Origin of the sequence: Pseudomonas sp. LAMO17WK12:I10 (assembly GCF_900215185.1) — a bacterium.
In the GTDB taxonomy this organism is placed as follows: domain Bacteria; phylum Pseudomonadota; class Gammaproteobacteria; order Pseudomonadales; family Pseudomonadaceae; genus Aquipseudomonas; species Aquipseudomonas chlororaphis.
In genome coordinates, this window is the sequence record NZ_OBDX01000034.1 from 1 (window position 1) to 57,671 (window position 57,671).

Annotated in this window: 52 protein-coding genes and 1 other RNA gene (1 of these 53 running past the window's edge); 21 read left to right on the forward strand and 32 right to left on the reverse strand. The window is 62.0% G+C overall.

From position 1 onward, the window contains the following. The 3 genes from CRO75_RS27530 to CRO75_RS27540 form a co-directional block, all read right to left on the reverse strand. Positions 1–213 (reverse strand): helix-turn-helix domain-containing protein (locus CRO75_RS27530; RefSeq protein ID WP_139217379.1); only part of this gene is annotated, 213 nt, incomplete at its 3' end. Between the two features lie 335 nt (positions 214–548). Further along, complete coding sequence (locus CRO75_RS27535) at positions 549–1,418, reverse strand: LuxR C-terminal-related transcriptional regulator (RefSeq protein WP_097139469.1); 870 nt, start codon at positions 1,416–1,418, stop codon at positions 549–551. Then, positions 1,415–3,256, reverse strand: a complete 1,842-nt coding sequence (locus tag CRO75_RS27540; protein ID WP_097139471.1) for a fatty acyl-AMP ligase — start codon at positions 3,254–3,256, stop codon at positions 1,415–1,417. The genes CRO75_RS27535 and CRO75_RS27540 overlap by 4 nt, the downstream gene beginning before the upstream one ends. A gap of 346 nt (positions 3,257–3,602) precedes the next feature. Here CRO75_RS27540 and CRO75_RS27545 point away from each other — a divergent pair, with 346 nt between their 5' ends. The 3 genes from CRO75_RS27545 (at position 3,603) to CRO75_RS27555 (ending at position 7,147) form a co-directional block, all read left to right on the forward strand. After that, positions 3,603–5,072, forward strand: a complete 1,470-nt coding sequence (locus tag CRO75_RS27545; protein WP_097139473.1) for an amidase family protein — start codon at positions 3,603–3,605, stop codon at positions 5,070–5,072. A gap of 14 nt (positions 5,073–5,086) precedes the next feature. Beyond that, a complete protein-coding gene (locus tag CRO75_RS27550) occupies positions 5,087–6,229 on the forward strand; it encodes a fatty acid desaturase (RefSeq protein ID WP_097139474.1) in 1,143 nt (380 codons plus the stop codon). A gap of 213 nt (positions 6,230–6,442) precedes the next feature. Then, positions 6,443–7,147: a hypothetical protein gene (locus CRO75_RS27555; protein ID WP_007929715.1), complete on the forward strand. Its 705-nt coding sequence runs from the start codon at positions 6,443–6,445 to the stop codon at positions 7,145–7,147. Between the two features lie 98 nt (positions 7,148–7,245). On the opposite strand, the gene CRO75_RS27560 is transcribed toward CRO75_RS27555, so the two are convergent. Further along, on the reverse strand, positions 7,246–8,601 hold the full coding sequence (locus CRO75_RS27560; protein ID WP_097139476.1) for a serine hydroxymethyltransferase: 1,356 nt from the start codon (positions 8,599–8,601) through the stop codon (positions 7,246–7,248). Positions 8,602–9,095: 494 nt separating this feature from the next. On the opposite strand from CRO75_RS27560, the gene CRO75_RS27565 reads away from it, so the two are divergent. Continuing rightward, positions 9,096–9,698 (forward strand): helix-turn-helix transcriptional regulator, encoded by a 603-nt coding sequence (locus CRO75_RS27565; protein WP_097139478.1) that lies wholly within the window; start codon positions 9,096–9,098, stop codon positions 9,696–9,698. Next, positions 9,685–10,566 (forward strand): queuosine precursor transporter, encoded by an 882-nt coding sequence (locus CRO75_RS27570; RefSeq protein ID WP_097139480.1) that lies wholly within the window; start codon positions 9,685–9,687, stop codon positions 10,564–10,566. Before CRO75_RS27565 ends, CRO75_RS27570 begins: the two co-directional genes overlap by 14 nt. A gap of 92 nt (positions 10,567–10,658) precedes the next feature. Here the strand turns inward: CRO75_RS27570 and queC are convergent, their stop codons facing one another. The 9 genes from queC to hmpA all read right to left on the reverse strand — a co-directional run bounded on the left by queC (position 10,659) and on the right by hmpA (position 19,624). Further along, entirely contained in the window at positions 10,659–11,357 is a 699-nt protein-coding gene (queC, locus tag CRO75_RS27575) for a 7-cyano-7-deazaguanine synthase QueC (RefSeq protein ID WP_097139529.1), read from the reverse strand. Positions 11,358–11,475: 118 nt separating this feature from the next. After that, the gene (gene cyoE / locus CRO75_RS27580) at positions 11,476–12,363 is read right to left on the reverse strand and encodes a heme o synthase (protein ID WP_007929705.1); all 888 of its coding nucleotides are present in this window, start codon (positions 12,361–12,363) and stop codon (positions 11,476–11,478) included. An 11-nt stretch (positions 12,364–12,374) separates the two neighbouring features. Then, positions 12,375–12,710, reverse strand: a complete 336-nt coding sequence (gene cyoD, locus CRO75_RS27585; protein WP_053262544.1) for a cytochrome o ubiquinol oxidase subunit IV — start codon at positions 12,708–12,710, stop codon at positions 12,375–12,377. After that, positions 12,710–13,336 (reverse strand): cytochrome o ubiquinol oxidase subunit III, encoded by a 627-nt coding sequence (locus CRO75_RS27590; RefSeq protein WP_053280784.1) that lies wholly within the window; start codon positions 13,334–13,336, stop codon positions 12,710–12,712. Before CRO75_RS27590 ends, cyoD begins: the two co-directional genes overlap by 1 nt. 3 nt (positions 13,337–13,339) lie before the next feature. Next, on the reverse strand, positions 13,340–15,358 hold the full coding sequence (cyoB, locus tag CRO75_RS27595; protein WP_009045490.1) for a cytochrome o ubiquinol oxidase subunit I: 2,019 nt from the start codon (positions 15,356–15,358) through the stop codon (positions 13,340–13,342). 3 nt (positions 15,359–15,361) lie between these two features. Beyond that, complete coding sequence (gene cyoA / locus CRO75_RS27600) at positions 15,362–16,303, reverse strand: ubiquinol oxidase subunit II (protein WP_009045491.1); 942 nt, start codon at positions 16,301–16,303, stop codon at positions 15,362–15,364. A 792-nt stretch (positions 16,304–17,095) separates the two neighbouring features. Then, positions 17,096–17,605 (reverse strand): disulfide bond formation protein B, encoded by a 510-nt coding sequence (locus tag CRO75_RS27610; protein WP_097139482.1) that lies wholly within the window; start codon positions 17,603–17,605, stop codon positions 17,096–17,098. A gap of 24 nt (positions 17,606–17,629) precedes the next feature. Beyond that, positions 17,630–18,169: an ester cyclase gene (locus tag CRO75_RS27615; protein ID WP_097139484.1), complete on the reverse strand. Its 540-nt coding sequence runs from the start codon at positions 18,167–18,169 to the stop codon at positions 17,630–17,632. A 273-nt stretch (positions 18,170–18,442) separates the two neighbouring features. After that, the gene (gene hmpA / locus CRO75_RS27620) at positions 18,443–19,624 is read right to left on the reverse strand and encodes an NO-inducible flavohemoprotein (protein WP_097139486.1); all 1,182 of its coding nucleotides are present in this window, start codon (positions 19,622–19,624) and stop codon (positions 18,443–18,445) included. A 156-nt stretch (positions 19,625–19,780) separates the two neighbouring features. Between hmpA and norR the strand changes: the two genes are divergently transcribed. The 5 genes from norR (at position 19,781) to CRO75_RS27645 (ending at position 24,392) form a co-directional block, all read left to right on the forward strand. Then, positions 19,781–21,331 (forward strand): nitric oxide reductase transcriptional regulator NorR, encoded by a 1,551-nt coding sequence (gene norR / locus CRO75_RS27625; protein WP_097139488.1) that lies wholly within the window; start codon positions 19,781–19,783, stop codon positions 21,329–21,331. Positions 21,332–21,601: 270 nt separating this feature from the next. Beyond that, positions 21,602–22,504, forward strand: coding sequence for a chemotaxis protein (locus tag CRO75_RS27630; protein WP_009045497.1), 903 nt, complete (start codon positions 21,602–21,604; stop codon positions 22,502–22,504). A 3-nt stretch (positions 22,505–22,507) separates the two neighbouring features. Then, entirely contained in the window at positions 22,508–22,999 is a 492-nt protein-coding gene (locus CRO75_RS27635) for a GNAT family N-acetyltransferase (protein ID WP_097139490.1), read from the forward strand. Positions 23,000–23,217: 218 nt separating this feature from the next. After that, complete coding sequence (locus tag CRO75_RS27640; RefSeq protein ID WP_097139492.1) at positions 23,218–23,553, forward strand: hypothetical protein; 336 nt, start codon at positions 23,218–23,220, stop codon at positions 23,551–23,553. 92 nt (positions 23,554–23,645) lie between these two features. Next, the gene (locus tag CRO75_RS27645; protein WP_097139493.1) at positions 23,646–24,392 is read left to right on the forward strand and encodes a YkgJ family cysteine cluster protein; all 747 of its coding nucleotides are present in this window, start codon (positions 23,646–23,648) and stop codon (positions 24,390–24,392) included. A gap of 244 nt (positions 24,393–24,636) precedes the next feature. Here CRO75_RS27645 and CRO75_RS27650 read toward each other — a convergent pair whose 3' ends face one another. Next, positions 24,637–24,879 carry a hypothetical protein gene (locus CRO75_RS27650; RefSeq protein WP_007922116.1) on the reverse strand — a complete coding sequence of 81 codons (243 nt, stop codon included), beginning with the start codon at positions 24,877–24,879 and terminating at the stop codon, positions 24,637–24,639. A 238-nt stretch (positions 24,880–25,117) separates the two neighbouring features. Here CRO75_RS27650 and CRO75_RS27655 point away from each other — a divergent pair, with 238 nt between their 5' ends. The 7 genes from CRO75_RS27655 to CRO75_RS27685 all read left to right on the forward strand — a co-directional run bounded on the left by CRO75_RS27655 (position 25,118) and on the right by CRO75_RS27685 (position 35,025). Continuing rightward, complete coding sequence (locus CRO75_RS27655; protein WP_097139495.1) at positions 25,118–26,287, forward strand: efflux RND transporter periplasmic adaptor subunit; 1,170 nt, start codon at positions 25,118–25,120, stop codon at positions 26,285–26,287. Then, positions 26,284–29,379, forward strand: a complete 3,096-nt coding sequence (locus CRO75_RS27660) for a multidrug efflux RND transporter permease subunit (protein ID WP_097139497.1) — start codon at positions 26,284–26,286, stop codon at positions 29,377–29,379. The genes CRO75_RS27655 and CRO75_RS27660 overlap by 4 nt, the downstream gene beginning before the upstream one ends. A gap of 9 nt (positions 29,380–29,388) precedes the next feature. Further along, complete coding sequence (locus CRO75_RS27665; protein WP_009045504.1) at positions 29,389–30,066, forward strand: heavy metal response regulator transcription factor; 678 nt, start codon at positions 29,389–29,391, stop codon at positions 30,064–30,066. Then, positions 30,056–31,420: a heavy metal sensor histidine kinase gene (locus CRO75_RS27670; protein WP_097139499.1), complete on the forward strand. Its 1,365-nt coding sequence runs from the start codon at positions 30,056–30,058 to the stop codon at positions 31,418–31,420. The genes CRO75_RS27665 and CRO75_RS27670 overlap by 11 nt, the downstream gene beginning before the upstream one ends. Positions 31,421–31,646: 226 nt before the next feature. After that, positions 31,647–31,871, forward strand: a complete 225-nt coding sequence (locus tag CRO75_RS27675) for a hypothetical protein (protein ID WP_097139501.1) — start codon at positions 31,647–31,649, stop codon at positions 31,869–31,871. 232 nt (positions 31,872–32,103) lie between these two features. Then, positions 32,104–33,384 carry an OprD family porin gene (locus tag CRO75_RS27680; RefSeq protein ID WP_097139531.1) on the forward strand — a complete coding sequence of 427 codons (1,281 nt, stop codon included), beginning with the start codon at positions 32,104–32,106 and terminating at the stop codon, positions 33,382–33,384. Positions 33,385–33,534: 150 nt separating this feature from the next. Next, the gene (locus tag CRO75_RS27685) at positions 33,535–35,025 is read left to right on the forward strand and encodes a sensor domain-containing diguanylate cyclase (protein WP_097139503.1); all 1,491 of its coding nucleotides are present in this window, start codon (positions 33,535–33,537) and stop codon (positions 35,023–35,025) included. Positions 35,026–35,160: 135 nt separating this feature from the next. On the opposite strand, the gene lpxC is transcribed toward CRO75_RS27685, so the two are convergent. From lpxC to rsmI, 18 genes are all read right to left on the reverse strand, one after another. Beyond that, entirely contained in the window at positions 35,161–36,072 is a 912-nt protein-coding gene (gene lpxC / locus CRO75_RS27690; RefSeq protein WP_009045509.1) for a UDP-3-O-acyl-N-acetylglucosamine deacetylase, read from the reverse strand. Between the two features lie 112 nt (positions 36,073–36,184). Beyond that, entirely contained in the window at positions 36,185–37,375 is a 1,191-nt protein-coding gene (gene ftsZ, locus CRO75_RS27695) for a cell division protein FtsZ (protein WP_007922129.1), read from the reverse strand. 65 nt (positions 37,376–37,440) lie between these two features. Further along, positions 37,441–38,700, reverse strand: a complete 1,260-nt coding sequence (gene ftsA / locus CRO75_RS27700) for a cell division protein FtsA (RefSeq protein ID WP_007922131.1) — start codon at positions 38,698–38,700, stop codon at positions 37,441–37,443. Positions 38,701–38,714: 14 nt separating this feature from the next. After that, positions 38,715–39,581 (reverse strand): cell division protein FtsQ/DivIB, encoded by an 867-nt coding sequence (locus CRO75_RS27705; RefSeq protein WP_097139505.1) that lies wholly within the window; start codon positions 39,579–39,581, stop codon positions 38,715–38,717. Positions 39,582–39,585: 4 nt separating this feature from the next. Next, entirely contained in the window at positions 39,586–40,554 is a 969-nt protein-coding gene (locus CRO75_RS27710; RefSeq protein WP_007922135.1) for a D-alanine--D-alanine ligase, read from the reverse strand. After that, on the reverse strand, positions 40,551–42,008 hold the full coding sequence (gene murC, locus CRO75_RS27715; RefSeq protein WP_007922136.1) for a UDP-N-acetylmuramate--L-alanine ligase: 1,458 nt from the start codon (positions 42,006–42,008) through the stop codon (positions 40,551–40,553). Before murC ends, CRO75_RS27710 begins: the two co-directional genes overlap by 4 nt. After that, the gene (gene murG / locus CRO75_RS27720) at positions 42,001–43,071 is read right to left on the reverse strand and encodes an undecaprenyldiphospho-muramoylpentapeptide beta-N-acetylglucosaminyltransferase (protein ID WP_097139507.1); all 1,071 of its coding nucleotides are present in this window, start codon (positions 43,069–43,071) and stop codon (positions 42,001–42,003) included. Before murG ends, murC begins: the two co-directional genes overlap by 8 nt. Further along, positions 43,061–44,272 (reverse strand): putative lipid II flippase FtsW, encoded by a 1,212-nt coding sequence (gene ftsW / locus CRO75_RS27725; protein WP_177409793.1) that lies wholly within the window; start codon positions 44,270–44,272, stop codon positions 43,061–43,063. The genes murG and ftsW overlap by 11 nt, the downstream gene beginning before the upstream one ends. 2 nt (positions 44,273–44,274) lie before the next feature. Then, on the reverse strand, positions 44,275–45,621 hold the full coding sequence (gene murD / locus CRO75_RS27730; protein ID WP_085532335.1) for a UDP-N-acetylmuramoyl-L-alanine--D-glutamate ligase: 1,347 nt from the start codon (positions 45,619–45,621) through the stop codon (positions 44,275–44,277). 5 nt (positions 45,622–45,626) lie between these two features. Continuing rightward, on the reverse strand, positions 45,627–46,709 hold the full coding sequence (mraY, locus tag CRO75_RS27735) for a phospho-N-acetylmuramoyl-pentapeptide-transferase (protein WP_007928475.1): 1,083 nt from the start codon (positions 46,707–46,709) through the stop codon (positions 45,627–45,629). Continuing rightward, positions 46,709–48,076, reverse strand: coding sequence for a UDP-N-acetylmuramoyl-tripeptide--D-alanyl-D-alanine ligase (gene murF / locus CRO75_RS27740; RefSeq protein WP_097139511.1), 1,368 nt, complete (start codon positions 48,074–48,076; stop codon positions 46,709–46,711). The genes mraY and murF overlap by 1 nt, the downstream gene beginning before the upstream one ends. Next, complete coding sequence (locus CRO75_RS27745) at positions 48,069–49,532, reverse strand: UDP-N-acetylmuramoyl-L-alanyl-D-glutamate--2,6-diaminopimelate ligase (protein WP_009045515.1); 1,464 nt, start codon at positions 49,530–49,532, stop codon at positions 48,069–48,071. Before CRO75_RS27745 ends, murF begins: the two co-directional genes overlap by 8 nt. Next, positions 49,532–51,256 (reverse strand): penicillin-binding protein 2, encoded by a 1,725-nt coding sequence (locus CRO75_RS27750; RefSeq protein WP_164523783.1) that lies wholly within the window; start codon positions 51,254–51,256, stop codon positions 49,532–49,534. Before CRO75_RS27750 ends, CRO75_RS27745 begins: the two co-directional genes overlap by 1 nt. Beyond that, entirely contained in the window at positions 51,256–51,549 is a 294-nt protein-coding gene (gene ftsL / locus CRO75_RS27755; protein WP_009050721.1) for a cell division protein FtsL, read from the reverse strand. The genes CRO75_RS27750 and ftsL overlap by 1 nt, the downstream gene beginning before the upstream one ends. Then, positions 51,546–52,487 (reverse strand): 16S rRNA (cytosine(1402)-N(4))-methyltransferase RsmH, encoded by a 942-nt coding sequence (rsmH, locus tag CRO75_RS27760; RefSeq protein WP_085985108.1) that lies wholly within the window; start codon positions 52,485–52,487, stop codon positions 51,546–51,548. The genes ftsL and rsmH overlap by 4 nt, the downstream gene beginning before the upstream one ends. Positions 52,488–52,489: 2 nt before the next feature. Next, positions 52,490–52,945 (reverse strand): division/cell wall cluster transcriptional repressor MraZ, encoded by a 456-nt coding sequence (gene mraZ / locus CRO75_RS27765; protein WP_003205355.1) that lies wholly within the window; start codon positions 52,943–52,945, stop codon positions 52,490–52,492. Positions 52,946–53,253: 308 nt separating this feature from the next. Next, positions 53,254–53,607, reverse strand: an RNA gene (gene rnpB / locus CRO75_RS27770) — RNase P RNA component class A. 73 nt (positions 53,608–53,680) lie between these two features. Next, on the reverse strand, positions 53,681–54,535 hold the full coding sequence (rsmI, locus tag CRO75_RS27775; RefSeq protein WP_175510587.1) for a 16S rRNA (cytidine(1402)-2'-O)-methyltransferase: 855 nt from the start codon (positions 54,533–54,535) through the stop codon (positions 53,681–53,683). Between the two features lie 236 nt (positions 54,536–54,771). Between rsmI and CRO75_RS27780 the strand changes: the two genes are divergently transcribed. The 4 genes from CRO75_RS27780 to CRO75_RS27795 all read left to right on the forward strand — a co-directional run. Beyond that, positions 54,772–56,583 (forward strand): penicillin-binding protein activator, encoded by a 1,812-nt coding sequence (locus CRO75_RS27780; RefSeq protein ID WP_097139513.1) that lies wholly within the window; start codon positions 54,772–54,774, stop codon positions 56,581–56,583. Next, on the forward strand, positions 56,583–56,954 hold the full coding sequence (locus CRO75_RS27785) for a YraN family protein (protein WP_007928464.1): 372 nt from the start codon (positions 56,583–56,585) through the stop codon (positions 56,952–56,954). The genes CRO75_RS27780 and CRO75_RS27785 overlap by 1 nt, the downstream gene beginning before the upstream one ends. A 107-nt stretch (positions 56,955–57,061) precedes the next feature. Further along, positions 57,062–57,655, forward strand: coding sequence for a phosphoheptose isomerase (locus tag CRO75_RS27790; RefSeq protein ID WP_007928463.1), 594 nt, complete (start codon positions 57,062–57,064; stop codon positions 57,653–57,655). Then, positions 57,652–57,671: the 5' end (the start) of a BON domain-containing protein gene (locus CRO75_RS27795; RefSeq protein WP_007928462.1), read on the forward strand. Its footprint extends 559 nt past the window's final position; 20 of the gene's 579 nt are visible here — the first part of the coding sequence; its start codon is at positions 57,652–57,654; its stop codon lies off the right edge, out of view. The genes CRO75_RS27790 and CRO75_RS27795 overlap by 4 nt, the downstream gene beginning before the upstream one ends.

Sequence of the window (57,671 nt, forward strand, 5' to 3'; positions counted from 1 at the left end):
AAAGGGAATGATATGTGCCTGAGCATGCCGACTGCGACTGCGCTCATCCAAGCCCTGCACACCCTCTGCGTTGTAACGGGCTACCCATTTGTAGCCCGTTTTTCGACTGATGCTGTGTGCCGCACACAGTTCGCGGAAGTTAAAGCGTCTCGACAGATAGTCGGCAATGAACATCACTTTAAGGTCCATAGGGTTCAGCTCTCGCCACGGCATGGTCAGCTCCTCGGAATCGACCCTGCCAGTTAAAAACTGTTACCTATGTGCTTGAACTTTTCTGTTACCTATGTGGGTGAGTCATACCGGCAAGCGTTTTTGCTTACTTTTTTGGCGTCTGAAAAAAGTGAGTCGCCGTAAGGGCGAAACCGCCAGCAGCCGTTACAGCAGAAATGGATATGTACATCGACCAACATCCGCAGTGAGGCCACCACCGTCATCGCGGCCAATCAAGCGTCGACCGGCCGCTCCTACAGAGGCGCAGGCGACGCCGAAGCACTGACCCCCGTCAGCACTGTGGAAGGGTTACCGGATGAAAGACAGGCAGGCAGTACTCACTCGTCGCAGAACAACGCCGCGATCTGCGCCCGACTCGACGCCTGGAGTTTGGAGAAGATGTTCTGCAGATGGGTTTTCACGGTCTTGTCGCTGATGCCGAGGATCTGGCCAATCTCCCAGTTGGTCTTGCCTCGGGCCACCCAGCGCGAAATCTCCGCTTCGCGGCTGGACAGGATGGACAATAGTTGATGGTTCGGCCCCGGGTTGTGGCGCAACAGCTTGCTGCCCAGCGCCCGGTTCAGGGCGATGTGCAGGTACGGGGCGAAGACCATCATGCGCATTTTGCTTTCGTGGGCCACGGTGGCCGAGATGTTGTGAAAGAAGTAGCCGGTGAAGGTGTTGCGGTGCAATCCGGGCAGCAGGGTCCAGCCCAGGTTGCGTATGCCATGTTCGCGAAAGATCTTCGCCCACACCGGGTCCGACGAGTTGCCCAGCCGCTCCAGGGTGGTGAACTTGGGGCGCCCGCAGTGCTCGATGGGGTCGATGCCCAGCGGCGGAATCATGCCGTCGCGACCGACGATGGCCTTGATCAGGTCATCGGAGACGCTGTCCGGATGAATCAGGTGCGAAAAGAACACCCGGTGCGCGCGGACCCTGCCGCTGGCGAACACGAAGTTCTCGCAGGGCAGGATCTGCGGCAGCGCCAGCTGGGTCTGCTGCGTCAGCTCGGCGATGCTGCGCGCCGAGGTGATGGAGTTGAGCACGCTGGTCAGCTGCAGCCGTTGCTGGCTGTCGGTGGGCGGCAACGACAGCACCGACCGCGGGCGGCTGGCCAGTTCCAGCCGCGGTTCGCAGAAGGCCGGCTGGGCGAACAGCAGCGCCGCGGGCTTGGGCGCATGCACCGGGCCGATCGATAGACTGGTCATGCTTCCACGACCTGGCTGTCGACGGTGATGTCACGCAATACCCGGCCGTTGCTCTCCACCGCGATCACCGACTTGTCCAGCGGGTGGGCTTCGGCCCGCGCGGCGCTATCGAGTGCCGCCAGCCAGGGAGCGAACTGCTTGCGGCACTCCTGGCGCTTGATCTTGCCGCTGGAGGTACGCGGCAACGACCCGCCGAACACCAGCAACAGCACCGGTCGCGCCAGTTGGTGCTGTTGCCACAGCCGCGCTTTCAAGTCGCTGAACAGCTGCGGCAGGTCGAGGCTGCGCAAGGCACGCCGTTCGATTTCCTGGGCGATCACCACCTGCTCGCTGTCGCCGGTCTCGATGCTGAAGGCCGCGGTGCCGTCCGGGCGAAAGCTGTCATGGGTGCGCAGCACGGTGTTCTCGATATCGCCGGGGTGATGATTGACGCCATTGACGATAATCAGGTCCTTGAGCCGCCCGGTGACGAACAGCTCGCCGTCGAGCAGGAAGCCCAGGTCGCCGGTGCGAAAGTAGCGCGACCAGCCGAGCGTCGGCGGCGCCGGGCGAAAGGCCGCGGCGGTGCTCTCCGGGCGCTGCCAGTAACCGCTGGCGACGCTGTCGCCGAGGATGCAGATCTCCCCGACCCGCCCGTCCTCCAGCGGCTGCTCGGTGTGCGGGTCGCAGATGAACGGGCCCTGCCCGGGAATGCCGCGACCACTGCTGACCAGGGTGCGCAGGCGCAACTCGGCGTCGCTGCCCGGGCCGTCATGCAGGCGTGCCACATTGTCCTCCAGCAAGCCGGCATGGAACTGGCGGATCACCGGCTCGCGCTTGCTGCCGCCGGCGCTGACCATCAGCGTGCCTTCGGCCAGCCCGTAGCAGGGAAAGGCCGAGGTGCTGGCAAAACCGGCGCGGGCGAAACGCTCATGGAAGGCAGCAATGGTCTGGGCCCGCACATGCTCGGCGCCGTTGAACGCCACTTCCCAGCTGCTCAGGTCGAGGCCCGCCAGCTCTTCGTCCTTGATCTTGCGCAGGCACAATTCATAGGCGAAGTTCGGCCCGCCGCTGACGGTGCCGCGGTAGGTGCTGATGGCCTGCAACCAGCGCAGCGGCCGTTGCAGGAAGTGGATCGGCGCCAGCAGGGTCGAGCCGAAGCCGACGAACAAGGATTGCAGGATGCCGCCGATCAGCCCCATGTCGTGATACGGCGGCAGCCAGCTGACCAGGTGGCTGTCCCTGTGGGTCAAAAAACCGCGGCTGATGCTGCGCGAATTGTGAATCAGGTTGCCGTGGGTCACCGCCACTCCTTTGGGAATCCCGGTGGAGCCGGAGGTGTATTGCAAAAAGGCGATATCGTCCCGGGTTACCGGGACGGCCCGCCACTCGCTGGCCAGGGCCAGGTCGAGACTCGCCATGTCCAGCACCCGCGGACTCTGCGCCTGCCCCAGCCGGGCCAGGATGGTCGGGACATCCTCGCCACTGGCCAGTGCCGCCGTCGGCTGGCAGTCGTCGATGATGCCGTCCAGCCGGTCCAGGGTCTTGGTCGCCCCCGGCGGATAGGCCGGCACCGCCACCAGCCCGGCATACAGACAGCCCATGAAGGCGATCACATAGTCCAGGCCTGGCTTGAGCAGGATCAGCACCCTGTCCCCCGCCTGGCAATGCCCCTGCAACCGGGCCGCCGCCGCTCTCGCTGCGCGGTCCAGTTCAGAAAAGGTGATCAGGGTTTCTTCGTCTCGCCCGTTGTGCAGAAAACGATAGGCCAATCGGTCCGGGATCATATGGGCGTGAAGCTGCAGACATTCCGAAAAATTCGCATACGGAACGTCGCTATCGTGGTCGTTCGTAGTCATTATTTTGTGTCCAGGCAGCCGTACTTAGCCATCTCCCGCAAGGCCCGAAATCTGCGGCCTTGCGCATCCATTACGCTTGATCATCCTCTGGGAGCGCGCAGTCGAAGTTAATACTCCGAACGGCGTATACCCGCAATTTCCGCCCCCGGCGCATATTCGCTTCACAGCTCGACGCATGCATGGCTTTTTGCCATACCGCTTGCAGTCATCAGCCTTTTCCAAGGATGTGAAGCCGATATCCAGGCCCTTGCAAGCCGGGCCTGTGCAACCGGTCATGTCATCAAACCCAGGCCGGAGCGGCAGCGTTCCGGTATCGCCAGCAGCGTGCGCAGCACGGGAGAACAGGATGTCTTTTAGCGAATACGCCACCTTCGATGCGGTCGGCCTGGCCGATCTGGTCAAAACCGGGCAGGTACGCCCCTCCGAACTGCTGGAGGAAGCCATACGCCGCATCGAAGCCTTCAACCCGGCGGTCAACGCCGTGGTCTACAAAGCCTACGACAAGGCCCGGGCGCAGGCCGCCGCACAGGACAAGGCGCCGCCGACCGGCACGCTGCACGGCGTGCCATTCCTGCTCAAGGACATTCTCGGCGACTGCCAGGACCTGCCTTCGACCCTCGCCTCACGCATGCTGCAAGCGCGGGTCATGCCCCAGGACTGCGAGCTGGTGAAGCGTTTTCGCCAGGCCGGACTGGTGTTCGTCGGCAAGACCAACGCCCCGGAGTTCGGCATTCTGCCCACCACCGAAGGCGCCTTCCATGGCCCGGCGCGCAACCCGTGGAACCTGGAATACTCCACCGGCGGTTCCAGTGGTGGTGCGGCCGCCGCGGTGGCCACCGGCATGGTCCCGGCGGCCCATGGCAACGACGGCGGCGGCTCGATCCGCATTCCCGCGTCCTGCTGCGGCCTGGTGGGCCTCAAGCCGACCCGGGCGCGCAACTCCCTGGCCCCGGACTTCGGCGAACTGCTCAGCGGCCTGCTGGACGAACATGTGCTGACCCGCAGCGTGCGCGACAGCGCCGCCCTGCTCGACGCCACCCACGGCGTGGTGCCGGGCGACCCGTACCGCGCGCCGCCGATGCAGGGGCGCTTTCTCGACCAGCTCAGTCGCGAACCGGGGCGCTTGCGCATCGCCTATTCCAGCACCGACCCGGCCGGGCGGCCGCTGCACCCCGACTGCATCGCCGCGGTGGAAAGCACCGCGCGCCTGCTCGAATCCCTCGGCCACCATGTGGAAGAAGCCGCGCCGCAGCTGGACCTGCAAAGCTTCGCCGAAGCCTTCAGCGCCCTGTGGTTCTCCGGCATTGCCTTCGCCGTGGAACTGATGAGCCTGCAACTGGGACGTGGCCCGTTGCCCGGCGAGCTGGAAAACCTGACCCAGGCCGTGCATCAACGCGGCCTTGGCGTCAGCGCGGTGGAGTACCAGATGTCCGAGCTGGTGTTGCAGCAGGTCGGTCGGGAAATGGCGCGTTTCCACCAGACCTACGACTGCTGGCTGACCCCGACCCTGGCCCGGCCGCCGCTGCGCAACGGGGTGGTGGATATCCATTCCAGCGATCTGGAAAGCACCTACGGCCCGCTGATCGACTACAGCCCGTTCACTGCCATCCACAACGCCTCGGGGCAACCGGCGATTTCCCTGCCGCTGCACTGGAACGCCGAGGGCCTGCCGATCGGCCTGATGCTCAGCGCCGCCTTTGGCGAGGAAGGCCTGTTGTTCCGCCTGGCCGGCCAGCTGGAACAGGCACGCCCGTGGAAGGACCGGCGGCCGCAGCTGTTCCTGCAGCACAGCCCCAATGAAGCGGTTATCGGCTAAGGAGAGCACCGAGCATGCGCACGCTGGACACCTCGACTGCCTCTGCTTGTTGCCGCGCCGGCGCAGGCCAGGAACCGCACCAGCCGGGGGCCATTCCCTGGCCCACCGACGGCCTGGACCGCGAGCAACTGGCACGTTATGGCAAGGAGCTGATTCGCCAGACCCTGCCCTTTACCGTGGAAAACCGCCGCCTGAGCTGGTGGCATTTCTACTCGACGCTGCTGGTGATCGGGCTGTTCGGCGCGGCCGTGGCCGTGCCGCTGTGGTGGCCGCTGCGCCTGGGGTGCAGCGTGCTGCTGGGCTTGTCCCTGGTGCGCATGTTCGTGCTGTACCACGACTACATGCACGGTGCGATCCTCAAGGGCTCGCGTTTTGCCGAGGTGTTTTTCAAGACCTTCGGCCTGCTGCTGATGGCCCCGCCGACGCTGTGGAAGCAGTCCCACGATTACCACCACGGGCACAGCTGCCAGTATGTCGGCGCGGAGAAAAACCGCCTGCCGCTGCTCTCTACTCACACTGACCTGGGCACCTTTCCCCTGCTGTCCACCGAGGAATATGCCCGGGCCGGGCGCCTCAAGCGCGTGCGTTATCGTATCGCCCGGCACCCGCTGATGATCCTGCTGGCGTCATTCAGTATCTTTATTTTCAGCATCTGCCTGGTCTCGCTGATCACCCAGCCGCGGCATCGACTGTGGTCGCTGCTGGCCCTGGCGCTGAACCTGGCGAGCGCCGTCGCCCTGGCGCTGCTGGCGCCGGACATCCTGCTGTACGGGGTGCTGGTCCCCAGCCTGTCCGGCTCGGCGCTGGGCGCCTATATGTTCTACTGCCAGCACAACTTCCCCGGCGTGCGTTACCCCGAGCGCGCCGACTGGGACTACGCGGCCACCGCGGTGTTCTCCTCCAGCTACATGCGCACCGGCCCGCTGATGGCCTGGTTCACCGCCAATATCGGCTACCACCATGTGCACCACGCCAACTCGGGCATCCCCTTCTACCGCCTGCCGCAAGCCATGGCGGCGATCCCGGCGCTGCAATCGCCGATCACCACCTCACTGCACCCGCGGGACATCTACCGCTGCCTGCGGCTCAAGCTGTGGGACCCGGCGCGCCAGCGCATGGTCTCGTTCGCCGAGTTTCACCAGCAGGCGCCACGCTGAAGGAAATGCGGCAGAGGCGTTGCCCCGCGAACGCCCGCCAGGGTAGATCGGCGCCGGAATTTTCCCGGCGATCGCGGGTCAGTAGAGCCACGCCTTTTTGCACCGGTCCGTTGGTCCGTGACAATGGGGCCTCGGTCCCATAAATTAGGCGCCCTGAAAAGGCCCGGTGCTTTTCTAGCCTCATTTCCAGTTAAACGAAGTAGTGAAATATCAATGTCCGATTCCAATACAGAAGAATCCGTAAACGCCTTGTCGTCCAAAGCGGAATACGAAAACGCCATCAATCTTTCACAGCATGTCTCCCAGGCCAAGACCATCAGCGAGATGGTCCTCGACGCTTTCCAGTCCACCAAGGAAAGCGACCAGATCCGCGAATTGCGCGCCGAGATCCGCCAGGCTCACGACCGCTTCGACGACGACCGCGCCTATGAACTCATGGGCCAGCTCAAACAGCTCAAGGACGCCGAGGCCGCCGACAGCGCCGCCCTGGAAGACCTGAGCAGCAAATTCCCGATCAGCCGCATCCTGTCCAGCTACAAGGACGACCCGAGCTTCCAGGAGCTGGTCTACGGCCTGGCGCTGAAGGTGCTGAACCAGACCCACCAGGCCATCAGCAGCCCGGGTGGCGGCAAGAGCAAGGCCTCGCGGGCCAAGAAGGAAATGGAAGTGTTCGCCATCAGCAAGGACGGCATCAGCGTCACCCTGCCGATCCGCCCGCGCTCCAAGGCCAACGTCGACCGTGAAGCCTTCGAGTTCCTCGGTTTCGCCTTTGTCGGCGAAGGCGACGAAGCGGAACTGGAAAGCGAAGTGTTCTTCGACAAGGACGGCAACGAACAGCCGGCCACGCGCAAGAACATCGTCACCGCGATCCAGCAGCAGACCGCGTTCGAAGGCTACAGCGCTCTACAACAGCAATAACCCGTACCCGCGGGCTTGCTCGCACAGATGGCGGATCGGGCAACAGTGCAGCACGCCCTTCGCCGGCTGGCTCCTACGAATCAAAGGCCGGGGCCCCCTCAGTTGCCCCGGTAATCGGCGATGGGATACATCGCGCACAAAGCCTCGGTCTGAAGACGGAATTGTTCCTGCAACTCAGGCTCCAGGCGGTACTTCTGCTCGCTGAGGGGCGTCACCTTGTCCAGTATCCGGCAGACCAGTTCGACGACTTCACGACACCCCTGGGGATCGATGTAGCGTTGGGCGATGGAGCCCGTGCCGATACACAAGCCATTGGCGACGAATGAGGATCGGGTTTCCCCCAGTGCGCGGTTTTTACTCACGATGATGCCGCATCGCTCCAGTGCCGAGGCGGCAATCGAACCGCTAATTCCCCCACGCAGCCTGAGCAGAATTGTGTGGTTCTCCGTCCCCCCGCCCACGACGTCGTAGTCCTGTGCCATGAATGCGCTGGCCATTGCATCGGCCGTGCTGCGAATCCGTCCCATGTAGGCGTCGAACTCCGGGGTCATCGCGTAGCCCAGCGCAGCCGCCTTGGCGGCGATCATGTTGACCGCCGGCGAGCCCTGCATCCCGCGGAATACCGCTTGCTCAAGGACACGACTAAAGCTCGCCCTCAGGCCGGGAACCTTGGTGTGGGCGTCCCGGCCGGAAAGGATGAGGCCGCCACGAGGCCCCGCGAGTTGCTTGTGGGTACACGCGGTGGTGACGTGCGCCACGTCGATCGGGCTCGGATGTCGACCCGTTGCGACCAGCCCGGCGATAGAGGAGATATCCGCCAGCAGGATGGCCCCGGCCTCGTCGGCAATAGCGCGAAAGCGTTGGAAGTCCACGACCCGGGAATAGGCAGTCGCACCGCAGATGATGATGCGCGGACGATGGGCGAGCGCCAGTTGGCGTACCTCTGCGTAATCGATCACGCCCTGCGAGGTGGTGCCGTAGCGGATCGCCTTGTAGTGAGTGCCCGTGAATGCGACAGGGCTGCCGTGGGTCAGGTGCCCGCCATGATCGAGGGCCATGCCGAGAATGGTGTCCCCGGGCTCGAGCAGGGCAGCGAGCACCTGGTAGTTGGCGTTGGAGGCGGAATGCGACTGTACGCTGGCGTATTGCGCCCCGAACAGCTCCCGCGCCCTGCGAATCGCCAGGGATTCGACCAGATCGACGTTTTCGCAACCGACATGATGGCGCTTGCCTGGTATGCCCTCGGCGGTGACGTTGACCAGTGCCGAGGCAGACGCCGCAAGGATTCGAGGGTTGGCCGCGCAGGAAGATGAAACCAGGGACAGTGTGCGGTGTTGACGCCTGACTTCAGCGTCCAGGATCCCAGCCAGTTCGGCGTCTTCTGCCCGCAGATCCGCCAAACCTCGTCGCAGCAGGTCGGCCTGGTTCCTCAGTGGTGCTGTATAAGCTGCCATCGTTCGGTATTCCTTCCTTGTCGTTTGCGTGCCACGAACGACAGCACGCTTCCTGATTTAACGTTCGCGAGCCGCTAATTAATCAAAGAATTAAACATTTTCCAAACAAAATGCTTCTTTTCCGAGAATCAGCAGGGGACAGCAGATGTGCGTTGCCGCTGAATGTTCGTCAATCGAGGCCAGGGCACCGGACATTTCGGGGCTTTATTGTCATGACAGGGACATGCAACACTTGCCGCCGCGGCGCCTCCGGTCCGGACCCTCCCGACAAATCCGAGCGCGCCCCATACCGACAGCGAAATATCCCAGGATGGATGCAGGCTGGCTAAAGGAGCGCTAGCGAGTTGGTACAGGCCACGAAAGAACCCGACAAGCTCTTGCCGCATCCATCCGACTGTTCTCACCTTTGGCGTCGAGCAGTTGAATGTCATGCACGGCACGCATTCCATGAAAGACCCTATGCGTGGCGACTATAAGGAAATGGTGAGCATTTGATGCACAGAAGAGAAAGAACAGAGTATTTGAAGAGCAACATCAAATACCTGATAAAAAGTCGCGGCGAGACGCAACTGTCTTTGTGCAATGCCAGCGGCCTGACCCGAACGACCATATACAACATCCTGGAAGGCAAGGTCAGCAACGTACAGCAATCCACCATTCGCAAAATCTCCGATTTCTTCGGTGTCTCCTACGAAGAAATAGAAACCGTCGATTTTGAAGAGAAGGAAATCATCGACAGCAGTATTTCCCCACAAGGAAACATGAACCCGGCGGCCGTTCCGATCCTCAAGGAAAGCCTGCTGATGATCAATATGGACAAACGGATTGGCGAACTAGCCATACTTTACCCACTGACTTATTACTTCGGCGCATCCTACAACTTGATAGCGGTGCTGCTGGAGAATGAGATCAAGGGCCTGTACGAGGCCGGTGACCTGTTGATCATTCAAAAGGGCACATCGACCGACGACAAGGAAAAACTGGTTTACGACAGGCAGACAAAAAAGCTGTTCATCATCAATGAGCCATGTTCCGACTCAGACCGAGTATTTGTGGTGGGTGACATCATCGAGGAGCGGTTCAATGGCAGCTTATGAAGGCGAACTCGAGAACAGCAAATATAAACTCCTGGGCTTTGAAAACAGCAAGAACCTGGCCGTGATCATGATCATCGCCACAGGCAAAGTCATAAAGATCAAATTAAGCGAAGTGCTTAACAGCGAAATAATGGAAAACCTGAACAAAATGGAAGTTAAAAACATTTACAAGAAGTTCTACTCCCAAGGAGGAGCACTTACCGCATACGACCTGAATGACCGCCACGAAAGCTCATGGATGATTTATATCATCCTGAATCTACTGCTCTTTACATTTTATATATTCACCAGCATTGCCGCCACCAAGCCCATTTATCTTGAATCCCTTGGCATCATTATCACTCCGGGTACCTTTCTTTACCCTCTGACCTTCCTGATCGTTGACCTGTTGAACGAAAATTTTGGACTCAGGCTGGCAAGAAAAGCGATTTTCTTTGCCTTTGCCAGCAACGCCATGATTATCATCCTGCTCTATGGTTCGACCTTTCTCCCCGGTCTGCCAGGCTGGAAGCTCGACACCCCGTACAACGACGTCATCATTCATGTGTCATCCGTGCTGGTGGCGTCTTCGGTCTCGTTCCTGGTTTCGGAAAACATAAACTCTTACTTGCTGTGCAAGATAAAAGAGCTGACGAATTCCAGATTCCTGTTCCTGCGGATATTCTTGAGCACGCTGTTCGCGGTCATTATTGACAGCTTCGTGTTTTGCTACATTGCCTTTTACGGCTCGATGCAGAACAACGACATCCTGAACATGATTTATGTGCAGATCGCGATAAAGGTATGTTTTGCCTTCTTCAATATCTTGCCAGCCTATGGAGCAAGGTCACTGTTCAAAAGATATATAACGGACAGCCAGGCAAAATAGTACAAGCACGCTTTAGCTCAAATGGATGGATTCAACACTCATCTGCCAGGCAAATGCAGTGTTGAATTCCATGAGCACGGTCGATCAGGCCTTCATTGCAGGTTCATCTTGCTTCTCAAGCTGTTCATGACTTCTGCCTTGTTCCCCAGATAATCATTCAGCCCTCTGCTACGAAGATTGCACGCATCGCAATTGGCACAACCGCTGCCGATAACGCCGTTGTAGCAGGTCAGGGTCTGCTCGCGAACCAGGCTCAACTGCTGGTGATGATCCGCCAGCGCCCAGGTCTCCGACTTGTTCAGCCACATCAGCGGAGTCTCAAGGCGCAGGCGGTATTCCATGCCCAACTCGACGGCCTTGTTCAAGGCCTTTACAAACTCGTCGCGGCAATCGGGATAGCCGGAGAAGTCCGTTTCACATACCCCGGTAATGACCGTTTCAGCCTTTACCTGGTAGGCATAGATAGAGGCCAGGGTCAGAAACAGAATATTTCTTCCCGGAACGAAAGTGCTGGGCAGGCTTTCGCCTGAACTGTTCACCGTGGGAACCGGAATATTGTCCCGAGTGAGACTGCTGATCGCCAATTCATTGAGTAACGAGGCATCCAGCACTTTGTGGACGGTTGCCCCCAATTGCTTCGCGAGTTGCTGCGCCACTTCTATTTCCGCGCGGTGGCGCTGACCGTAATCAAAGGTAATGCAGTGCACTTCATCATAGAGCGGCAATGCGTGGATCAGACAGGTCGTCGAGTCCTGCCCGCCACTGAATACGACAACGGCTTTTTTCTTCATCATTCTGCTTCCTGCATGAATAGAGTCATTTGAATATTTAAACAGCCCACTGACTGACACTCAATAAAAAAGCCCCGCGCTTCTCTCGAAGGCGGGGCTTTTTCATAGCGTTTGCAGCTTATGGCGCGTAGGTCAGCAGCAGCTCGCTCGGTACCTTGAAATCCAGAGACATCATCACGCTCAGCGCGGTGATGGTGAAGATCGAGAACACGAACAGCTTGCGCGCCCAGACGGTGTCGTCCACCGCCTTGTAGCCGGTCCAGGCCATGTACAGCCAGTACATGCCCATCGCGGCCGCGACGGCCAGGTAGCTCATGCCGGCATACCCGCTGAAGGTCAGCATCAGGGTCGCCACCAGGAACGCCAGGATGTAGAGCAGGATGTGCTTCTTGGCCACCAGGATGCCGCGCTTCACTGGCAGCACCGGAATCGATGCGGCCAGGTAATCGTTGAAGCGGAAGATCGCGATGGCGTAGGAATGCGGCATCTGCCACAGGCTGAACATCACCAGCAGGGTCAGCGCGGCCATGTCGAAGCTGTTGCTCACGGCCACGTAACCGATCACCGGCGGCATCGCCCCCGACAGGCTGCCCACCAGCGTGCCGTGCACCGACTTGCGCTTGAGGTACAGGCTGTAGAAGCCGACGTAGATGACGAAGCCGATCACGGCGAACAGCGCCGCCAGCGGATTGGCCACCTTGTACAACAACGCAACGCCGGCGACACCCAGAAGGGTCGCGTAGACCAGTGCCACTTTCAGGGAGATCAGGCCCTGGACTAGCACACGGTTCTTGGTGCGTTCCATCTTCAGGTCGATGTCACGGTCGATGCAGTTGTTGAACACGCAACCGGAAGCCACCACCAGGGACGTGCCGATCATCGCGGCCAGGAAGATGGCCAGATCGACATGTCCCTTGGAGGCCAGGAAAAAACCGCCCGCCACAGAAAGCACGTTACCGAAAATGATCCCCGGTTTGGTGATTTGGATAAAGTGCTTGAGCGACATCGGGTCTTACCTCACTTCGCCATCATGAACGTGTGGATGCTGAACATGATCCACAGCGACAGGCCAACCAGCAGGACGATCACCAAGGCAGCGAAGACGAACGCAATCACGTTGTTACGCTGGGCCTCGGAGCGGTCCAGGTGCAGGAAGTACACCAGGTGAACCAGGACCTGGATCACCGCGAAGGCGAGCACGATCATCAGGGTGATGGACTTCGGCAGGGTCGGGTACATCACCAGGCCGAACGGGATGATCGTCAGGATCACCGACAGGATGAAGCCGATGGCGTACGACTTTACGCTGCCGTGGCCCGCATCATGGCTGTCATGGGAGTGTGCATTAGCCATTACATAGTCCCCATCAGGTAAACAACGGTGAAGACGCAGATCCAGACCACGTCCAGGAAGTGCCAGAACAGGCTCAGGCAGCTCAGGCGGGTCTTGTTGGTTGCGGTCAGGCCGTGCTTGTTGACCTGATACATCATGATCGCCATCCAGATCAGGCCGGCGGTCACGTGCAGACCGTGGGTGCCGACCAGGGTGAAGAACCCGGACAGGAAGCCGCTGCGGCTAGGGCCGTAGCCTTCGGAGATCAGCAGGTGGAACTCGTTGACCTCCATGCCGATGAAGCCCAGGCCGAACAGGAAGGTCAGGGCCAGCCAGCCCAGGACCTGCTTCTTGTTGCCCCGGAAGAACGCCAGCATGGCGAAGCCGTAGGTGATCGAACTGAACAGCAGCAAGGCGGTTTCGCCGAGCACGTAAGGCAGTTCGAAGATGTCGTGGCCCGACGGGCCACCCGCTACGTTGTTTACCAGTACCGCGTACACCGCGAAGATCGACGCAAACAGAATGCAGTCGGTCATCAGGTAGAGCCAGAAACCGTATACGGTCATCTCGCCCGAGTCGTGGTGATGGTCATCGTGCCCATGGTCATCGACATGGGTATGTCCAGCATTGGTCACTAAGTTCGACATGGTTTAAGCCTGTTCCAACGAGGTTTCTACACGGTTGGCCGGGATCTTCTTCTCGGCTACCAGGCGAGCGTGCTGCTCGGCTTCGATGCGTTCGATCACGTCGACCGGCACCATGTAGCCTTGATCATCGCGAGCCGCGTGGATCACGAAATAGATCACGGTACCGGCCAGGCTAGCGATCGCCAGCCACCAGATGTGCCAGATCATCGCGAAACCGAAGACGGTCAACAGAGCACCCATCACCAGGCCGGTGGCGGTGTTGTTCGGCATGTGGATCGGTTCGTAGCGAGCAGGCTTCTGGTACGCGGTACCGTTTTCCTTGGCTTCGGTGAACGGGTCGATGCCATTGGCCTTCGGCAGTACGGCGAAGTTGTAGAACGGTGGTGGCGACGAAGTCGACCATTCCAGGGTGTGGGCATTCCATGGGTCGCCGGAAACACACTGGTTCTGCTTGCGATCACGCACGCTGACGTACAGCTGGATCAGCTGGCAGGCGATACCGATGGCGATCATCACCGCACCGAACATGGCGACGTACAGGTACGGCACCCACTCAGGGTTGGTCGTGGCGTTCAGACGACGGGTCATGCCCATGAAGCCCAGTGCATAGAGCGGCATGAACGCGACGAAGAAGCCCGAGATCCAGAACCAGAATGCAGCCTTGCCCCAGCCTTCGTGCAGCTTGAAGCCGAACGCTTTCGGGAAGTAGAAGCTGAAACCGGCGATGTAGCCGAATACGGCACCACCGATGATCACGTTGTGGAAGTGCGCGATCACGAACAGGCTGTTGTGCAGGACGAAGTCAGCACCCGGGATGGCCAGCAGTACGCCGGTCATGCCGCCAATGGCGAAGGTCACCATGAAGCCCAGGGTCCACAGAACCTGGCTGGTGATACGCAGACGGCCGTGGTAGATGGTGAACAGCCAGTTGAACAGCTTCACCCCCGTCGGGATGGAAATCAGCATGGTCGCCAGGCCGAAGAAGGCGTTGACGCTGGCCCCCGAACCCATGGTGAAGAAGTGGTGCAGCCAGACCATGAAGCCCAGTACCGAGATCGCGCCGGAAGCGTAGATCATCGAGTGGTGGCCGAACAGGCGCTTGCCCGAGAAGGTCGAGATGACTTCGGAGAAGATACCGAACGCCGGCAGGATCAGGATGTACACCTCAGGGTGACCCCAAGCCCAGAACAGGTTCACGTACATCATTGGATTGCCACCAAGTTCATTGGTGAAAATGTGGAAATCCATGTAACGGTCGAGGGTCAGCAGTGCCAGGGTAGCGGTCAGGATCGGGAACGAAGCCACGATCAGCACGTTGGCCCAGGTACAGGTCCAGGTGAAGATCGGCATGTCCATCATCTTCATGCCCGGGGTACGCATTTTCAGCACGGTGGCCAGGAAGTTGACCCCCGTCAGCGTCGTCCCTAGCCCTGATAGCTGTAGCGCCCAGATGTAGTAGTCGACACCCACGCCCGGACTGTATTGCAGGCCCGACAGCGGCGGATAGGCAACCCAGCCGGTCTTGGCGAATTCGCCGACGCCCAGGGACAGGTTGATCAGCACGACGCCGGAAACCAGCAGCCAGAAGCTCAGGGAGTTGAGGAACGGATAGGCAACGTCACGCGCGCCGATCTGCAGCGGCACTGCAAGGTTCATCAGGCCGGTGAAGAATGGCATCGCCATGAAGATGATCATGATCACACCGTGGGCGGTGAAGATCTGGTCATAGTGTTCAGGAGGCAGGTAGCCCGGCGAACCCTCGGTGGCCATGGCCAGCTGGGTACGCATCATGATCGCGTCGGCGAAGCCGCGCAGGAGCATGACCATGGCGACGATGATGTACATCACGCCGATTTTCTTGTGGTCGACCGAAGTCAGCCATTCGGTCCACAGGTAGGACCACTTCTTGAAGTACGTGATACCCGCGACAAGCGCCAGACCACCGAGGATGATCATGGCAACGGTCACCATGACAATCGGCTCGTGGAACGGTATCGCGTCCAGACTTAATTTACCAAACATCGTTTACTCCTCTGCCCCAGCAGCTGAATGCGAGCTCATGTCAGTCCCTTCCACAGCGGCCACTTCTTTCTTCTCGTGCTTGACCGGCTTGCCTGGTTTCATGCCTTCATACTTGTCGACGATTTTCTGAAACAGGTCCGGCGTGTACGAGGAGTACAGCGCGACAGGGTTGTTCTGGCTTGGCTTGGCAAGGGCTTCGTATTCAGCTTGATCAAGCTGTTTAGGTGCGGCCTTGACTTCGGCTACCCAGGCGTCGAAATCTTCCTGGCTCGTCGAGATCGCTTTGAATTTCATGCCGGTGAAGCCAGCGCCACTGTAGTTAGCGGAGATGCCTTCCATTTCAGCTTTCTGGTTGGCGATCAGGTGCAGCTTGGTCTGCATGCCTGCCATCGCGTAGATCTGGCCGCCCAGAGCAGGGATGAAGAACGAGTTCATCACGGCGTCGGAGGTGATCTTGAAGTTCAGCGGAGTGTGCTCCGGGAACCGGATCTGGTTAACAGTGGCGATACCCTGGTCCGGGTAGATGAACAGCCACTTCCAGTCCAGCGCGACCACTTCGATGTTGATCGGCTTGACGTCGGATTCCAGCGGACGATACGGGTCCAGCGCGTGGGTGGACTTGTAGGTCACATAACCCAGGGCAATGATGATGAGGATCGGGACCAGCCACACCGCGATTTCGATCTTGGTGGAGTGCGACCACTTGGGCGCGTAGGTCGCGTTGGTGTTGGACGCGCGGTATTTCCAGGCGAACGCGAAGGTCATCACGATCACCGGAATCACGACCAGCAGCATCAGCAGGGTAGCGGTGATGATCAGGTTTCGCTCATCCAGACCGACCTGTCCCTTCGGGTCGAGCAAGGTCCACTTGCAGCCTCCCAGCATTAACATCATGCCAAGCAGCGGCAAAAAGCCTAGTAATCGGGGGTACCTGTTTTTACTCATCTCACGACCTCTAAAGCAGCTTGCGCCATGCAGTTGGGTTTTGATCGCCAACACTTCACCGTGCCAAGGGTTGGCATTTTTTCTTCGATTGAATAAGGGCCTGCCCGACGCGTTACGCGTTGTTTGACAAATCCTGGGCCAGCAGTGAGTTCTTATTCGAATTCGTGGTCAAAGGCCTTTTACAGACCAATTCCATTTGGTGCGGATATTTGGAAGGTGCCGACACCTGGGGTCGCATGGAGCGTCCAACGCCCCTCGACCGCCGCCGTATGCTCAGGGTGAGCAGCGCCGGAAATTCAGTGCGGGCGATTGTAGATATGTAGCGTTTTATAAACCATGTCTTATCCCGAAATAATTTTTATCGGCTCGCGCAACAATGCGTGGCGATTATTGCAACGGGTCGCGATCATATCGAGATTCATTCGCAATAAAAAGCCCCGAAAACGCCTTCCAGCCAGGTCGAAAAAGGCGTCTTTCACCCCTGAAAAATCCACCGATGGCATCGCGCTACCCCTTGTAAAACGAGGGCTGAATCGATTTATTTAGATAGCAGGCTATGCTTGCCTGGCCGTCCACCGCGCCGACACGAACTGACAGACTTTTTTCGCTCCTGGCGCAAGAAAAATCGTCTGGACGTCATCCGCTGAAACACAGCTGCGACACCACCATGTGACAACATGTCGCACTTTTATCGCGCATCCGATTGCCCCATATCACGCCCCCTTCACACATTGTCCTACACGCAAAAAAGCCCCGGCCCCGAACATCGGGACCGGGGCTTTTTGCGCCGGGTCAGGCGCTGTGGCGACGGTTACGAATGATGCCCAGCGGCACCAGCACCAGGGTCAGCACAAAGGCCACCAGCGCCCACTGCGCCAGGGACAGGCCCAGTACCGGCGGGTACGGCGTGGAGCAGAAGCCATCGACCTGGAACCCCAGCGGGAAGACAGTCGCCAGCGGCAGGCTGTCGACGATCGGCTGCAACACATCGATGCCGCAGCTGACTGCGGGATGGGCCTGGGTGTAGACGTGATGCCCCGCCACCGCCGCCCCGAACAGCGCGCTGAGCATCACCAGCACTTCCAGCACGGTGAGGCTGCGACGGCTGCGCATGGCCGCGCCGATGAAGGCGAAAATCGCGATCAGCAGAAACGCGTAGCGCTGCAGGATGCACAACGGGCAAGGCGCCTCGCCCAGCACCACCTGCATGTACAGCGCGCCGCCGATCAGCGCCAGGCAGATCACCCCCAGCAACACCAGAAAACGTCGCTCGCGCCCCAAACGCAGTGTGTCGTCAGTCATCCTCAATTCCTTTCTGTCTGTGACTCAACTCGATGGCAGCGTTTGCAACTGCTGCATCAGGCTGAGGTTGTCTTCGATATGCCAATTGGCGGTGATCCGGCCATTGGCGATCTGATAAATGTCGGTTGCCCGGAAGTCTACACGCTGACCATGACCTTTGAGTGCATTGAAGGTCCCGCTGAAGTGCCCGCGAAAATGCAGGTGCAGCACCACCCGATCCCCGGCCACGATCATCTGCTCAATTTCCGCGCTCAAGTCCGGCACCGCCGTGCGAAAGAACCGCGACGCTAGTAGCGGCCCCGTCGGCCCCTGGACCCGCCCTGCAGGCGGCGTCATATCGACGAAGTTCTCCGCCAGCGCGGCCCTGGCCAGGCTTTCATCGCCGCTGTTCCAGAAACTGCCGTAGCGCCGCGCGGCCAGCTCCATGGCTTCACGCTGGGGCTTGGGCAGGCTCTGATCGACGATCAGGGTCTGCGGTTGGAGCAAGGCCGGCTCGGCGAAAACCAGGGGACTGGCGAGCAGGGTTGCGGCCAGGGTGATGCGGGAAATGGCTGGGAGTTGCATGGGATGATCCTGATCAGTGCGAACGAGCGCCTATCATCAGCATCGGGGAATTAACGATAAACAGGTTAAGAACGGATTAACCTTTAAAGGATTTTTACGAGTGCGCCCTGTAGCCGCTGGCGCAGCCTGCGATCGGTTGCGCAGCGACCGCAAGACCAGGCACACCGGAGCTCCGGCATACCGCGTCGCCAGGTTTACGGGGCTGCGCCCCGATCGCAGGCTGCGCCAGCGGCTACAGGCGGCCAGCCTCCTGGCGGAGGCTGGCCGGTGGGGTTACTCCAGCGCCGCGGCCGGGCCGAAGAACTCGTAGCGGCTTTGTTTTTCCGGTACGCCCAGGGCCTTGAGGTGGCGCTTGATCGCCGCCATGAAGGCTTTCGGGCCGAGGAAGTAGGCATCCAGGTCACGCTCCTGCGGCAACCATTCGGCCAGTTGTTCCTGGCTCAGCAGGCCGACCTTGTCCGCCGCCGGGCTGATGCCGTCGTCTTCGGCGTAGCAGTAGAAGCGCTTGAGTTGCGGATGACGCGCGGCCAGGCCGTCGACCCAATCGCGGAACGCATGCACCCCACCGTTGCGCGCGCAGTGGATAAAGTGCACCGGACGCTCGGTGGCCAGCGCGGCTTCGAGCATCGGCAGGGTCGGGGTGATGCCGACGCCACCACTGATCAGCACCAGCGGCTTGTCACTGTCCGCCAGGGTGAATTCGCCCGCTGGCGGGAACAGCTGGATGCTGGCGCCGATCTGCAGCTGGTCGTGCAGGTAGTTGGAAGCGCGGCCACCGGCCTCGCGCTTGACGCTGATGCGATACTGGCCGGCGTCGGACAGGGCCGACAGCGAGTAGTTGCGGCGGATTTCCTCACCCTCGAGGAACAGTTGCATGCCGATGTACTGACCCGGCTCGGCGGCGAGAATCGGGCCATTATCCACAGGCTCGAAATAGAACGAGGTGATTTCCGCGCTCTCCTGCTCGCGGCGGACCAGCTTGAACTCCCGCGCACCACGCCAGCCGCCCGGGGCCTGGGCCTTCTGGTCGTAGATCGCGCCTTCAGCGCCGATCAGGATGTCCGCCAGCTGGTTATAGGCCGCGCCCCAGGCGCTCATCACCGCCGGCGTGGCGATCTCTTCGCCCAGCACTTCGGAGATGGCGCGCAGCAGGCAGCTGCCGACGATCGGGTAATGCTCCGGCAGGATCTGCAGGGCCACATGCTTGTTGATGATCTTGGCCACCAGATCGCCCAACTGGTCGAGCTGGTCGATGTGCCGGGCGTACATCAATACGCCATTGGCCAGGGCCCGTGGCTGGTCGCCGCTGGCCTGGTGCGCCTGGTTGAACAGTGGGCGCACTTGCGGATACTCGGAGAGCATCATCCGGTAGAAGTGGGTGATCAGGGCTTCGCCACCGCTTTCCAGCAACGGAACGGTGGATTTGATGATGGCACGATCTTCGACGCTAAGCATAAGTACAACTCCTGAGCTTTCTGACTACTTGCAGGTTGCCCTTTACCAATCAGTTTTCGTGCCAATAATAAAATTCATATAAATCAACTACTTAAAATATATGTAGTCATATCGACAAAACCGCATTTATAGTCATTAAGACCATACGGAGTCATTATGACCGCAAAATCCCTGCTCACCGCCTTGTTGCCCCTGGTCTCCGACCTGTCCCGCGAACTGCCCGAAGGCGAGCGCTACCGCCGCCTGCTGGAAGCCATGCGCGCCCTGCTGCCCTGCGACGCCGCCGCGCTGCTGCGCCTGGATGGCGAATGGCTGGTGCCACTGGCGGTGGACGGCTTGAGCACCGACACCCTGGGCCGGCGCTTCAAGATCAGCGAACACCCGCGTTTCGCCGCCCTGCTCAGCCACCCCGGACCCACTCGCTTCGCCAGCGACAGCGAGTTGCCGGACCCTTACGACGGCCTGGTGGATGGCCTGCACGAACACCTGGAAGTCCATGACTGCATGGGCTGCCCGCTGTTTATCGACGAGCGCCCCTGGGGCCTGCTGACCCTGGATGCCCTCGACCCGCAGAGCTTCGAGCCGATCGAACTGGATGCCCTGCAGGCGTTCGCCAGCCTGGCGGCGGCTACCGTCAACGCCGCCGAGCGCATCGAGCGCCTGGCCCTGCGCGCCGAAGACGAACACCAGCGCGCCGAGGTCTATCGCCAGGCCAGCGGCCAGAACCGCGAGATGATCGGCCAGAGCAAAGCCCACAAACGCCTGCTGGAGGAAATCGGCCTGGTCGGCGGCAGCGACCTGACGGTGCTGATCACCGGCGAAACCGGGGTCGGCAAGGAACTGGTGGCCCAGGCCATCCACGCCGCCTCGCCCCGGGCCGACAAACCGATCATCAGCCTCAACTGCGCCGCCCTGCCCGAGACCCTGGTGGAGAGCGAACTGTTCGGCCATGTGCGGGGCGCCTTTACCGGCGCCACCAACGACCGCCGCGGCAAATTCGAGCTGGCCAATGGCGGCACGCTGTTTCTCGATGAGGTGGGCGAGTTGTCGCTGACCGTGCAGGCCAAGCTGCTGCGCGTGCTGCAAAGCGGCCAGCTGCAACGCCTGGGTTCGGACCAGGAACATCAGGTCGACGTGCGGCTGATCGCCGCCACCAACCGCGACCTGGCCGAAGAAGTGCGCAGCGGCCGCTATCGCGCGGACTTCTATCACCGCCTCAGCGTCTACCCGCTGCTGGTGCCGGCCCTGCGCGACCGCGGCCGCGATGTGCTGCTGCTCAGCGGCTACTTCCTCGAACAGAATCGCTCGCGCATGGGCCTGGGCAGCCTGCGCCTGACCAGCGATGCCCAGGCGGCGCTGCTGGCCTACGCCTGGCCGGGCAACGTGCGTGAGCTGGAACACCTGATCGGCCGCAGCGCCCTCAAGGCCCTGGGCAACTGCCGCGAACGACCGAAGATCCTCAGCCTGAGCGCCGCCGACCTGGACTTGCCGGACGCCTCGGCGCCGGTAGCGCCCCAGCCCGCCCCGGCAGCCATGGCCGAGACTCCCGGCAGCGGTGATCTGCGCCAGGCCACCGAAAACTACCAGCGCCAGCTGATCAGTGCCTGCCTTGAACGCCACCAGCACAACTGGGCCAGCGCCGCCCGCGAGCTGGGCCTGGACCGTGCCAACCTGGGGCGCATGGCCAAGAGGCTAGGCTTGAAGTGACTCACCTGTAGCCGAAGTCTGCGATTAGCCTGGGCGGCATTGCGACGAAACGGCCGTGGACCCGCTACATGAGGGGTGACCGAAACGACGCAATGGCTGATCTTGCGAGGACGGCGTCCTCGATCGCAGCCTTCGGCAGCGGCTACAGATTGCGCGGGTCGCGGATATTGGGATTAAGCCTAAAGCCAGCCCTTTGCGCGTCGATAACCCGTTATCGCTAGCTGTTCGCGGCCCATGGCGCGAACCACCTTTTTTCCACAGAAGGTTTTTATGTCTTCCAACAAAGCCCGCGCAGACTCTCTTTCGCTTCTGCTGTTCACCTTGCGCAGCGGCAAGCTGATGGCGATCAACCTGCTCAAAGTCAGTGAAATCATTCCCTGCCCACCGCTGACCAAACTGCCGGAATCGCACCCGCACGTGAAAGGCATCGCTACCCTGCGCGGCAATTCGCTGTCGGTCATCGACCTGAGCCGGGCCATCGGCGAACGGCCGCTGGAAGACCCGGAGGGTGGCTGCCTGATCGTCACCGACGTCAGCCGCTCCAAGCAGGGCCTGCATGTGCAGGCGGTGAGCAAGATCGTGCATTGCCTGACCACCGATATCCGTCCGCCGCCCTATGGCTCCGGTGGGGTCAAGTCCTACATCACTGGGGTCACCCAGGTCGACGGCACCCTGGTGCAGGTACTGGACATCGAGAAAGTCATCCATGGCATCGCCCCGGCGCAGATCGAAACCGCGCCGACCGAGCTGAGCATGCAAGACGCCGAACTGCTGGGTAACGCGCGGATCCTGGTGGTCGACGACAGCCAGGTGGCCCTGCAGCAGTCGGTGCATACCCTGCGCAACCTCGGCCTGCAATGCCACACCGCGCGCAGCGCCAAGGAGGCCATCGACTGCCTGCTGGACCTGCAAGGCACCGCCCAGGAGATCAACCTGATCGTCTCGGACATCGAGATGTCGGAGATGGACGGTTACGCCCTGACCCGCACCCTGCGCGAGACCCCGGACTTCGCCCACCTCTACGTCTTGCTGCATACCTCGCTGGACAGTGCCATGAACGCGGAAAAGGCCCGCCTGGCCGGCGCCAACGCGGTGCTGACCAAGTTCTCCTCGCCGGACCTGACCCGCTGCCTGATCGAAGCGGCCCGTCACGTCGCCGCCCAGAGCGCCTGAGCCGTGGCCGACGACTACTGCCTGCTGATGCGCCGCGACCTGACCGGGCAAGCGATACCCGCCAACTGGCCCACCGCCTTCAGCCTCGACAGCTATCGACCGGAGCTGGCCGCAGCGGTGCATGGCCTGATGCACCTCAGCTACCAGGACGGCGGCGGGAGCGTGCCGGAGCTGGACAGCTGGCGCCAGCGTTTCGAAAGCGACGCCGAATACGACCCGCAACTGTGCCTGGTGGCCCAGGACGGTGAAGGCGTCGTCGGGGTGATCCAGTGCTGGACCAGTGCCTATATCAAGGACCTGGTGGTGCATCCGCGAGCCCGCCGCCAGGGCCTGGGACGGGCCTTGCTGCTGCAGGCCTTCGAGGTCTTCCGCCAGCGCCGCGAAGCCTTTGTCGACCTGCGGGTGCTGGAAGACAACCAGCGCGCTCGCGAGCTCTACGCAAGCGTCGGCATGGGGGTGATCCGCCGCGAGCAGGTTCCCCACACACCGCTGTAACCGGTAGCCGCTGCCGCAGCACCTGCTGCAATCCCTGTAGCCGCTGCCGCAGGCTGCAATAAGGTCCGCAGGACCTTCAGCGACTTCAAGATCGCCGCGGCCGTTCCGGCCGATCGTCCGAACGCGGCCCGAGCCTGCGGCAGCGGCTACAGCGATTTTCATTGTCGACGTCTCAGGCATACTCCTGCGCATACCCGCGAACGAAGGAACGCCCCGCCATGAAAGCCCTGCCTCTGAGCCTCGCCTGCCTGACCGCCCTCCTCGCCAACCAGGCCCAGGCCTCCAGCCCCGAAGCCTGGGCGACATTCGACAAGCAGGTGCGGGCCAGCTGCATCAAGGCCAGCCAGCTGAAGAATGTCAAAGTGCTGGGCAACGCCGCGCAGTTCGACGACCGGGTCGGCTACAGCGCGTTGCTGCTTCAGGGCCAGTACCCGCAAAAACACATGAAGGGCCAGATTGGCGTGGAACTGTGCCTGTACGACAAGCAGCGCAAGAGCGCCCATGTCACCGAATGGGATTCGATCCGCCCCGCCCTCGAGGCCAAGGGTCGGTGACTGGCGCATAACTTGCTTCGAGAGCGCTATTTAGAGGGCGATGTGAGTCATTCCGTCGCCGCTTCCGCCTTTCGACTATGGCTACCGGCTCAATGAATACTCGTTTTTCCTGCGTAGGCTGCGGCAAGTGCTGCAACGATCACCACGTTCCCCTGACCCTCGGCGAAGCCCGCCAGTGGGCGCGGGATGGCGGCCAGGTGATCGTGCTGGTGGAAGGCTTCCTGAGCAATGGCCTGGGGCTGCCGGCCCAGCAGCGTGAGCACGCCGAACGGCGTTCCTGCGTGGTGCCCAGCGGCAATACCCAGGCCCACGTGGCGATCACCTTCGCCGCCTACAACGTCGGCCCCTGCCGGAATCTTGACGAAGACCAGCTGTGCCGGATCTATGAACGCCGGCCGCTGGTGTGCCGCATCTACCCGATGGAAATCAATCCGCACATCCCGCTCAACCCGGCGGTCAAGGATTGCCCGCCCGAATCCTGGGAAAAAGGCCCGGAGCTGATCGTCGGCAGTGAGCTGGTGGACCGGGAGCTGGCCGAACTGATCCAGCGCTCGCGCCAGGCCGACCGCGACGATATCCACAGCAAACAAGCCATCTGCCAACTGCTGGGCATTCACACCACCGCCCTCAAGGGCGACGGCTTTACCGCCTACCTGCCGGACATGGCCGCCCTGGCCGAAGCCATCGAGCGGGTCCAGGCGCAACCGCTGGCGCCGGCCGGCGAGTGGCTGTTCCATGTCTCCGGTGAAGACATTGCCGGGCAAGTGCAGGACGCCGGCGCCCAGGTGGTGACCGAGGCGCCGCTCACCTACGCCTTCATTTCCTTGCGGGCAGCATGAAGCCCTGCCGCTGACCCGCAGAGTCTCCGGTGTCCGTCAAATCGTTGCGAGCGTGCCGCTCGTACGCAGCCTGCGGCAGCGGCTACACGGATTGGGATATCGCGGCATTAGCGGAACTTGTAGCCGCTGCCGCAGGCTGCGATAAGGCCGAAGGCCTTCGGCGATCTTAAGGTCGTGCGCCCGCTTCGCGGTCGATCGTCCGAACGCAGCCCGAGCCTTCGGCAGCGGCTACAGAAGCTTGGACTCAGCGCTTGCCCATCGAGCGACGGGTGCCGGGTGGCGCCGCGCCTGGGGTCTTGGTGTGGCCGTTGGTGGCGCCGTTCTTGTACCAGGGTTGCTGGGCATTCTTGGCCTGGGCGAACTCGGACGGCTTGAACGGAAACTTGAACGGCGCGATCGCCGGCTTGCCTTCGCCAGGCGCGCTGGCGTCGTCGACCTGGTCGGCGCTGGGCGCGTCGGACACAGGCGGTTGTGCTGGGGTAGTCATGGAAGCTCCGGGTGAAAAGCAAAGGCCGGGCCCGGGGAAGCGGGCCGCGAAGGCCGGCAGTATACCCGCGTTGCGGATCGTTGAGCGGCCGCGACCGTCATCGGCCAAAGGTCATCGGTCGGCCTTTGCTGACAGCGCTGTCAGGCAGGCGTCACGTTGCTGACCGGGTCGGCCGGCTATAAAGGGGCCATCGATTCTGGCCATCTTCCCGTCCCCTTGCCCCCCGGCGCTGGCGTCCATGCGTAATCGAAAAACAACCCTTGTGCTCGCAGGCGTGCTCGCCGTTCTCGCCGCCGTTGGCCTGTGGCACCTGCTCAAGCCGCCCAGCGCCAGACTGGCCGCGCCGACCGCCGTGCCGGTACGGGTGATCAGCGTCGCCCAGCAGGATGTGCCGCGGCATGTCAGTGGCATCGGCTCGGTGCTGTCGCTGCACAGCGTGGTGATTCGCCCCCAGGTGGACGGCATCCTCACCCGGCTGCTGGTCAAGGAAGGCCAGTTGGTCAAGGCCGGCGACCTGCTGGCGACCATCGACGACCGCTCGATCCGCGCCAGCCTCGACCAGGCACGGGCGCAACTGGCGGAAAACCAGGCGCAACTGCAAGTGGCCCAGGTCAACCTCAAGCGCTACAAGCTGCTGACGGTGGATGACGGCGTGTCCAGGCAGACCTACGACCAGCAGCAAGCGCTGGTCAACCAGCTCAAGGCCAGCGCCCAGGGCAACCAGGCCGCCATCGATGCGGCGCAGGTGCAGCTGTCCTATACCCAGATCCGCTCGCCGGTGTCCGGCCGCGTCGGCATCCGCACCGTCGACGAAGGCAATTTCCTGCGCACCAGCGATACCCAGGGCCTGTTCTCGGTGACCCAGATCGACCCGATCGCGGTCGAGTTTTCCTTGCCGCAACAGATGCTGCCGACCTTGCAAGGCCTGCTGGCCGCCGAGCACCCGACCTCGGTGGACGCCTACCTGGGCGCCGATACCGACTCCGACACGGGCGACCGCCTGGGCGAAGGCCACCTGAGCCTGATCGACAACCAGATCGACACCAACACCGGGACCATCCGCGCCAAGGCCGAATTCAGCAACCCCGGGCAAAAGCTCTGGCCCGGCCAACTGGTGACCATCAAGATCCAGACCGCCGTGGAAAAAGCCGCCCTGGTGGTGCCGCCCGGCGTGGTGCAGCGCGGCCTGGACAAACACTTCGTGTATCGGGTCAAGGACGACAAGGTGGAAATCGTCCCGGTGCAGATGGTTTATCAGGACAGCGGCCAGAACATTATCAAGGGTGTGCAGGCCGGCGACCTGCTGGTCAGTGACGGCCAGTCGCGGCTCAAGGCCGGCTCACATATCGAAGTGCTCAGCGAACCGCCGCAACAGATCCAGGCGGCGAACGCGGAGCCACAGCCATGAAGGGCCACGGCTCGATCTCCTCCTGGTGCGTCGATCATCCGGTCGCCACCCTGCTGCTGACCTTCGCCCTGGTGCTGCTGGGCGCCATCGCCTTTCCCCGGCTGCCCATAGCGCCGCTGCCGGAGGCCGAATTCCCGACCATCCAGGTCACCGCGCAACTGCCCGGCGCCAGCCCGGAAACCATGGCTTCCTCGGTGGCCACGCCGCTGGAGGTGCAGTTCAGCGCCATCCCCGGCATGACCCAGATGACCTCCAGCAGCGCCCTGGGCTCGACCAACCTGACCCTGCAATTCACCCTCGACAAGAGCATCGACACCGCCGCCCAGGAAGTGCAGGCGGCGATCAACACCGCCTCGGGCAAGCTGCCCAACGACATGCCGAGCCTGCCCACCTGGCGCAAGGTCAACCCGGCGGACAGCCCGGTGCTGATCCTCAGCATCAGCTCCACGCAAATGCCCGGCACTGAACTGAGCGACTACGTGGAAACCCTGCTGGCCCGGCAGATCAGCCAGATCGACGGCGTCGGCCTGATCAACATCACCGGCCAGCAACGCCCGGCGATCCGCGTCCAGGCCTCGCCCGACCGGCTGGCGGCCATCGGCCTGACCCTGGCCGATATCCGCGTCGCCCTGCAGCAGGCCAGCCTCAACCTGGCCAAGGGTGCGCTGTATGGCGAGTCGAGCATCTCGACCCTGTCGACCAACGACCAGCTGTTCCATCCCGATGACTACGGCCAGTTGATCGTCTCCTACAAGAACGGCGCGCCAGTGCAGCTCAAGGACATCGCCCGGGTCATCAGCGGCCCGGAAAACGCCTACGTGCAGGCCTGGTCCAACGACCAGTCGGGGCTCAACCTGGTGATCTTCCGCCAGCCGGGGGCCAACATCGTCGACACCGTGGACCGCATCCAGGGCGAGCTGCCGCGCCTGGAGGCCATGCTGCCGGCCTCGGTGGACGTGACCGTGCTCTCGGACCGCACCAAGACCATCCGCGCGTCCTTGCATGAAGTGGAAATCACCCTGCTGATTGCGGTGCTGCTGGTGGTGGCGGTGATGGCGCTGTTCCTGCGCCAGCTCTCGGCGACGCTGATCGTCTCCAGCGTGCTCGGGGTGTCGCTGGTGGCCAGCTTCGCGCTGATGTACGTGATGGGCTTCAGCCTGAACAACCTGACCCTGGTGGCGATCGTGATCTCGGTGGGCTTCGTGGTCGACGACGCGATTGTCGTGGTGGAGAACATCCATCGCCATCTGGAGGCCGGCGACGGCATGCGCGAGGCGGCGATCAAAGGCGCCGGCGAAATCGGCTTCACCGTGGTGTCCATCAGTTTCTCGCTGATCGCCGCGTTCATTCCCCTGCTGTTCATGGGTGGCGTGGTCGGGCGACTGTTCAAGGAGTTCGCCCTGACCGCTACCTCGACCATCCTTATTTCGGTGGCGGTGTCGTTGACCCTGGCACCCACCCTGGCGGCGCTGTTCATGCGCGCGCCGACTGATCATCCCCACGATCGCCCGGGCTTCGGCGAACGCCTGCTGGCATGCTACGAGCGTGGGCTGCGCCGGGCCCTGGCCCATCAACGGCTGATGCTCGGCCTGTTCGGCCTGACCCTGGGCCTGGCCATCGCCGGCTATGTGTTCATTCCCAAGGGTTTCTTCCCGGTCCAGGACACCGGCTTCGTGCTCGGCACCAGCGAAGCGGCGGCCGATATTTCCTACCCGGACATGGTGGCAAAGCACCTGGCCCTGGCGAAGATCCTCGGCGCCGACCCGGCGGTGGAAACCTTCTCCCACTCGGTCGGCGTCACCGGCAACAACCAGACCATCGCCAACGGCCGCTTCTGGATCGCCCTCAAGGACCGCGGCCAGCGGGACGTCTCCGCCAGCCAGTTCATCGACCGCATTCGCCCGCAGCTGGCCAAGGTCCCGGGCATCGTCCTGTACCTGCGGGCCGGCCAGGACATCAACCTCAGCTCCGGGCCGAGCCGCAGCCAGTACCAGTACGTGCTCAAGAGCAACGACGGGCCGACGCTGAATACCTGGACCCAGCGCCTGACGGAAAAACTGCGGGCCAACCCGGCCTTTCGCGACCTGTCCAACGACCTGCAACTGGGCGGCAGCATTACCCATATCAGCATCGACCGCAGCGCCGCCGCGCGTTTCGGCCTGACCGCCACCGATGTCGACGAAGCGCTCTACGACGCCTTCGGCCAGCGCCAGGTCAATGAGTTCCAGACCGAAACCAACCAGTACAACGTGATCCTCGAACTGGATGCCCAGCAGCGTGGCAAGGCCGAGAGCCTGAATTACTTCTACCTGCGCTCGCCCCTGAGCGGCGAGATGGTGCCGCTGTCGGCGCTGGCCAAGGTCGACCCGCCCACCGTCGGCCCGTTGTCCATCGCCCACGACGGCATGTTCCCGGCCGCCAACCTGTCGTTCAACCTGGCGCCGGGCGTGGCCCTGGGCGACGCGGTGATCATGCTCGAGCAGGCGAAAAACCAGATCGGCATGCCCGCCTCCATCGCCGGCAATTTCCAGGGCGCGGCCCAGGCCTTCCAGAGTTCCCTGGCCAGCCAGCCGTGGCTGATCCTCGCGGCGCTGGTGGCGGTGTACATCATCCTCGGCGTGCTCTACGAGAGCTTCGTCCACCCGCTGACGATCATCTCCACCCTACCCTCGGCCGGCCTCGGCGCGCTGATCATGCTCTGGCTGCTGGGCCAGGACTTCTCGATCATGGCCCTGATCGGCCTGGTGCTACTGATCGGCATCGTCAAGAAAAACGGCATCCTGATGATCGACTTCGCCCTCGAAGCCCAGCGCAAGGGCGGGCTGTCGCCGCAGGAGGCGATCTACCAGGCCTGTATCACCCGTTTCCGGCCGATCATCATGACCACCCTCGCCGCCTTGCTCGGCGCCTTGCCGCTGATGCTCGGCTATGGTGCCGGCGCCGAGCTGCGCCAGCCGCTGGGGATCGCCGTGGTCGGCGGCCTGCTGGTGAGCCAGGCGCTGACGCTGTTCACCACTCCGGTCATATACTTGTGGCTCGAGCGGCTATTCCATCGGCCCACACCAGCGCCAGCGCTGGCAAGCACATCCTGAGGCGGGGTCATGCGCGTTCTGATTATCGAAGACGAAGAAAAAACCGCGGACTATCTGCACCGCGGCCTGACCGAACAAGGCTACACCGTGGACCTCGCGCGCGACGGCGTCGAGGGCCTGCACCTGGCGCTGGAAAGCGACTACGCGGTGATCGTGCTCGACGTGATGCTGCCCGGCCTCGACGGCTTCGGCGTGCTGCGGGCGCTGCGGGCGCGCAAGCAGACGCCGGTGATCATGCTCACCGCCCGCGAGCGCGTCGAAGACCGTATCAAGGGCCTGCGCGACGGCGCCGACGACTACCTGGGCAAGCCCTTTTCCTTCCTCGAACTGGTGGCGCGCCTGCAGGCCCTGACCCGCCGCAGCGGCGGCCACGAACCGGTGCAGATCAGCATCGCCGACCTGTGGATCGACCTGATCAGCCGCAAGGCCAGCCGCGCCGGCACGCGCCTAGACCTGACCGCCAAGGAGTTCTCGCTGCTCAGCGTGCTCGCCCGGCGCCAGGGCGAGATCCTGTCGAAAACCGCGATCGCCGAGATGGTCTGGGACATCAACTTCGACAGCGACGCCAATGTCGTCGAAGTGGCGATCAAGCGCTTGCGGGCCAAGCTCGACGGGCCGTTCGAACAGAAACTGCTGCACACCATCCGCGGCATGGGTTACGTGCTGGAGAACCGCGGTGCCTCGTAATTCGATTGCCCTGCGCCTGAGCGGGCTGTTCACCCTGGTGGCCCTGCTGGTGTTCCTGCTGATCGGCGGCGCGCTCTATCAACAGGTGGACAAGGGCCTGGGCCTGCTGCCCGAGGCCGAGTTGGATGCGCGCTACAGCGTGCTGGAGTCGGCCCTGACGCGCTTCGGCAACCCGGAGCACTGGGCCAAGATCAACAACAAGCTCAAGCTGCTCAGCGAAGAAGACAAGCGCATCCGTTTCTGGGTGGTCAGCGGCGATCCCGCCTACGAATACGGCAACCCCGACCCGCAGATCCGCCGCTTCGCCCAGGGCCCGCTGGGCAGGCGCGACCTGACCCTGCCCGGGCATCCCTATCCGCTGAAAGTGCTGGTCAGCCAGCTGCCGGCCAAGGAGCTGCGCCCGCCGCTGCGCTTTCTGATCGCCATCGACACCGAGACCTTCTACGAGACCCAGCACCAGTTGCTGATTGCCTTGATCAGCCTGGCCATCGTCGGCGTGCTGCTGGCCTCGGCGCTGGGCTACTGGGTGGCGCGCATTGGCCTGAAACCCTTGATCGGGCTGTCCGAAGAGGCCCAGCGCCTGGCCCCGCCGAGGCTTTCCGGGCGTTTGCAGTTGTCGTCGCTGCCGCCGGAGCTGACGCAGTTCGCCAACTCGTTCAACTCGACCCTGGAGCGGGTTGAACAAGCCTATTCGCGCCTGGAATCCTTCAATGCCGACGTCGCCCACGAACTGCGCTCGCCCCTGACCAACCTGATCGGCCAGACCCAGGTGGCGCTGACTCGCGGGCGCTCCGCCGAGCATTATTTCGAGGTGCTGCAATCCAATCTCGAAGAGTTGGAACGCCTGCGCTCGATCATCAACGACATGCTGTTCCTGGCCAGCGCCGACCAGGGCAGCAAGGCCACCAAGCTCACCAGCACCTCCCTGGCCAGTGAAGTGGCCACCACCCTGGACTATCTGGATTTCATCCTCGAAGACGCCCAGGTCAAGGTCGAGGTGCGCGGCGATGCCCAGGTACAGATCGAGATCGCCCACCTGCGCCGGGCGCTGATCAACCTGCTGAGCAACGCCGTGCAGCACACCGAGCCCGGGCAGGTGATCCGGGTGCAGATCGATGTGCAGGAACATCAGGTGACCATCGCCGTGAGCAATCCTGGCCAGGCCATCGCCAGCGAGCACCTGCCCCGGCTGTTCGAGCGCTTCTACCGGGTCGATGCCTCCCGCAGCAACAGCGGCGCCAACCACGGCCTGGGGCTGGCGATCGTCAAGGCAATCGCCCTGATGCACGGCGGCGACGTGTTCGTGCGCAGCGATGACGGCATGAACACCTTCGGCATCTACTTGCCGATCTGAGCTCTCCCTCTCCTCTGTAGGAGCAGACGCTCGATTGCTCGCGATGGCGGTGCATCAGACACAGCGCGTTGCCCCATCGCCGGCAAGCCTGGTTCCTACAGAGGCGGTGTCAACTATTGCTTTTGGCGTAACAGTGCTTATCCTGTTCGGCGCTTTTTCCAGGCGCCTTGAAGTTATATTTTTGTCGCACCTAATTTGAACTTGCTCTGCAAGAAGGTCTTCAGAAATGTCCAACAGTATGGGTATTGCCAGCGCGTTTGTTTTGTCCTCCCTGTTCTTGGCCCCTATGGCCATGGCCGAAGAATCGCAGACTTTCGCCGCGCATAACGCCGCGCGCGCCGCTGCCTTCCAGGACGCCCAGGAAGCGCTGGCTACCCAGCAACAGAACGGCAAGCAGCCGCAGGAGATCACGGCGGAACAACGCCAGCCGGACGTTCAGAAGGACAGCTGACACCTGGCTACCGACTCGTTTCCCTCGACAACTTCTCTGCTCTACCCCCCGGAGTAAGTTGTCTTAAAGCCGCTGATAACAGCGGCTTTTTTTTGCCATGTAGAACTGACTATTTCATTCGTTTCACCCAGAACAAGAAACACCCGAATCGACAATAACAACTGTCATCATTCATCCAAGGAGCTTTTTACCGGTGAAGGTCACTTCCACTCTCAGCCCGTTTTTCATTGCAATGGCTGCAACTATCGCCCCCAGTGTCCAGGCCACCGACGAGGCCAGCCCCGAGGGCTTCGTCGCAGGCGCAAGCCTCAAGCTCAACGCCCGCAACTACTACATGAATCGCAACCGCCACCAGCAGAACGATGACAACATCGAGTGGGGCCAGGGTTTCCTGGGGATTTTCGAGTCGGGTTATACCCAGGGCACGGTCGGTTTCGGCCTCGATGCCAACGCCATGCTCGGCCTGAAACTCGATGGCGGTGGCGGCACTGACAGCTCGAGCATCCTGCCGGTCAGCGATGGCAGCGGCAAAGCGCCGACGTCGTTTTCCACGGCTGGCGCCACCCTGAAAATCCGCGCCTTCGACACCGAGCTCAAGGCCGGCGACCTGTTTCTCAACAATCCGGTGATCGCCGGCGGCCAGAGCCGCATGCTGCCGCAGACCTTCCGCGGGGTCAGCCTGGCCAACCACAGCTTCGACGGCTGGCTGCTCGAAGGCGGCCAGGCCAGCTTCACCAAGCCCTATAACCAGAGCGGCCGCCGACGTATCGATACGGCCTACGGCAAACTGGCGAATGGCGACGAAAGCCGCTACCTGAACTGGGCCGGCGTGGCCTGGAGCGGCGTGCCCGGGCTGACCAGCAGCCTGTACGCCGCTGAACTCAAGGACATCTGGAACCAGTACTACTACGACCTCGACTACAGCTATGCGCTGAACGAGCTGGTGACCCTGAACCCGGGCTTGCACTTCTATCACACCCAGGACACCGGCGACGCGCTGCTGGGCGACATCGACAACAACACCTACAGCCTGCATTTCACCCTGGGCGTCGGCCATCACAGCCTCACCGCCGCCTATCAGCGCGTGAACGGCAACACCCCGTTCGACTACATCAACCAGGGAGACAGCATCTACCTGGACAACTCCCAGCAGTATTCGGACTTCAACGGCCCCAACGAGCGTTCGTGGAAACTCAAGTACGCCTACGACTTCGCCGGCCTCGGCCTGCCGGGCCTGACTTCGGCGCTCTCCTACTCGCGCGGCGAGCTGGACCTGACCAAGGTCGACCCGCACAGCCGTGGCTACGCCAACTGGTACAGCGCTGGCGGCGAGCACGCCAAGCACTGGGAACGCGACCTTGATCTCAAGTACGTGGTCCAGGGTGGCCAGGCCAAGGATCTGGCGGTCCGCCTGCAGTGGGCCACCAACCGTGGCGGTAACGGTTATGGCGCGCTGGACAATGACACCGACGAATACCGGGTAATCGTCGATTACCCATTCAATGTGTTCTAAGCTCGAATAAGCAAAAGGCCAGCATCATTTTGCTGGCCTTTTTTTTGTCTGCGATTTATACATGCGCCCGCAGGCGCGATCGGTCTCTGCAACTCTGCTTGCTTCATCCGGAAACACCCCTGAAACGTACACACCGCAGAAGTCAGAACCATGAGTGTGAGTAGTGCGACACCCCGCAACACGACCACTTTGACCCGGTCGGAAAGGATGCTGATTCTTGGAAGCTCACTGATGGTCATCTCCATCCTGAGCATCGTGACCTTCTTGCTGATTCGCGAACGCGGCAGCGCCGAAATGGCCGCCACCCGCGCGGCTTCCAACATCGTGCAATTGATCGACGCCGACGTGCTGCGCAACGTCGAGCTGTACGACATATCCCTGCGTGGCCTGATCAGCGCCTCGCAACGCGACGACCTGAAACAGGTATCGCCGACCATTCGCCATATGGCGCTGTTCGACCGGGCCACCGCGGCCCCCTACAAGGGCAACATCCTGCTGCTCGACTCGCGCGGCGACGTGCTCGCCGACTCCGCCTCGGTCGAACCGCGCCAGGGCAACTTTTCCGACCGGGAGTATTTCCAGTCCCATGTGAATAACCCTGATCCGGGCATGCTAATCAGCCGACCGTTCCGCGCCCGCCCGCCCGAGCTGGATTGGCGCATCAGTTTCAGCCGACGCGTGTCCGGCGAGCACGGGGAGTTCCTCGGCGTGGCCGAAGCGGCCATGCGCCTGGACTACTTCAGCCAATTGTTCAAAAGCCTGAATGTCGGCCGCGACAGCTCGGTCAACCTGATCAGTAGCGACGGTATCCTGCTGGCCCAGGAACCACCGCGAGCGGACAACCTGATCGGTCAGGACTTCAGCCAACGGCCCAATTTCATCCGCATCCTGCGCGAGGGGAACGGCAGCTTCAAAGGCATGTCCAGCACCCAGCAGCCGCGCCTGTATACCTTCTCCCAGGTCGGAGACCTCCCGCTGATCGTGATCGTGGCGCTCTCCAGCAATGAAGTCTTCGCCTCCTGGCAGCGCACCGCGCTGGTGGTCGGCGGCGCCACCGGTGCGCTGTGCCTGGGCCTGCTGTGGCTGACCTGGTTGCTTTGCCGGGAATTGCGCCGCCGCCAGAGCGCCGAGCAGGAACTCGCGCAACTGGCCGCCACTGACGCTCTCACCGGCCTGGACAACCGCCGCAGCCTGGACCAGACCCTGGCCCGCGAATGGGGACGCGCGCAACGCTCCCACAGCGCCCTGTCGCTGCTGATGTTGGACGTGGATCACTTCAAGGCCTTCAACGACCGCCACGGCCACCCGCTCGGCGATGAAGCCCTGCGCATCGTGGCCCGGGTGATCAGTGACAATATCCGTCGCCCCGGCGATTTGGCCGCGCGCTACGGCGGCGAAGAGTTCGCCGTGGTCCTGCCGGAGACCGATAACGAAGGCGCCCGGCGTATCGCCGAGCATATCCGCCTGGCGATCGAGCGCCTGCCGCCAATCCGCGACGGCGCCTCGCCAATCACCATCAGCATCGGCCTCAGCACCTGGGCGGGCACACCGAAGTCCAGCCTGGAAGTGCTGTGCTCGATGGCCGACAAGGCGCTGTACCAGGCCAAGGCCGAAGGGCGAAACCGGGTGGTGGCGGGCTGAGCCCATCGTGGCCAAGCCTCGCTTCTATTGGTCCGTGCTGCCCGCGATAACCTCATCAGCCGCGCAGGAATCTGCGGACATAAAAAAAGGCCACCCGAGGGCAGCCTTTAAAAACTAAAGGAAAGAGAGTGTTACTTACACGGCCGCAACCGGACGCATGTAAGAGATCGGTGCAGTGCTGGCATCTTCGAAGGTCACGACTTCCCAAGCGTCTTTCTGCTCAATGAGCTTGCGCAGAAGCTGGTTGTTCAGTGCATGGCCCGACTTGAAGCCTTTGAACTCACCTATCAGGCTGTTGCCCAGCAGGTAGAGGTCACCAATTGCGTCGAGGATCTTGTGCTTCACGAATTCGTCTTCGTAGCGAAGGCCGTCCTCGTTCAGTACACCATCCGCGTCGACCACGATGGCGTTTTCCACGCTGCCGCCGAGTGCGAGGTTGTGCTTGCGCAGGTACTCGATATCACTCATGAAACCAAAGGTACGGGCGCGGCTGACTTCTTTTACGAACGAAGTGCTGGAAAAGTCCACGCTTGCACTCTGGGTGCGGTCACGGAAAACCGGGTGATCGAAATCGATCTCAAAGCTCACTTTAAAACCGTCGAAAGGCACGAAAGTGGCGCGCTTGTCGCCGTCTTCCACTGTCACCTCGCGAAGGATGCGGATGAACTTCTTGGCTGCGTCCTGTTCTTCCAGGCCGGCAGATTGAATCAGGAATACGAAGGGTCCAGCGCTGCCATCCATGATCGGGACTTCGGACGCGGAGAGCTCGACGTAGGCGTTATCGATGCCCAGGCCAGCCATGGCCGAGAGCAAGTGCTCCACCGTGTCCACTTTGGTGTCACCGTTGACCAGGGTGGTCGACATAGTGGTTTCACCAACGTTTTCCGCGCGAGCAGGAATCTGCACCACAGGGTCCAGGTCGGCACGACAAAACACAATGCCGGTGTCGACAGGCGCAGGCTTGAGGGTCAGGTAAACCTTCTCCCCGGAGTGCAGGCCTACACCTGTGGCACGGATAATATTCTTCAGGGTGCGTTGTTTAATCATGGCTTGGGCCGCTTCAGCGCAAATTGCGAACTGGTATCAACAAAGGCTGGCGATAATAGCAGACCAGACCTTTGCTGAACACCAATCACCCTAATACCCCTGATACATTCCATCAATCGGCCTGGCGACGCAGGAAAGCCGGGATGTCCAGGTAGTCCAGATCATCTTGCGGATTCAGCTTCGCCGCAGTCGCAGCACTGGCCTGGGCCTGGTTGCGCATGACGGTCGGACGGTCCAGATCACGGTAGTTGACCGACGGCAGTTCCTGACGGGCAGGTGCTGGCGCCTGTGCAGCGGCCATGGAGGTTTGCACGGTATTGTCAATGACCTTCACAGGCTTCTCGATTTTCGCGCCCAGACCCGTGGCAACCACGGTCACGTGCAGCTCGTCGCGCATGTCCGGATCGATAACGGTACCGACCTTGACCATGGCGTGCTCGGAAGCAAAGGCTTCGATGATGCTACCCACGTCGGAGTACTCGCCCAGGGACAGGTCGGGACCGGCGGTGATGTTCACCAGGATGCCGCGCGCGCCTTGCAGGTTCACGTCTTCCAGCAGCGGGTTGCGGATCGCCGCTTCGGTCGCTTCACGTGCACGGTTAGGACCGCTGGCGCAGCCAGTGCCCATCATCGCCATGCCCATTTCGCTCATCACGGTGCGTACGTCGGCGAAGTCGACGTTGATCATGCCCGGACGCTTGATGATGTCGGAGATACCGCGAACGGCACCGGCCAGTACGTCGTCGGCCTTGGCGAAAGCCGACAGCAGGCTGGCGTCTTTGCCGAGGATGGTCAGCAGTTTTTCGTTGGGAATGGTGATCAACGAATCGACGCTTTCGCTCAGCGCGCGGATGCCTTCATCAGCGATCTGCATGCGCTTGCGGCCTTCGAACGGGAACGGACGGGTCACCACCGCAACGGTGAGGATGCCCATTTCCTTGGCCACTTCGGCGATGATCGGCGCAGCACCGGTACCGGTACCACCGCCCATGCCGGTCGTGATGAACACCATGTTGGTGCCCGCCAGCACTTCAGCGATACGCTCGCGGTCTTCCAGGGCGGCTTGACGGCCGACTTCAGGATTGGCACCAGCACCCAGGCCCTTGGTCACGCCGGTACCCAGTTGCAGGATGGTCCGCGCGCCGATGTTTTTCAGCGCTTGAGCATCAGTGTTGGCGCAGATGAATTCGACGCCTTCGATGTTGCTCTTGACCATGTGATTGACGGCGTTGCCGCCGCCACCGCCGACACCGATAACCTTGATTACCGGACTTGCGGGGACGTTGTCTACGAGTTCGAACATTTTCCCTCTCCTTTCATTTCTCTAGTTTTTTCGCCTACTGCTTACAACTGTGTTGCGGTAAATCTTCAGAAGTTACCCTGCACCCAGCTCTTGATGCGATCGAGCAAGGCGGCCTTGGGTTCGTCGCTGCTGTAGCTGTCCCGGCTGCCGATGCCGGAGAACGAGATACCGTCGGACTGCTTCTGCAGCCCGTACAACAGCAAGCCCACGCCGGTGGAGTAGATCGGGTTGCGCACCACGTCGGACAGGCCTTTGACGGTGTGCGGCACGCCCAGGCGGACCGGCATGTGGAAAATTTCTTCGGCCAGTTCGACTGCGCCTTCCATTTTCGAAGTACCGCCGGTCAGCACGATGCCGGCCGGGATCAGGTCTTCGTAGCCGCTGCGACGCAGTTCGGCCTGGATCAGGGTGAACAGCTCGTCGTAACGCGGCTCGACCACTTCGGCCAGGGCCTGGCGAGACAGCTCGCGCGGCGGACGGTCGCCGACACTTGGCACCTTGATGGTTTCGCCGGCACCGGCCAGCTTGGCCAGGGCGCAGGCATAACGAATCTTGATTTCTTCGGCGTACTGGGTCGGCGTACGCAGCGCCATGGCGATGTCGTTGGTCACCTGGTCGCCGGCAATCGGGATCACCGCGGTATGGCGGATCGCGCCTTCGGTGAAGATCGCGATGTCGGTGGTACCGCCACCGATATCCACCAGGCACACACCCAGCTCTTTCTCGTCGTCGGTCAGCACCGAATACGCCGAGGCCAGCTGTTCGAGAATGATGTCGTCGATTTCCAGGCCGCAGCGACGCACGCACTTTTCGATGTTCTGGGCGGCATTCACCGCGCAGGTCACCACGTGCACCTTGGCTTCCAGGCGTACGCCGGACATGCCCAGTGGCTCGCGCACGCCTTCCTGGTTATCGATCACGTAATCCTGCGGCAGGGTGTGCAGCACCCGCTGGTCGGCCGGAATCGCCACGGCCTGCGCCGCGTCGAGTACCCGCTCCAGGTCCGCCGAGCTCACTTCGCGATCACGAATCGCCACGATGCCGTGGGAGTTCAGGCTGCGAATATGATTGCCCGCCACGCCGACGAATGCCGAGTGGATACGGCAACCGGCCATCAGTTGCGCTTCTTCTACCGCGCGCTGGATCGATTGAACGGTGGACTCGATATTCACCACCACGCCCTTCTTCAGGCCGCGCGATGGATGGGTGCCGATACCGACGATTTCCAGCGTGCCATCGGCCGCGACCTCGCCTACCAGCGCCACCACCTTGGAGGTGCCGATATCCAGACCGACGATCATTTTGCCGCTTTGCACGTTTGCCATGGTCCTGCCTCTTCTTAATTCTTCGCGACGGCGGGTTGGGCCGTCGCGGGCGCTACAGGTTCCCGCCAGCCGACGGCCAGGCCGTTGGCATAACGCAGATCGATGCGCGCGATGTTCGTAATCTGTTCTTTCAGCGTTTTTTCATAAATGGCAATGAAGCGGCGCATCTTCTCCACCAGGTGATCGCGTCCGAGCAACAACTCGATACCAGGACCGGCGCTGCCGGCCCCCGTGGTCAGGAACCAGCTGCCGCGCTCGCGCAACTCCAGACGGGCAATGGAGAAACCCATCGGACGAAGCATCTGGCTCAACACCTGGTACTGCTGCATCACCTGCTGCTGGGCCCGCTGCGGGCCGAACAACTGTGGCAAGTGCTCGTAGTTCGCCAGCTCACGCGGGGTGAAGGCCTGGCCCTGGTTGTTCAACAGCGCCTCGTCGCCCCAACGGGCCACCGGCAACTGCTCTTCCAGGCGAATCACCACCTGATCCGGCCACACACGCCGTACCTCGGCATGAGCGATCCATGGCATCTGTTCCAGCTCGGTACGCATGCTCGCCAGGTCGATGGTGAAGAAACTCGCCGCGACGTAGGGCGCGATCCGTTGCTGCACCGCCTGCTGGCTGATGTAACTCAGGTCGCCCTGCACCGCGACCTTGGTGATCGGCCGGTCGGCATAGGGCAACAGGCGCTGCGCGCCCTCGTAAGTGCCGAAGCCCAGCGCGACCAGCAGCACCGGCCACATCAGGCTTTTCAGCACGCCAAAGTTGGCTTTCGGCAGGCGCGCCGACATCGGCTCCTTGGCCACCATCCGGCTGGCACCGCGCGGCACCGGCTTGCGGCCGGGAGCGGGTTGCTGATGACGTAGCTGGGCGCCTTGCATGGCCTTAACCTCGCGGCTCTGCGTTACTGACGACACTCTCCGCCAGGATGGCCAGAACCAACTGCTGGAAATCCAGACCAGCGGCACGGGCCGCCATCGGAACCAGGCTGTGATCGGTCATGCCGGGAGCGGTATTCACTTCCAGGAACCAGAACTGGCCATCGGCGTCCTGCATCACGTCGGCACGCGCCCAACCGGCGATACCGAGCGCCCCGCAGGCTTTCGCCGTGAGGTCCATGAGCTCCTGCTCTTTATTGCTGTCGAGGCCGCACGGAATCCGGTACTGGGTATCGGAAGCCAGGTACTTGGCGTCGTAGTCGTAAAACGTGTGGGGCGTGCCCAGGGCGATCGGTGGCAATACCTGGCCGCGCAGCGTGGCGATGGTGAACTCCGGACCTTGAATCCATTGTTCAACCAAGACTTGCGAGTCGTAGGTGCTGGCCGCTTTCCATGCGTCGATCAGTTCGGACGCGGATGTCACTTTGGCCATACCAATACTGGAACCTTCATGCGCCGGTTTGACGATCAAAGGCATGCCCAGTTCCGTAGCCGCAGAAATACAATCGGCCTCGGAGCCAAGTACGGCGTGGCGTGGCGTCGGAATACCGAGGCTGTGCCAGACCTGCTTGGTACGCAGTTTGTCCATCGCCAGCGCCGAAGCCAGGATGCCGCTACCGGTGTAGGGAATGCCCATGCATTCCAGCAGGCCCTGCATGCTGCCGTCTTCGCCGCCACGACCGTGGAGGATGATGAAGGCGCGATCGATCTTCTCGTTCAGCAGGCGCTGCAGGAAGTCGTCACCGACGTCGATGCCGAAGGCGTCCACACCGGCGCTCAGCAAGGCTTCGAGCACGGCGTTGCCGGACTTCAGCGAGACTTCGCGCTCGGCGCTCTTGCCGCCGAACAGCACGGCGACGCGACCGAAATCCTTCGGCGCGAGGGTCGAAAACAGAGAGGCGTAGGCGGCGGTCATTTCGACTTCCCCTGACCGGCAGGCACGGCGCCCGCGAACAACGGACTGCCCAGCAGCTTCGGCGCAAGACCGCCGATATCACCGGCGCCCTGGCACAGCAGGATGTCGCCGGCGCGCAGCAGCGGCTTGACCAGCGGTGCGAGGTCGACCCCACGCTCGATGTAGATCGGATCCAACTGGCCGCGCTGACGGATGCTGTGGCACAGCTGACGGCTGTCCGCCCCCGGGATCGGCTCTTCGCCCGCCGGATAGACTTCCATCAACAGCAGGACGTTGGCGTCCGCCAGCACCTGGACGAAATCGTCGTACAGGTCGCGGGTGCGGCTGAAACGGTGCGGCTGGTAGACCATCACCAGGCGACGCTCAGGCCAGCCACCGCGCACGGCCTTGATCACCGCCGCGACCTCGGTCGGGTGGTGGCCGTAATCGTCCACCAGCATCACGTTGCCGCCGTCCACCGGCAGTTCGCCGTAGACCTGGAAGCGACGTCCCACGCCCTGGAAGCCCGACAGGCCCTGGACGATGGCTTCATCGCTGATGCCTTCGTCGGTGGCGATGCAGATGGTCGCCAGGGCGTTCAGCACGTTGTGGTTGCCCGGCATGTTGACCGAGACATCCAGCGGCTCGCGATCGGGACGCAGCACGGTGAAGAAGGTCTGCATGCCCTGCTGGCGTACATTGATCGCGCGCACGTCGGCGCCTTCGTTGAAACCGTAGGTGACGGTCGGACGCTTGACCTGCGGCAGGATCTCGCGCACCACCGGGTCGTCCAGGCACAGCACGGCCAGGCCATAGAACGGCAGGTTGTGCAGGAATTCGACGAAGGTTTTCTTCAGCTTGTTGAAGTCACCGTCGTAGGTCGCCATGTGGTCGGCGTCGATGTTGGTCACCACGGCCACCAGCGGCTGCAGGTGCAGGAAGCTGGCGTCGCTTTCATCGGCTTCGGCGATCAGGTAGCGGCTGGTGCCCAGCTGTGCATTGGTGCCAGCTGCATTCAGCCGGCCACCGATGACGAAGGTCGGGTCCAGGCCACCGGCGGCGAACACCGAGGCCAGCAGGCTGGTGGTGGTGGTCTTGCCGTGGGTACCGGCAACGGCGACGCCGTGGCGATAGCGCATCAGCTCGGCGAGCATTTCCGCGCGCGGCACGACCGGGATGCGGCGTTCCAGGGCGGTGGCCACTTCCGGGTTGGAGGTGTTCACGGCGCTGGACACCACCAGTACATCGGCGTTGGCGGCGTTCTCGGCACGGTGGCCGATGAAGATCTGCGCACCAAAGGATTCGAGGCGCTCGGTGACCGGCGACGCCTTGAGGTCGGAGCCGGAAACCTGGTAGCCCAGGTTCAGCAGTACTTCGGCGATCCCGCACATGCCCACGCCGCCGATACCGACGAAGTGGATGCGACGGATACGGCGCATTTCCGGTTGTGGCATGGCTTTCTGATTCTCAACCATGGGCCACCTCCAGGCAGATATCGACCACGCTACGGGTGGCATCGGGTTTGGCCAGGCGACGTGCGGCGTCGGCCATGCTGTTGAGTCGTTCCGGTTGCATCAAAACCTCTGTCAAGCGAGCGGCAAGGTCCGCTGCGCCAGTCGTTCTTTGCGGCATCAGGAAGGCAGCGCCTTCACGAGCCAAATAATCGGCATTGCGGGTCTGGTGATCGTCGATGGCGTGAGGCAAAGGCACGAGCATCGAAGGCAGACCGGCGGCAGCCAGTTCACTGACGGTCAACGCGCCTGCGCGACAGACCACCAGGTCAGCCCAGCCGTAGGCTTGGGCCATGTCTTTGATGAACGGCTGCACCTGCGCCTCGACGCCGGCGGCGCGATAGCGCTCTGCAGTCACTTCATCGTGGTTTTTGCCGGCCTGATGAAACACTTCCGGACGCAGCTCGGGGGAGACCAGCGCCAGGGCTTCAGGCAGCAACTTGTTCAACGGCTCTGCTCCCAGGCTTCCACCCAGGACCAGCAAACGCGCCTTGCGTCCGGCCAGGGCCTCGCGCGGTGTATCGAGGAACAGCTCGGTGCGCACCGGGTTGCCGGTGGTACGCCGGCTGCTGGAGGCACCAAAGGTGTCCGGGAAAGCTTCGCAGACTCGGGCCGACAACGGCACCAGCAGCCGATTGGCGGTACCGGCGACCGAGTTCTGTTCATGAACGATCACCGGCACGCCGGACAGTTTTGCCGCGACGCCACCAGGGCCGGTCACATAACCGCCAAAGCCCAGCACGCAGACCGGCTTGAGCTGACGAATGATCCGGCGCGCCTGCAGCACCGCCTTGAGCAGCACGAATGGCGCCTTGAGCAGCGACAGCTTGCTCTTGCCACGCAGGCCGCTGACGTTGATCAGGTGCAGCTGCAGGCCGGCATTCGGCACCAGTTCGTTTTCGATGCCGCGCGGGGTGCCGAGCCAGTGCACGGTATAACCGCGCGCCTGGAATTCGCGGGCACAGGCCAGCGCCGGGAACACGTGACCGCCGGTGCCACCGGCCATGATCAGCACGTTAGCGCCCATGGCTTGGCTCCTCGGCGAAGTCGCTCTCGCTGAACTCCATCTCTTCGCTGCCCAGGTGGGTCCGACTCTCCCATTCGATGCGCAGCAACAGACCAAGACAGGCGCAGCAAATCACCAACGAACTGCCGCCATAACTGAGGAACGGCAAGGTCAGGCCTTTGGTCGGCAACAGGCCGACGTTCACCCCGATGTTGATCAGGAACTGGCCGATCCACAGGAACGACAGGCCATAAGCGACGTAGGCGGCAAAGAACTGCTTGGCTTTCTCGGCCCACAGGCCGATGTACATGCCACGGATACAGACGAAGACGAACAACGCCACCGTGCACAGGGAACCCACGGCGCCCAGCTCTTCGGCCAGGACCGAGAACACGAAGTCGGTGTGGGCTTCCGGCAGGTAGAACTGCTTCTGCACACTGTTGCCCAGGCCAACGCCCAGCCATTCGCCACGACCGAAAGCGATCAAGGCCTGGGACAACTGGTAGCCCGCGCCGAACTGGTCGGCCCAAGGGTCGGCAAAGTTGGTCAGGCGCGCCATTCGATAGGGCTGCATCTGAATCAGCAGGACCACCGCCGCGACCGCCAGGACCACCATCAAGGAGAAGCGGAACAGCCCGACCCCGCCGAGGAACAGCATCGCCGCCGCGGCCCCCATCATCACCACGGTGGCGCCGAAGTCCGGCTCCATCAGCAGCAGGCCAGCCATCGGCAACAGCACGATGAATGGCTTGAAGAAGCCCATCCAGCTTTCGCGCACTTCTTTCTGGCGACGCACCAGGTAACCGGCGAGGTAGATCACCACGAACACCTTGGCGATCTCGGAAGGCTGGACGTTGAAGAAACTGAAGCCGATCCAGCGCATCGAACCGTTCACCTCGCGGCCGATCCCCGGGATGATCACCATCACCAGCAAACCGAAGGCACCGAGCAGCATCATCCAGCCCAGACGTTGCCAGGTGGCGATCGGAATCATCATGGTGACGATGCAGGCACCCAGGCCCAGCACCACGTAGATCAGGTGGCGAATCATGTAATACAGGGCGCTGCCCGATTGCACCGCCGCCACTTCGGTGGAGGCCGAGGCGATCATGATCAGCCCGAGGCCGAGCAGCGCCAGGCAGCCGGCGAGCATCGGGAAGTCGAGGTCGACGCCGCGCCCGGTGATGATCGGCGATGGATAAGGCTTGATGATGTCTCTCAGGTTCATGCCAGATCCTCCACGGCGCGGACGAACTGGTGACCACGATCTTCGTAATTCTTGAACATGTCGAAACTGGCGCAGGCAGGCGACAGCAGCACCACGTCGCCGGACTGGGCGACGGCACGGCATTGCGCCACGGCGTCGACCAGGGAGCCGACACGAATCAGCGGCACGGCATCGCCGATGGCCTCGCCGATCTTGTCGGAATCGCGACCCATCAGGATCACGGCGCGGCAGTTGGCCGCCACCGGATCGCGCAGGTCCTTGAACTCGGCCCCCTTGCCGTCGCCACCGGCGATCAGCACGATCTTGCCTTCGATATCCGCGCCCAGGCCTTCGATGGCCGCCAGTGCGGCGCCGACATTGGTGGCCTTGGAATCGTTGTAATACCCCACGCCATCCAGGTCGCGAACCCACTGGCAGCGGTGCTCGAGGCCGGCGAAGGTACGCAGGGCCGAGAGCATGGCATCGAACGGCAGGCCGACCGCATGCCCCAGGGCCAGCGCCGCCAGGGCGTTGGACTGGTTATGGGCGCCACGGATCTTCAGCTCGCGCACCGGCATCAGGTTCTGGAATTCGAAGGCCAGGTATTTCTCGCCATTCTCTTCACGCAGGCCGAACGCCTTGAAATCGGGTTTGCTCAGACCGAAGGTCCAGCACGGCAGGCCTTCGCCGATCAATGGCCGGGTCAGGGCATCCTGGCGGTTGAACACCACTTGCCGAGCGCCACGGAAGATCCGGTGCTTGGCCAGGTGATACGCCGGCAGGCCGCTGTAGCGGTCCATGTGGTCTTCGCTGATGTTCAGCACGGTGGCCACTTCGGCACCCAGCTGATCGGTGGTTTCCAGCTGGAAGCTGGACAGTTCCATGACATACAGCTCGACGTCGTCGCTGAGCAGGTCCAGGGCCGGCGTGCCCAGGTTGCCGCCCACGGCGACCCGCTTGCCTGCTGCCGCGGCCATTTCCCCCACCAGGGTGGTCACGGTGCTTTTCGCGTTGGAACCGCTGATGGCGACGATCGGCGCCTTCGCGTTACGCGCGAACAGCTCGATATCGCCGGAGAGTTTCACCCCACGGGCGGCGGCGGCTTGCAGGGCCGGGGTCGCCAGGGCCAGGCCGGGGCTCACGTAGAGCTCGTCGGCACGGCACAGGAAGTCGACGTCCAGCTCGCCACAACGCACTTCCACATGCGGATAGTCACGGCGCAGCGTGGCCAGTTCCGGTGGATTTTCCCGCGTATCGGCGACGGCAAACGACACGCCCCGGTTCGCCAGGAAGCGAACCAGGGACATGCCGCTCTTGCCGAGGCCGACAACGATGCGGAAGTGGTCAGAAGCGATCAGAGACACTCGTTCTACCTCAGCTTCAGGGTGGCTAGGCCGATCAGCACGAGAATCACGGTGATGATCCAGAAACGGACGATCACGCGCGGCTCGGGCCAGCCCTTGAGTTCAAAGTGGTGGTGAATCGGCGCCATGCGAAAGACACGACGACCGGTCAATTTGAAGGAGGCCACCTGAATGACCACCGACAGGGTTTCCATCACGAACACGCCGCCCATGATGAACAGGACGATTTCCTGGCGAACGATCACCGCGATGGTGCCCAGGGCCGCGCCCAGCGCCAGCGCGCCGACGTCGCCCATGAAGACTTGTGCCGGGTAGGTGTTGAACCACAAGAAACCGAGCCCGGCGCCGATCAGCGCGCCGCAGAACACGATCAGTTCACCCGCGCCCGGAACGTAAGGAATCAGCAGGTACTCAGCGAATTTCACGTTACCCGACAGGTAGCAGAAGATGCCCAGGGCGCCGCCTACCATCACGGTCGGCATGATCGCCAGGCCGTCGAGGCCATCGGTCAGGTTGACCGCGTTACTGGAGCCGACGATCACGAAATAGGTCAGTACCACGAAGCCGATGCCCAGCGGAATGCTGACGTCCTTGAGCATGGGGATCAGCAAGGTGGTTTCGACCGGGGTTTGCGCGGTGACGTACAGGAAGATCGCCGCGCCCAGGCCAAATACCGACTGCCAGAAGTACTTCCAGCGGCTCGGCAGACCACGGGAGTTCTTCTCGATCACCTTGCGATAGTCATCGACCCAGCCAATGGCGCCGAACAACAGGGTGACCAGCAACACCACCCACACATAACGGTTGCTCAGGTCGGCCCACAGCAGGGTGCTGATACCGATGGCCGAAAGAATCAACGCGCCGCCCATGGTCGGAGTACCCGACTTGGAGAGGTGCGATTGCGGACCGTCGTTACGCACGGCCTGGCCGATCTGACGAGTCTGCAGAGTGCGGATCATCCACGGCCCCAGCCACAAGGACAGCACCAGTGCAGTCAGTACCCCGAGAATCCCGCGCAGGGTCAGGTACTGAAAGACCGCGAAGCCTTTGTAGAACTGTTGCAGGTACTCCGCTAGCAGCAGCAGCATCAATGTTTCTCCGTGCTGGAACCACACAAAGCCGCGACGATGTTTTCCATCACCGCGCTGCGCGATCCCTTGATCAAAATAGTGGTGTTTGTATCTTGCTCGGCGCCCAGGGCTGCGATCAGCTCGGCCTGGCTGGCGAAGTGTCGGGCGTGCTCACCAAAGGCGGCGACCGCGTGGGCCATCATCGGGCCCACGGCGTAGAGCGCCGACACCTTGCCGGCGGCATAAGCACCCACTTCGCGGTGCCCCTGCTCCGCCCAATCGCCCAACTCGCCGATATCTCCGAGCACCAGGACGGTGCGACCAGAAAAGCCGGCGAGTATATCAACGGCCGCGCACATTGATGTGGGGTTTGCGTTATAGGTGTCGTCGATTACCCGCATACCGTTTTTCGCCAGCTGGGCGACAGTGCGGCCCTTGACCGGCTGCACCGCGTTGAGCCCGGTGGCGATGCCGAACAACGACACGCCCAGGGCATGCGCGGCGGCGGCAGCGGCCAGGGCATTGGCAACGTTATGGGTACCCAGCAGGTTCAACTGGACACGCTCGGAACCGTTGCCCGCGTGCAGGGTGAAGTTCGGGCAGCCACGGGCATCGCGCTGGATATCCGAGGCGTAAAAGTCGGCGGCATTGTTGGTCAGGGCAAAACTCAGCACCTGACGGCCAGCGGCGCGGGCTTTCCAGATCGGGAAGGCCTTGTCGTCGAGGTTGAGCACGGCAATCCCGGAAGCATCCAGCCCTTCAAGGATCTCGCCCTTGGCCTCGACGATTTTCTCCGGCCCGCCAAACTCGCCCACATGGGCGGTACCGGCATTATTGATGATGGCGACCTGCGGCTTGGTCATCGCCACGGTGTAGGCAATTTCGCCGATGCGCGAAGCCCCCAGCTCGATCACGGCCGCGGTGTGCTCCGGGGCCAGCTCCAGCAGGGTCAAGGGCGCGCCCAGGTCGTTGTTCAGATTGCCACGCGTGGCAAGCACCGGCCCGCGCGTGCGCAGGATACTGGCCAGCATTTCCTTGACTGTGGTCTTGCCGCTGGAGCCGGTAATCGCCGCTACCGGCTTGGTGAAAGCCGCGCGATTCAACACCCCCAGTTGGCCGAGGGCCTGCCGGGTATCGCTGACCAGCAACTGCGGCAGCGTGCTGTCTGGCACTTCGCGTTCGACCAGGGCCCCGATGGCGCCTTTGGCGGCGACTTCATTCAGGTAGTCGTGCCCGTCGAAACGTGGGCCGGCCAGGGCAATAAAGAGTTGGCCCGGCTTGATCGCCCGGCTGTCGATGCTCACGCCATCGAAGCTGCAATCGCCAGCCAGCAGGCGACCCGCCAACGGTCCGCTCAGTTCACTGAGTTTCAGGGCCTTAAGCATGGGCCACCTCCCACGCGGTCAGCGCTCGATCGGCTTCCACCAGGTCGGAGAAGTCGAGACGCACGCCATTGATTTCCTGATAGTCCTCATGACCTTTGCCGGCCAAAACAATGACGTCGTCCGCCGAAGCGCCGGCGACCAACTGGGCGATGGCCAGGCCGCGACCGGAAACGAACTCGACCTTGTCCACCGCCCTGAAGCCGGCACGAATGTCGTCGAAAATCTGCGCCGGATCTTCCGTGCGCGGGTTGTCGTCGGTGACCAGAACGCCATCGGCCAGGCGCTCGACCACTTCCGCCATCAGCGGACGCTTGCCGCGATCGCGATCGCCGCCACAGCCGAACAGGCACAGCAAACGACCCTTGGCATGGGGACGCAGGGCCAGCAATACCTTTTCCAGGGCATCCGGGGTGTGGGCGTAATCGACCACCACCAGCGGTTGCGAACCACCGCCCAGGCGCTGCATGCGACCGGCCGGGCCTTCCAGTTTCGGCAGTACGTTAAGGATTTCGTCGAGGGCGTAATCCAGGCCGAGCAAGGCGCCGACAGCGGCCAGCACGTTGCTCAGGTTGAAACGACCGAGCAAGGTGCTACGCAGATGATGTTCGCCCTGCGGAGTCACCAGGGTTGCACGCACGCCTTCGTCGTCGAATTGCGCTTCGCGACAGTACAAATAGGCCCGCGGATCCTCGAGACTGTAGGTAATCAACCGCGAATCCTGTTCGTCACTGGCCAGCAGCCGACCGAATTCATCGTCGAGGTTGATGACACGACACCCCAGATCGGTCCAGCCGAACAGCTTGGCCTTGGTGGAGCCGTAGGCTTCCATGGTGCCGTGATAATCCAGATGGTCGCGAGACAGATTGGTCAGCACCGCCACGTCGAAGGCCAGAGCACTGACTCGCCCCTGGTCCAGACCATGGGACGACACTTCCATCGCCACGGCTTTGGCACCGGCCTTTTTCAGGTCGGCCAGGGTGGCCTGCACGGCAATCGGGTTCGGCGTGGTGTGCATGCCGCTTTGCAGCGCGCCATAAAAACCGCTGCCGAGGGTGCCGACAATGCCGCAGTGCTGGCCCAGCAGATCGAGTGCCTGCGCCACCAACTGGGTCACGCTGGTCTTGCCGTTGGTACCGGTCACCCCAATCAGGTTGAGGTTGCGGCTCGGGTCGCCATAAAAACGCCCGGCGATATCCGACAACTGCGCCGCCAGGCCTTTGACCGGAATCAGCGGTACGTCGGTAATCGGCAGGACGGTCGCGCCTTCGACTTCATAAGCCACGGCGGCCGCACCGCGCTGCAAGGCATCGGCGATGTGCGCACGACCATCGAACTTGCCGCCAGGAACCGCGAGAAACAGATCACCAGCACGCACATTGCGGCTGTCCAGGGTCAGTTCGCGAATCAGCAGATCACGACCAGCGTGGGCGAAAATCTTGTTCAGGCTAAGAGACATCAGCCGCGCCCTCCTTTAGCTGGTGCCGCATTGGCTTGTTGGGTAGGTGGCAGGTTGTCCGGCGAGATATTCATCAGACGCAGGGTGCCGGACATCACTTTGCTGAACACCGGCGCCGATACCAGACCACCGAAGTAACCGGCCTTGCTCGGTTCGTCGATCACCACGACTATGGCGTAGCGCGGATCGCTCATCGGGCCGAAACCGGCGAACAGCGAGCGGTAGGAGTTCTCGGCATAACCCTTGGTACCGACCGAAGTCTTACGCGCGGTACCACTCTTGCCGGCCACGTGATAAGCCGGCACCTGGGCACGGAACACGCCACGCGGCGCCTCGATCACCTGCTGCAACATGCCTTGCATGGTCTTGGCGACTTTTTCCGGAATCACCTGGGTGGTTTCCGGCGTCCTGTCGGTTTTGATCAGAGTCAGCGGAGCGATGCGACCGTTATTGGCCAGGGCCGAGAAGGCGTGAACCAGCTGGATCGCGGTCACCGAGATGCCGTAGCCGTACGACAGCGTGGCTGTCTCGGCCTTGCGCCACTCGCGGTAGTTCGGCAGGTTGCCGACTCGCTCGCCCGGGAAGCCGAGGCCGGTGTCCTGGCCGAGACCGATTTTCTGGGCCAGGCGGAAGATGGCTTCGCCACCGATATCGAAGGCGATCTTGCTCATGCCGACGTTACTGGAATTGATCAGAATCCCGGTCAGGTCGAGCACCGCGCCTTCAGTCTTGGATACGTCCCGAATGGTGTATTTGCCGATCTGCAGCGTGCCTGGATACACCTCGACGGTGTCGCTCGGTTTCCAGCGCCCGGTTTCCAGCGCCGCGCTCATGGAGATGGCTTTCATGGTCGAACCCGGCTCGAACACGTCGATCATGGCGCGGTTGCGCATCATCGCCGGTTGCAGGTTGCGACGGTTGTTCGGGTTGTAGGTCGGCTGGTTGACCATGGCCAGGATCTCGCCGGTCTTCACGTCCATGATGACCAGGCTGCCGGCCTTGGCGCCGTTCTCGACGATGGCGTTGCGCAGTTCGCGGTTGGCCAGGTATTGCAGACGCAGGTCAATCGACAACGCCAAGGGCTTGCCGGCCTTGGCGTTTTTGGTGACCTGGACATCCTTGATCAGTCTGCCGCGCCGGTCCTTGATGACCTGGCGCTTGCCCGGAACTCCGGCGAGCCACTCGTCATAAGCCAGTTCGACCCCTTCGCGGCCGCGATCATCGATGTCGGTAAAGCCGACCATGTGCGCGGTCACCTCGCCGGCCGGGTAGAAGCGCCGGAACTCTTCGATGCCATACACCCCCGGCACCTTGAGATCGAGAACTTGCTGGCCCTGCTCGGGCGTCAGGCCGCGCACCAGGTAGATGAATTCTTTATTGGCTTGCGCTTCAAGGCGCTCGGCCAGCGCCTTGGGGTCTTGCCCCAAGGCAGCAGCCAATGCCGGCCACTTGTCCTTGGCCAGCTGCATTTCCTTGGCGTTGGCCCACAGAGTGGTCACTGGCGTACTGACCGCCAGCGGCTCGCCGTTACGGTCGGTGATCAAGCCACGGTGAGCCGGGATCGGAATATGCCGAACGCTGCGCGCATCGCCCTGCCCCTTGAGGAAGTCGCGATCGACGACCTGCAGATCGATGATGCGCCAGGCGATCGCCGCCACCATGATGCCGAGCAAGCCCAGTACCAGGCGGAACCGCCAGGGGAAGAGTGCGCCTTCAAGCTTCATCATGGCGCCACCATCTGGACTTCTGCCGCGCCGGGAATGCGCATTTTCAGCTGTTCGGTGGCCAGCACTTCGATCCGGCTATGGGCGGTCCAGGTGCTTTGTTCGAGAATCAGCCGGCCCCACTCCGCTTGTGCCTTGTCACGCACACTCAACTCGCCGTACAGCGTGTTGAGCAGTTGGCGATTCCAGTGGGCGCTATAGGACACCGCAATCGCGGACACCAGGACGCCGATGAACAGCAGAAGCATGAAAAAGCTTCCGCCTGGAAGTGGCTTGGCGAAAAGCTTGCTCACCGCAGCTTCTCCGCAACGCGCATGACAGCACTACGGGCACGCGGATTGGCCTTGAGCTCGGCATCGGAGGCCGTCTGCGCTTTGCCATGGACTTTGATTTTCGGCTCGAAAGCCACATGGCGCACCGGCAGGTTTCGAGGCAGGTTGTCCGCCTCGCCCTTCACCAGCTTGCGCATGAACAGTTTGACGATGCGGTCTTCCAGGGAATGGAAGCTGATCACCACCAGACGGCCGCCGACCTCCAGGCATTCCAGCGCGGCTTCGAGGCCGGCCTCGAGATCGCCCAGCTCGTTGTTGACGTGAATGCGCAACCCCTGGAATGCACGGGTAGCCGGGTTCTTGCCCTTTTCCCAGGCCGGGTTGGCGACTTTCAAGACTTCCGCCAGGTCGGCGGTGCGTTCGAACGGTTTGATGTCGCGGCGCTCAGCCACGGCGCGTGCCATACGACCGGAGAAACGCTCTTCGCCGTATTCCTTGAACACCCGGGCGATTTCTTCCACCGGCGCGGTGTTGACGAACTCCGCCGCGCTGATGCCGCGGGACGGGTCCATGCGCATATCCAGGGGACCATCATTGAGAAAACTGAAGCCGCGCTCAGGATCGTCGAGCTGCGGCGAAGACACACCCAGGTCGAGCAGCACGCCGCTGACCTTGCCATCCAGGCCGCGCTCGGCCACTTCCGAACCCAGCTCGGCAAAGCTGCGCTGCACAACGACAAAGCGGCCGTCTTCGGCCGCTAGCGCTTGCCCGGTGGCAATCGCTTGAGGATCTTTGTCGAATCCGAGCAGCCGGCCATCCGGCCCGAGCTTGCTGAGGATCAGACGACTATGACCACCGCGACCGAAGGTGCCATCCAGATAGCAGCCATCAGGACGTACGGCGAGAGCCTCGACGGCTTCGTCAAGCAGCACGGTGATGTGGTTAAAGCCGCTATCAATAGTCACAGGATCAAATCACGCAGTTCATCAGGCATGGCGCCCGGTTGTTGAATAGCCGCCAGGTCCGCTGCGGAAACAGCATTCCAGGCATCCTCGTCCCACAGTTGGAACTTGTTCAGTTGGCCTACCAACATTGCGCGCTTATCCAACTTGGCATATTCGCGCAGACGCGGCGGAACCAGAAAACGACCACTGCCATCGAGTTCGAGGTCGACGGCATTACCAATCAGCAAACGCTGCAAGCGACGGTTTTCTTCACGTAGCGAAGGCAGCGCGCGCAGCTTGGTTTCAATAATTTCCCACTCATCGAGGGGGTAGACACACAAACACGGATCAACGGCATCAATAGTGACGATAAGTTGCCCGGAACTACGCGAAACGAGCTCGTCACGGTACCGGCTCGGCATGGCGAGACGGCCCTTTGCGTCGAGACTGATAGCGTTAGCTCCGCGAAACACGTCAGCGCTTCTCCAAATTTTAGCGTTTTACGTCCAAAAAACCCACTTCATGCCACTTTCCGCCACTTGCGCACACTATAGGAATGCGCCCACCACACCGTCAAGGCACGGAGCGACGGAAAAGCCTTATAGATCGGAGATTTAGGAGACTAAAAGGAGGGGTAACGGGAATTTGGCGAAGGATTTGGCGCAATAACTTCAATCAGCTCAAGAAGCTGTATCGCGAAGTTAAAGTAATTTGTTAAGAGTAAGATCTTTTCGGTATTACAAAAGCGCTTCTGCTATTGATTCAAGCAGGGAGGGAAAAGGTGGAGAGTCGATCTGTAAGCCGGGTTCTGTCGAGGACAGTCATTCCTCTACGATGGCCATCACTGGACATCTTTAGCAACCTACCCGGTTCCAGCGCGGGCCACGCCTTGGAACCCTATTTGGTCTTGCTCCGAGTGGGGTTTACCTAGCCACGAACTGTTGCCAGACGTGCGGTGCGCTCTTACCGCACCTTTTCACCCTTACCGGCACCGAAGTGCTTAGGCGGTTATTTTCTGTGGCACTTTCCGTAGGCTCGCGCCTCCCAGGCATTACCTGGCACTCCGCCCTATGGAGCCCGGACTTTCCTCCCCCCTCTAATTTTCATAGAGGGCAGCGACTGTCCAATCGACTCTCCGCCGCGCAGGTTAACGGCAGAGCGGCGGAAGAACAAGTGATAAAAGCCTTTTGCCATTCCGCCGATCGCGTTTACTCGCCTTTCTGTTTATCCAGCGCCACTTGATAGAGCACATTCTTGCGCACGCCGGTAATTTCCGCCGCCAATGCCGCGGCACGCTTGAGCGGCATCTCTTTGAGCAGCAGGTCGAGAACCCGCATCGCCTCACTGCTCACAGCCTCGTCGCTCTCCGGTGCTGACCATCCCGCTACCAGCACCACGCATTCGCCGCGCTGCTGATTGCTGTCTGCCTCGACGAAAGCCCGCAACTCCGAAAGCGGCAGCCCCTTGAGGGTTTCAAAGGTCTTGGTCAGCTCCCGGGCCAGCAATGCCGGACGCTCGCCACCGAACACAGACTCCATATCCTGCAAGCACTCGAGAATACGGTGTGGCGCCTCATAGAAAATCAGCGTGCGCGGCTCTTCCTTTAATAGCTCAAGACGCCCGCGCCGTCCTACCGCCTTGGCCGGCAAAAAGCCCTCGAAGATAAAACGATCGGAAGGCAGCCCCGCCGCCGACAAGGCCGCAATCAGAGCGCAAGCCCCAGGAACAGGAACGACATTGATACCCGCCGCACGCGCCTGACGCACCAGGTGGTAACCCGGATCGGAGATCAACGGCGTGCCCGCGTCGGAAATCAGCGCAACGCTGTCTCCCGCCAACAGACGCGTGAGAAAACGGCTGCCTTCATCCCGTTCGTTATGTTCATGGCAGGCGGCCAGCGGTGTGGAAATCCCGAAGTGCTGCATCAAGCGTTGCGAGTGGCGCGTGTCTTCGGCGGCGATCAGCGCCACCTCACGCAAGATCTTCAAGGCCCGAGCACTGATGTCGTCCAGGTTGCCGATGGGCGTCGCCACCACATAAAGCGAGCCAGCAGCGGAATTCAAAGGACCTGGAGCAGTCAAAGCGCACACCTCTTGATCGGTAAAAGCGCCATTGTAGCGCGTAGAAGCCTTCGGAATGCGTGTCGCAGGCACCTCACGCCTGCGACAGCGCCAGCCGCTCTAAAGCACTGCAACATTTGCTCGACCTAAATAGACGGTTTATTGCCAGTAACATCGCGCCCCGGCCAGTGCTTGGGTACAATTCCACGCTAATTTGATCGAGTATCAGGAACACTTACATGATCGCTTGCCTGCGGCTGTTCTCTGCCTTATGCCTTGCTGCCCTCCTGGCAGCTTGCGCCAGCTCGCCCTCCTCCAGCCTTGGCGAACTTCCACGGACCCCGGATGCCAGTATCGAGCAACTGCTCGAACAGGCCGCCAACAGTAAAACACCCGACAAGGCAGCCCTGCTGCGCTTGAGCGCTGCCGACCTGGCCTATCGCCAGGGCAACGCGGGCCAGGCCGCGCAAATCCTGCAACAAGTGCCGATGGAGCAACTCAAGCCCGGCCAGCAGGTTTTCGCCAGCACTCTGGCCGCCGAACTGGCCATGAGTCGCAACCAGCCAAAGGCCGCCCTGACTGCCCTGAGTCACCCGAGCCTGCAACGCCTGAGCGAACTGCCGGAAGAGCAGCAAATCCGCACCGGCACTGTCCACGCTCGCGCACTAGAGGCTGACGGCCAGGCCCTCGCCGCAGCACGGGAGCGCATTTTCATTGCGCCACTGCTCAAGGACGACGCCGCGAGCAAGAACCACGAAGCCATCTGGGCATTGATTGCCAGCCTGCCGACCGATCAACTGCAAGCCGTCAGCAACGATGACCTGGGCGGCTGGATGAGCCTGGCGCTGGCAGTGAAGACTGCCGGCACCCTGGAACAACAGCAGGCCGCCATCGACAACTGGCGCGCACAGAACCCCAAGCATCCGGCGGCCATTCAGCTGCCGCTGCCGCTGACCAAACTCAAGGAGCTGGCCAGCCAGCCGCTGTCCAAGATCGCCCTGCTGTTGCCGCAGGACGGCCCGCTAGCCGCGGTCTCCAAGGCCCTGCGCGATGGCTTCATGGCCGCGCACTATCAGGCCCAGCAAGCCGGTCAGAACCCACCCAGTATCGAGTTCTACGACAGCTCGTGCCTGACTTCGCTGGATGACTTCTATCGCAAGGCCCAGGCAGATGGCGTGCAACTGGTCGTCGGCCCGCTGGAAAAACCGCTGGTCAAACAGCTCGCTGCGCGCCCGCAATTGCCTATCACCACCCTGGCGCTGAACTACAGCGAAGGCGAGCAAGGCCCCGCGCAACTGTTCCAGTTCGGCCTGGCCGCCGAAGACGAAGCTCGCGAAGTCTCCCGCCGCGCCCGCGCCGACGGCCTGCACCGCGCTGCGGTCCTGGTGCCACGCGGCGAATGGGGTGATCGTGTGCTCAAGGCTTTCCGTCAGGACTGGGAAAGCAATGGCGGTAGCGTGGTCGGTATCGAACGCGTCGATCAGCCGGTAGCCCTGGCCCAGCAGATTGCCGACCTGTTCCAACTGCGCCAGAGCGAAGCCCGCGCCAAGAGCCTGCAGAACGCCGCCGGCACTCAAGTGGCCGCACAACCTTCGCGTCGCCAGGACATCGAGTTCATTTTCCTCGCGTCCACTCCGCAACAGGCACAACAGATCAAGCCGACCCTGAACTTCCAGTACGCCGGCGATGTACCTGTCTATGCCACCTCCCATGTCTTCAGCGCCAGCGGCGACCAGAACCAGTACAACGACATGAACGGCATACGCTTCTGCGAAACGCCCTGGCTGCTGGATGCCAATGACCCGCTGCGCCGACAGGTCGCCGCGCAATGGCCACAAGCCGGTGGCAGCCTGGGTCGACTGTATGCGATGGGCGCCGACGCCTACCGCCTGGCACCACGCCTGGGGCAACTCAAGGCCCTGCCAGACAGCCGCATCGAAGGCCTGTCGGGCAGCCTGACCATGAGCCCGAGTCAGCGTGTTCAACGCCAGCTGCCATGGGCCGAGTTCGTCAGCGGCCAGATCACTCGCCTGCCTGACACCCAGCGCTAATGCCACAACGATCACGCCAGCAAAGCGGTCAGGATGCCGAAGCCCAAGCGCTCCGGCATCTTGAACAACAGGGGCTGCGCCTGCTGGCGCAGAACTGGTTGTGCAAACGCGGCGAGCTTGATCTGGTCATGCTTGACGGCGATACAGTAGTATTCGTCGAAGTCCGCTACAGACAACACACGCAATGGGGTGGCGCACTGGGCAGTATCGACGCACGCAAGCGTCAGAAACTGATACTCGCCGCACAGTTTTTCCTGCAGCGCGAGTCGCGCTGGTCCAACCACCCTTGCCGTTTCGATGTGGTCGCCATAGACAGCGCCCCAGGCACGACCACTCATTTGAACTGGCTACGGAATGCCTTTGAAAGCTGATCGACGCTCTCGGGCCGAGCCGGACATTTTCACTCAACTTTTTTGCTCTTTGCTTTGCGGGCAGCACATTCATGTGCCAGAAAGCCGCGCCACTTAAGGTCACACAGATGGACATGCAATCCCGAATTCGCCAGCTTTTTCAGGCCAGTATCGACACCAAGCAGCAGGCGATGGACGTACTTGCACCGCACATCGAGCAAGCCAGCCAGGTCATGGTCAACGCCCTGCTCAACGAAGGGAAAATGCTTTCCTGTGGCAACGGCGGCTCGGCCGGCGATGCCCAGCACTTTTCTTCCGAGCTGCTCAACCGTTTCGAGCGCGAGCGCCCGAGCCTGCCAGCCATTGCACTGACCACCGACAGCTCGACGATCACCTCGATCGCCAACGACTACAGTTACAACGAAGTCTTTTCCAAGCAGATTCGCGCCCTGGGCCAGCCCGGCGATGTCCTGCTGGCGATCTCCACCAGCGGCAACTCGGCGAACATTATTCAAGCGATCCAGGCCGCACATGATCGAGAAATGATTGTCGTAGCATTGACCGGTCGCGATGGCGGCGGCATGGCATCCCTGTTATTGCCGGAAGATGTCGAGATTCGCGTACCGGCCAATGTCACTGCACGTATCCAGGAAGTCCACCTGCTGGCGATCCACTGCCTCTGCGACCTGATCGACAGCCAACTGTTCGGGAGTGAAGAATGACCCCTAATCGCCTTGG

Bases quoted from the DNA above. Each gene is read 5' to 3' on its own strand.
- CRO75_RS27655 (WP_097139495.1), top strand. From the start codon at position 25,118: ATGCGTAATCGAAAAACAACCCTTGTGCTCGCAGGCGTGCTCGCCGTT.
- CRO75_RS27745 (WP_009045515.1), bottom strand. From the start codon at position 49,532: ATGTCTCTTAGCCTGAACAAGATTTTCGCCCACGCTGGTCGTGATCTG.
- CRO75_RS27705 (WP_097139505.1), bottom strand. From the start codon at position 39,581: ATGCAAGGCGCCCAGCTACGTCATCAGCAACCCGCTCCCGGCCGCAAG.
- CRO75_RS27535 (WP_097139469.1), bottom strand. From the start codon at position 1,418: ATGACCAGTCTATCGATCGGCCCGGTGCATGCGCCCAAGCCCGCGGCG.
- CRO75_RS27560 (WP_097139476.1), bottom strand. From the start codon at position 8,601: ATGGCAGCTTATACAGCACCACTGAGGAACCAGGCCGACCTGCTGCGA.
- CRO75_RS27685 (WP_097139503.1), top strand. From the start codon at position 33,535: ATGAGTGTGAGTAGTGCGACACCCCGCAACACGACCACTTTGACCCGG.
- lpxC (WP_009045509.1), bottom strand. From the start codon at position 36,072: ATGATTAAACAACGCACCCTGAAGAATATTATCCGTGCCACAGGTGTA.
- CRO75_RS27555 (WP_007929715.1), top strand. From the start codon at position 6,443: ATGTCCGATTCCAATACAGAAGAATCCGTAAACGCCTTGTCGTCCAAA.
- cyoB (WP_009045490.1), bottom strand. From the start codon at position 15,358: ATGTTTGGTAAATTAAGTCTGGACGCGATACCGTTCCACGAGCCGATT.
- queC (WP_097139529.1), bottom strand. From the start codon at position 11,357: ATGAAGAAAAAAGCCGTTGTCGTATTCAGTGGCGGGCAGGACTCGACG.
- CRO75_RS27750 (WP_164523783.1), bottom strand. From the start codon at position 51,256: ATGAAGCTTGAAGGCGCACTCTTCCCCTGGCGGTTCCGCCTGGTACTG.
- CRO75_RS27680 (WP_097139531.1), top strand. From the start codon at position 32,104: ATGGCTGCAACTATCGCCCCCAGTGTCCAGGCCACCGACGAGGCCAGC.
- mraY (WP_007928475.1), bottom strand. From the start codon at position 46,709: ATGCTGCTGCTGCTAGCGGAGTACCTGCAACAGTTCTACAAAGGCTTC.
- murF (WP_097139511.1), bottom strand. From the start codon at position 48,076: ATGCTTAAGGCCCTGAAACTCAGTGAACTGAGCGGACCGTTGGCGGGT.
- CRO75_RS27650 (WP_007922116.1), bottom strand. From the start codon at position 24,879: ATGACTACCCCAGCACAACCGCCTGTGTCCGACGCGCCCAGCGCCGAC.
- murC (WP_007922136.1), bottom strand. From the start codon at position 42,008: ATGGTTGAGAATCAGAAAGCCATGCCACAACCGGAAATGCGCCGTATC.
- CRO75_RS27710 (WP_007922135.1), bottom strand. From the start codon at position 40,554: ATGACCGCCGCCTACGCCTCTCTGTTTTCGACCCTCGCGCCGAAGGAT.
- CRO75_RS27640 (WP_097139492.1), top strand. From the start codon at position 23,218: ATGAAAGCCCTGCCTCTGAGCCTCGCCTGCCTGACCGCCCTCCTCGCC.
- hmpA (WP_097139486.1), bottom strand. From the start codon at position 19,624: ATGCTTAGCGTCGAAGATCGTGCCATCATCAAATCCACCGTTCCGTTG.
- CRO75_RS27645 (WP_097139493.1), top strand. From the start codon at position 23,646: ATGAATACTCGTTTTTCCTGCGTAGGCTGCGGCAAGTGCTGCAACGAT.
- CRO75_RS27675 (WP_097139501.1), top strand. From the start codon at position 31,647: ATGTCCAACAGTATGGGTATTGCCAGCGCGTTTGTTTTGTCCTCCCTG.
- CRO75_RS27610 (WP_097139482.1), bottom strand. From the start codon at position 17,605: ATGACTGACGACACACTGCGTTTGGGGCGCGAGCGACGTTTTCTGGTG.
- CRO75_RS27540 (WP_097139471.1), bottom strand. From the start codon at position 3,256: ATGACTACGAACGACCACGATAGCGACGTTCCGTATGCGAATTTTTCG.
- CRO75_RS27550 (WP_097139474.1), top strand. From the start codon at position 5,087: ATGCGCACGCTGGACACCTCGACTGCCTCTGCTTGTTGCCGCGCCGGC.
- ftsZ (WP_007922129.1), bottom strand. From the start codon at position 37,375: ATGTTCGAACTCGTAGACAACGTCCCCGCAAGTCCGGTAATCAAGGTT.
- CRO75_RS27780 (WP_097139513.1), top strand. From the start codon at position 54,772: ATGATCGCTTGCCTGCGGCTGTTCTCTGCCTTATGCCTTGCTGCCCTC.
- CRO75_RS27590 (WP_053280784.1), bottom strand. From the start codon at position 13,336: ATGTCGAACTTAGTGACCAATGCTGGACATACCCATGTCGATGACCAT.
- CRO75_RS27630 (WP_009045497.1), top strand. From the start codon at position 21,602: ATGTCTTCCAACAAAGCCCGCGCAGACTCTCTTTCGCTTCTGCTGTTC.
- cyoD (WP_053262544.1), bottom strand. From the start codon at position 12,710: ATGGCTAATGCACACTCCCATGACAGCCATGATGCGGGCCACGGCAGC.
- CRO75_RS27545 (WP_097139473.1), top strand. From the start codon at position 3,603: ATGTCTTTTAGCGAATACGCCACCTTCGATGCGGTCGGCCTGGCCGAT.
- CRO75_RS27565 (WP_097139478.1), top strand. From the start codon at position 9,096: ATGCACAGAAGAGAAAGAACAGAGTATTTGAAGAGCAACATCAAATAC.
- CRO75_RS27660 (WP_097139497.1), top strand. From the start codon at position 26,284: ATGAAGGGCCACGGCTCGATCTCCTCCTGGTGCGTCGATCATCCGGTC.
- CRO75_RS27615 (WP_097139484.1), bottom strand. From the start codon at position 18,169: ATGCAACTCCCAGCCATTTCCCGCATCACCCTGGCCGCAACCCTGCTC.
- cyoA (WP_009045491.1), bottom strand. From the start codon at position 16,303: ATGAGTAAAAACAGGTACCCCCGATTACTAGGCTTTTTGCCGCTGCTT.
- CRO75_RS27665 (WP_009045504.1), top strand. From the start codon at position 29,389: ATGCGCGTTCTGATTATCGAAGACGAAGAAAAAACCGCGGACTATCTG.
- ftsA (WP_007922131.1), bottom strand. From the start codon at position 38,700: ATGGCAAACGTGCAAAGCGGCAAAATGATCGTCGGTCTGGATATCGGC.
- cyoE (WP_007929705.1), bottom strand. From the start codon at position 12,363: ATGTCGCTCAAGCACTTTATCCAAATCACCAAACCGGGGATCATTTTC.
- CRO75_RS27790 (WP_007928463.1), top strand. From the start codon at position 57,062: ATGGACATGCAATCCCGAATTCGCCAGCTTTTTCAGGCCAGTATCGAC.
- CRO75_RS27570 (WP_097139480.1), top strand. From the start codon at position 9,685: ATGGCAGCTTATGAAGGCGAACTCGAGAACAGCAAATATAAACTCCTG.
- norR (WP_097139488.1), top strand. From the start codon at position 19,781: ATGACCGCAAAATCCCTGCTCACCGCCTTGTTGCCCCTGGTCTCCGAC.
- murG (WP_097139507.1), bottom strand. From the start codon at position 43,071: ATGGGCGCTAACGTGCTGATCATGGCCGGTGGCACCGGCGGTCACGTG.
- CRO75_RS27785 (WP_007928464.1), top strand. From the start codon at position 56,583: ATGCCACAACGATCACGCCAGCAAAGCGGTCAGGATGCCGAAGCCCAA.